The sequence below is a fragment of the Streptomyces sp. NPDC094147 genome (assembly GCF_044764265.1).
Taxonomy (GTDB): domain Bacteria; phylum Actinomycetota; class Actinomycetes; order Streptomycetales; family Streptomycetaceae; genus Streptomyces.
The window spans coordinates 1-56,372 of sequence record NZ_JBIWHT010000018.1 but is presented as its reverse complement, the minus strand read 5'-3'; the positions used below and the strand labels follow the sequence as shown (position 1 = coordinate 56,372).

Sequence of the window (56,372 nt, the reverse complement as noted above, 5' to 3'; positions counted from 1 at the left end):
AACGCCATGCCCTGGCCCCTCGGCATGACGCTCTGCGGGAAGGAATCGGCAGGGAACTGGAACAACTGGTCCACTGAAGCGCCAACTGGCTGGCTGCGGCAGCGACTTGCTTTGGCGTGGCGCCCTGGGCCCGTCGGCCCGGCCCACGCCTTTGTGGCTCAACTCTCCCGCCGGGTCCCGGTGGGAAATCAGCCTCCGACGATGCAGAAGGGATGCCCGGCCGGATCTCCGAACGCTCCGGAACTAGCGTTCTGACGAACAGAAGCGCCGCCTAGGGAATCCTGGTAAGCGAGCGCTCCCCACGCTTGCGTCCGTGACACCCCTACGCGCCGCTATGGAGCCACCGCCGGAGCATCTTGACTGTGACGGCCGCACACTGTGGGAAGACGTTTCTCGCGCCTCTCTGTGGCTCGCTCCCTCCGACCTCCCGGCGCTGACCCTCCTTTGCGAGATGGCCGACCGGCGGGCTGAATTCCTGTCCAATCTCGACGCCTCCGGGCCGGTGCTGGTCAACCCGTCCGGCCGTGTGGTCGCAAACCCGATTGTCGGCATGCTGTCGACGCTGGAAAAGCACATGGTGGATGTTTCCGCTGCTTTGGGTCTGACACCGACCGATCGGGCGCGAATGGGAATCGCTGAGGTACGGGCGACCAGCGCGTTCGAAGAGATGTTGGCCAAGCGCGCTCAGCGCGAGGTCGACTAAGACAGCGAATCGACTATCGAGCCGGACACGATTCGGAGTGTCCGGCTGCCAGCACCTAGCCATAGCCGCATGACATGAGCCCCGTAGAGGTCTGGGAATCCCTCCCGGACTGTCTACGGGGCTCTTTCACGTTCCTGACGTCCCGTCAGCACTGGTCTGTCGGCGGGTGAAGTCGCTTACACGCTGGGGGTCGACCGTCGTCACGTCCGTTGCCAAGGCGCTCAGGGTGTCCCGCGCGACGCTGTACCGGACGCTTGCCGACGACGCGTAACCAGCAAAGCGCCCCGCCGCTCAAGACGAGTGGCGGGGCCTTGTCGGCAGGGGAACTATGCCCGCTTCGTGAACTCCACCAGCCCGGCGAAGGCTGCCTCAGAGAGCATGAGAGCAGGACCGTTGGGGTTCTTGCTGTCGCGTACGGGGACGATGCCGGTTGCTGCCGCGTACGTGGGGGCCCACTCGACGCAAGATCCGCCGCTGCCACTGTATGAGGACTTGATCCAGTTGAGGGGTTCGGATGTCACAAGATGCCCTTTCGTACCTGGTTAATCATGGCAACAGTCTCTGCCTGCGACGGCGCCTCTGTCTGTAGTTGATGGTAGGCCCTGACCAGTGGGAGCACGGAAGCGCTCTCACGGTCTAGGTAACCCTGGGTCTGGGACTCGACGTACGCGACCACGGAGAGATCTGCCAGCGTCAGCAAGTGCACCAGCCGGTTGAACGGCCTTCGTTCCCCCATGTCGAACGGGGCGACTTGAAGGGACGTGCTCGGCTGGCTGGCGAACTCGATCAAGCGCCCCAACTGAGCGTCCATGACTTGAGGTCCGCCGATCTGTCGGCGGATGCAGCTTTCGTCCAGCACCGCAAGCACCAATGGTGACTGAGGTCGCACAAGCGCAGCTTGCCGCTCTATCACCAAGTCAACTCGCTCAGCAGCCTGTTCGGCTGTGATGGAGCCGCGCTTGACGTTGCTCGTCTCAATGGCTGCCGCGTACTCACGTGTCTGAAGCGGACCCGGGATCACTCCCACTTCGAACAGTCGGATCTCTACTGCCCGGCCCTCGTACTTGACGTACTCCGGGAACCCTTCCAACAAGCTGCCGTGCTTGATCTCACGGTACTCGCGCTCAAACGAGTCAGCGGTACCCGCAAGGCCGAACGCGTGGTCTGCACTGCGCGAAAATCGGAGAGTTGGAGGCTTCCGAGCAACTTCGACCGCCGAAATATGCACACTGGAATATTCCGTACGTTCAGCAAGATCATCTTGTGTCCAGCCGTGTGCCTCCCGCAAGCTGCGCAAACGTGCCCCATAGGCAGCTTGGGGTGAGGCCTCTGGGTTCAACTCCCTGCGGTTCAAGGGCCGTTCACCATCCTTTCGTTCTCTTCCAACGAGTTGAAGTCTTCCCTGGTGTGGCTCACGCTGAACCTCCTCAGTAGCGATAGCGCTACGGAGAGGAGCGATCATGTCCGATCAGGAGACGGCTCCAGCGGCCCCGGCTGACGACGTGGCGGAACTGTCCGCCCTCATAGCCGATGGAGGCTTTTGGCGATTGGCCCCGGACTGGGTTCCGTGCACCTTCGCCCCGCCGACCAGCGAGACGCTCCGCGCAGCCGAGGCCGGGCTCAGGGCGAAGCTGTGACGGCGGGGGAGCACCCGTATGAGCCGCAGTCCGGAACGGCCGTGGTGGATGAAGCCACGGGCCGACTGGGGCGCGTGCTGGGGCCCGTGGAAGGCGTGTACTGGCTCCGACCCATCGGAGGGGGCCAGAGGTGGGCAGCCAACCCCGGCGACCTGAGGCCCGTGAGGGCGGCAGAACTGAGCAAGTACTGGACGGCATACGGACGAACTTCGAAGGCGGCTGACAGGTGAATCCCACGGTGTACGTGCCACAGCTCGAACCCATCCCTCGGCCGGAGTGCAGCATCTGTCGTGCGGCGAGCATCAAGAGGGCTGAGGCGCACATGAAGGGGAGCGCTGTGAGCGTGCGGCAGGCCACCGAGATCATTCGGGGGCACCCGCACACCGGACGCCTTTAAGACCCCCGCGCCCCTTTGATCATCTGGGGCACGGTATGGGCTGCCCATGACCCGGCGCCTCTTTGCCGGTAGGTGGCACCAGCGACGGGCCCCGGCTGACTGTCGCGAATCAGCCGGGGACCCGTTGTAAGCCAGGCTCCGCCCCTGCCGAGGCGCCCCACTCAACGTGCACCTGCGATGGCTCGGGCTCGGCAGGGGCGGGCAAGACCCCGTCCGGTCGCACGCCCCGTTAAGCGGAGACGGCCGGACAGGCCGAGCACAACCCATGAGGAGCCATGGCAGGAATCAAGTATCTCGACCCCGCTTCAACTCCAGTGATCAAGGAGTTCTTGGAGCAGCAGGGCGTCATCCTCCCGGCAACTCGGCTGAGATACATCGAGGTTGACGAGTACTTCACTTCGTGTGGTCAGTGCTTCCAGAACACGAGGAGCATCAGGACCGCAGCCAACCTCATCAGATACGAGGACTGTCAGCACGTGTTCAGGATTCCATAGCTCGATCGAGCGGAAGGAGTACGACAATGGCGTGCCCAAACTGCGGCAGCACTAACGTCACCTCCACGGGTGGCGGAGCGTGGACGTGCATGGTGTGTAGCTACCGCTGGTACCCCGGATACACGGAGGAGCCTCAATGGATGACGACGCGAGTCTTGATCGGATTCTCCAGGCGGCAGTCAAGGACAGTGGTGATGAGGTCCAGCGTTGTCGGAACTGTAACGCCGAGCTGGTGATCACGGTCAAGGAAGCCGTACGGGAGCCCGGCAAGGGCCTTCCAGAGGTACAGGTGAAGGCCCACTGCCCGACAGGCTGCAAGGCGCCGCTGTACCGAAGCCACTAGCCGTCACTCTGGTGACATCATCAACAGCGGCCAGTTCGGGAACCTCACGATCACGTACGACGACCAGCCAGCGCAGCGCGAAGAGCCCGGCGGAGAGTAAGCCGCCCCCAAGTCGGCCCCGTCCGCCTGCCTCCCCCCCCCCCCGTGCAGATGGGCGGGGCTTCACGCTGCCGCCGACCCGTCGATAACAGAATGGTCAGTTGAGAGCGTTCGGGTCGGTGAGGACCCGCCACTTGTCCTTGTGCGGCCGGTGATCCGGCTTGCCCGCGCCCAGCTCCAGCAGCCGTGCCTCGGCCTCGTCCAGGTCCACGACCTTGAAGCAGAGGTGAAGTTGCTGGGGAACGGTCTGGTCGGGCCAGCTGGGAGCCCGGTATTCGTCGACCCGTTGAAAGCCGAGGAAGAGTCCGTCCTCGCGGTTGAGACCGGCGAAGTCGGCGTTCGATTCCGGGTGCGGTTCGAGGCCGGTGGCCTGCTGATAGAACGCCGCCAGAGCTGGCGGATCGGGGCAGTCGAGTGTGATCGCGCTCAACTTCATCTGCAGGGGCACGGCGCCGCACCTCCGGGCCGATCGGGGGACCATCGCGACACACACCCTAGAGGCGGCCGTTGTGCTCCCCGGAGGTGCCGCCCGCCCTAGGGGCCCGCGCGTCAGGTTCGGAAGTGGCTCCTGCGGAACGCAGTCAGCCCGACCGGCTGCTTCAGGCCGTCGGTCCCGTTCTCCTCGGGGGTGGCCGGCACACCGGCGCTCGGCAGGTAGAGGGCGGTCTCGTCGGTCCGTCGATGCCCAGGAGGTTCTCGACCTCGGTGTCGGCGAACGCCGCGGTCTGGGAGGGGCCGCGAAGGTCTGGCCGTAGTGGCCGGGTGGAGGGTCACACGCTGCCCCATCGTGTGTGGCCGGAGGCCATGAGCCCGTAGTAACGGCCCGTCAGTTCCACCCCGTACAGGTCGATGGCATCGTCGATGCCGTAGTCGTCGATGTGCTGGAGGACGAGTTGCGGGGCGTATCGCGCCCCGGTCCGGGCGGCCCGGCGCTCCGTGTTGTCCCGCGGTCTTGCCGACTTGATGAGGCTGTCCAGCGCGGCGACCGCCTGTCGGCTCTGACGCCAGGTCCGCCAGGCGGTGTTGGCGTGCGGGGCGATGGTGTGGGCCGGTAAGGGCCGGTCGGGGATGCGGCTTCGGAGCCTGCGGACGATATAGGCGGCGGGCCGGTCGGGACGCCGTACCGGACGCCACACGTGCAGCAGTGCGGCGATGTCGTGGACCGGCATCCCCTCGTCGATCAACGGGCGCAGCGAAAAGGCCAGGCGGCGCAGCCCCTCGGTCTGCGTCCACGGGACCAGCGGTCTGACGGTCCGGGCGACGGAAATGTCGCGAGCTGCCTGAGCCGGGGTGCGTCGGAGGGCTGGGCTGCTGCGGGGGGAGCGTCGCGGGCCGAGGGTGCCGGTCTGCTCGCACTCCGTGTCTTTCAACCCCCCACTCGCCTCAGCTTTCTGTCTCTTTGGGTGACCCACCAGAGAATGGGGCGCACGCCGGTGAGTACGGGACTGCCCGGCGGGCCGTGGGCGCTGGCACCAAGAGGTGGCCTTTGCGGACTCATTACCATGGTGCCGGACGGTTCCGGTCACCCGGGCCTCGTAGCCCGACCCTGTCAGACGGTATCCCTGGACCATGTCGTATTCGGGCGGGATGACGGCTCCGTACACCGTTGCGGTGGCGGTGTATTTTCGGCCAGGAAGCCGCAGATTTTGTTTGCTGCCGTGGATCAGCCATACGAGTGTGCCGAGTTCACGTAAATAGGCGGTGTGCCGTTTGACGGTGGCCACGCTCATATTCAGCCGACGGGCGGTGCCGCGCAGGTCGTAGAGGACGATGCCCCGCCGGTAGTCCATGCGCTGAGCGAGGTCCTCGGCAAGTCGGAGGGTCGTGGAGTTCCCCTTGGGGTGGCGGCGGGACCGCAGCAGCCACGCCACGGCCCGCAGCCACGGACTTGGTTGTGCTCGTCGTGATGCCGTCCTCAGTACGTCCTGGGCTGTTCTCGGGACGCGGCGGTAAGGGGATTCCCGGGCAATTGGAGGTGTCGCAGCCGTGTCGTCCCGGGATCGAGTGGATGCCGTCGTCGCTGATTTGGGCAGGGGCTGACAACGCGCGGCGGCATGAGGCATTATGAGCGGGCCACCTTTCCGAGAAAATGGCAAGCGGAGCCGTCAATGCGGCTTCATGCTGCTGGGAGGCAGTGCTTTGCGGGCTCTTGACCAGACAGTGTCGGCCGGAATGGTCATGCCCTTCGGTTCGGCTGCGGTACCGAGCCGTGACGAGACGGCGTGGAGTGGTACGGCAAGCGCCACTCCACGCCGGGCGGCAAATCCCTTGAGGGGGCCGCTGATTGAGAGCTAGGTCATGTGAACTCCCTTCTGCGTGGGGAATCCTGCGGCTGCCTTCGCATCCCGAGTCGGCGATGCCGCGGCGGGACACAAGCGGGGCGCCCGCTCTCGGTGGCGGGTGCTACGGCCGGTCCGGTCCGGCGAGGACTTCGGGCTGCCCTGGGAGCCGTCGGGCGTTCCATGGAGCCGTGCGGGCGACTGTGGGCCGTGGGGCCGTCACATGCCTTCGGCGGGCTCCGTCGTGACGAGGCAGGAGAAGACGGGCTGGTTGGCCTGATGGCCCTCGACATGGACGCGGCTGCGGCCCAGCGCATCGGGCTCGCCGGGGAGGGCGCTGATCCAGCAGGGCCGGTCCAGCTCGACGTACCGGAAGAACGTGGTGTCGAAGCCCGTGGCGACGACGCGCTGTGGCGACGCGCAGGCCTGAGCCGCCTGGCCGGCCGCCTCCAGCAGCACCATCCCCGGCAGATGGTCATGGGGGTGGTCGAACAGAACGGGGTGCGCGGTGTCGACCCGCAGCCGCCAGCGCCGTGGATCGCCGCTTGCCGCCAGGACGACATCGTCCGCCGCGGAGCGGCCGACCTCGCCGGGCGACATCGGGGGGACCGGCGGCAGAGCACGGGCGAACGCCCGCTGCGCGTCGGCGTAGTTGGCGCGCAGCCGGTTGTAGATGACGGGCGGATGCGTGGAGTAGCGCAACTCCGCGGTGCCCAGGTGCATCCCGTCGCGCGAGGCCTCCACCTGGACGGTCAGATAAACGGAGCCGAGCTTGCGCCGGTTGACGGCAGTGTGTACCAGACGCAGCTCGACCACGGCCGGGCTGCCGGTGTGCCGCAGTGCCGCGGGATTGACGGCGGAGCGGAGGTACTCCCAGCCCAGGCGGTGATCGAGCGGGATGTCGAACGCGGTGTGGGACACGAGGGCCAGCGCCTGGCGCATGCTCTCGCTGAACAGCAACGGGCTGTAGGAGTGCTCGTGCACGGTGTAGAACGGGTGCGTGCGCGGCCATCGCAGGGTGACGGCCTGCTCGCTGCTGGTGGGGTGGTGCCAGTCGGTGACGAGTATCTCGGCTAACTCGGACTTGCGGACGTACCCGCTGAGGGCACTGGCGTTGGCCTGCTCGGCGGCGCTGGACGCATCAACGGTGGTGATAGCCATACGAGTTCTCCCCTTGAACGTCGTGCTGGGCTGTCGCGTGCACTGCCTGTCGCGGGCAGTGCCGCGTGCCATAAGATAGAGAGATATCTTTTTTTTGTCGAGGTAGTTCAAGGGAGTCGGGCATGACGGATCGGCCTCTGAAACAGGAGCGGGCCCAGCGCACGCGGGCGGCCCTCGTCCAAGCGGCGGCAGAGGTGTTCGCGGAGTCGGGTTTCGCGGGAGCGAGCGTTACGAAGATCGCCAACCGCGCCGGGCTGACGCTGGGGGCGATGTACTTCCACTTCGAGAACAAGGAGGCGGTGGCGCGGGAGATCGTACGTGCGCAGCCGACCCTTGCCACCCCGCCGAACGACTCCGAAGGTCTGCAACGGGCCATCGACCTCACGCTGACCTGGGCATACGGCGTGATGGATGACCCTCTGCTGATGGCCGGCGCCCGGCTGGTCATGGAGCAGGACGCGTTCATCGACCCCCAGGAGAACACTCACCGGCAGTGGACCGCGCTCATTGCCGAGGCCCTGTCGAAGGCGGCCAAGAAGCGCGAAACCCGTGCGGGCGTCGATGCCGAGGTCGTGGCGCGCCTGCTGGTCAACGCCTGCACCGGTGCACAGATGCACGCCTACATGGAGTCGGGCCCCGACCGTGGGGACCTCCCGGAGCGAGTGGAGGAGATGTGGCGCTGCCTTCTGCCGGCCATCGCCGTGCCCTCCGCCGTCAAGCGCCTGGGGTTCGGTGAGGAGCGCGCCAGGGCCTGATCCCGGCGGGCACCGGCGGCCCGGCGGATCGCTGCCGCGGCGTCACGGGCGCGGGGGCCGGGCGCTGTTCGCGGCAGTGATTTTTTCAGCCACGCGCGTGCACGCTCAGTTGCCACCTGCGCCGGGCACGCACGTCAAAATCCGGGCGCTTCCGGCATCGTCGGGGGGCGCCAACTCCCCGAAACAGTAAGGGATTTATGTTTCTCGTTGGACGCTACGAGCTGTCTGACGGGGAGGAAGCATGTCGGTAACCACACGTGTTCAAGGAACGCTTCTCGGCAAGCGAATCATGATCACAGGAGCGTCGAGCGGTATTGGCGCGGCGGCAGCCCGCTTAATGGCCGCCGAGGGTGCGGCGGTGACGCTGATGGCGCGACGGGAGGACCGACTCCTGCAGATCGCGGCGGAGATCGCCTCGGACGGTGGACGCGCCGTAGTGGCCGTCGGTGACGTCACGCGGCTCGACGATGTGGAACGAGCCGTCTCACTCACCGTGGATGCCTTCGGCGGACTGGACGCGGCCTTCAACAACGCCGGATGGGGCTCGGCGGGGACCCGGCTGCACGAGATGGCGGACACCGACTACGACAAGATCATGGAAGTCAACGTGCGCGGAGTGTGGAACTGCCTGCGCTGCCAGATTCCGGTGATGCTCGGACAGGAGTCCGGCGGGGCGATCGTGAACACCTCCAGCACGGCCGGGCTGTTCGCGACCGGCGCCATGGCACCGTACGTCGCGGCCAAGCACGCGGTTCTCGGGCTGACGAAGGCCGCGGCGGCCGAATACGGAGACTGCGGGATCCGGGTCAACGCCCTGGTCGTCGGCAGCACCCGTACCGAACTGCTCGAACAGGCCGCCCTGGAGATCCCGGCACTGGAGAAGCTCGCGGTCGCTCGCGCCATCCAGCAGCGGTTGGCCGACCCGGTGGAGATCGCTGAGGTGGCCGCCTGGCTGTGCAGCGACCGGTCCTCTTTCGTCACCGGCGCCGGAGTGCCGGTGGACGGCGGCGCCCTGGCCGTCTGACGGGGTCGGCGGCCACCCTGTGGCCCGCGCGAGGGACACGCCGAAGCCGCACACGGATGACGGCTGGGCGCCCCTCGGGAGGGCCGACATGGCTGTACCCGCGGCCCGTCCGCCGGGCGGATTCCGGTCCGGACGTGGCGGGCTGGGGCGGCGTCCCGCCGGAGCATCGGGTCTGCTGGGTGATGGTCACTGATGCGGGATGTCGATGCCGGCTGCGCGCAGGTTTGCCTCGACCAGGGTGTTCAACCGGGCGATGGACGGCTCCTGGTCTTCGCGGTGGTGGTTGACCAGTGCGTACCGGGCGGAGGCGTCGGGCTGGTTCCGAGGTCCGGTCGGCATGGTCAGCAGCGTGCGGTTGGCCAGGAGTTTGTCGGCCAGCACGGACGCCAGTTCTCCGATCCGCGGGTCGTCGGGATCCCAGGACGTCGCATCCAGGCCGCGCTTGGTCAGCTCGACGAATTCGGGGTCGTCAAGTCCGTGTTCAAGCCTGGTCAGGAAGGTGTCGAAGACGTCCGGGACCAGGGCTCGGGCCAGTACCAGGGCCTCTCGTTGAGTGGCGACGTAGTCGGGGCTGAAGGCGAGGTCGGCGAGTCGGTCCAGGACCGCGCAGGCCCGGTCGGGCAGCAGGGCCCGGTCGCCGTGGGCGAGCCGGTGCAGGGTGTCGCGTCGCGCGATCAGGTCCTCGACCTGTTCGGTGAGCCGGCGGTGGACGTCGTCCAGGGCGGCGGCGAACCGCTCGGGACCGGCGTCGAGCAGCTCACCGATCTCGGCTAGCGGCACGCCGGCCCCGGCCAGGGTCCGGACCTGGACCAGCCGGAGCAGGTCGGCCGACCCGTAACGCCGGTAGCCGGAACCGTCGCGTGCCGGCTCGGCGACCAGGCCGAGCCGGTGATAGTGCCGCACGGTCTTGATCGTGACGCCGACGAACGCCGCCGCCTGACCGATCGTGAGCCCGGCTGCCATCGGCTCAACCCACCTCCAGATCGTGGGCAGTTGCGGTCTCGCGAACCGCGTCGGCGACGGCACGGAAGTCCTTGCGCAGGATCGAGCGGTGGCCGCCGGCGACCTTCGCGCTCACTTCGAGGTACGGCTTGCGGACGATCACAGGGGCGAGGGTAGCGCGCACCCTGTTCCCGCTCACCCCCCTTGTCGCCGAGGCCGGCACCCAAGCGGCCACATACCGCACCGGGACGGTCAACGTATCGACGACCGGGCCGAGGGCGTGTGGAGCGCGGGGGACTCGGTGGCGATCTCGGCGTACTGGTCCGCACGGACCGCGGCCAACGCCTGCTCCATGGTGGGGACTTGGATCGGTACCGGTCAGCCCATGGCCGCGATGGGGGTTGGCCTCCACCGAGGATCTCCACACGTTCTTCTCCGCGCTGCTGGGCGGCAAGCTTCTGCCGTCCCCGCTGCCGGCCGAGATGCACCGTCCTCCACCACAACGGCGGCCTTTGGGGCTGGGCCGCGCTGATTTCCGCGACTCCGGCCACTTCCCGTCCAGGGCCCGCCGCAGCGTCCGCCACGTCAGAAGCTACGAGCAGCGCCGCGTCGGATGGCAAAGCCGTACCCCGGCATGGGAGTCGGCGGGATCAGACCAACTGCGGCGCCACTCGTTGTGCGGCAGCGGTGTCCTGGGCGAGGTGCTCGAAGGCGTACGCGGCGGAGACCAGTGTCATGTGGTGGTGCCAGCCGGGGAACGAGCGCCCCTCGAAGTCGCGCAGGCCGAAATCCTCCGCCAGGGACGTCACCGCCGCTGCCGTACCGGCCCGCAGAGCCGCCAGCGACCGCAGTTCGTCGATCCGCCAGTGAACCAGGTTGGTGATCCACACCCGGCCGGGTCGCTGCTGGGCCGGGAACCACTCTGCGAACAGCCGGTAGACGGGCTCCGGGGAAATCGCCTCCCTGCGGGTCCCGGGGAGGCGGACCAGGCAGGACACGATCCGGACGTGCCGCTGCCGGCCGTCCGGTGCGCTGACGATGGCGGTGTGCGGATGGCGGGTGCTGCCCGAACGCAGCACCCGCTCGGCGCTGTCGGCCACGGCTGCGGCTTTGGCCGGGCGGAGGCCTTCGGCGGGAGTCGGCCCCGGGAGGACCCGTAACTGGCCGGGCACCGCGATGACGAAGTCCAGGCCGCGTCGGCTCAGCCCGCGGACCAGGAAGCCCGCGTCGAGGTAGTCACTCATGTCGGCCACCACCGGTGCCGGCGCGTGCGACGTGCGCTCCGCCAGCGTGTCCACCAGGGCGAGCGCGTGATCCCACAGCGGGCGGTGCCGCTCGGAGTCCGGAATCCGCGCGCGCCGGCGCAGCTGCTGGTCCTCCGCCCAGCGTTCGGGCAGCAGCAACTGCCAGTCCACCGGAACATCCGCGGTACCCGTGGAAAGGAACAAGCCAAGACCCAGCTGGCAGTTGAGCATCCGGCCGGAGGCCGACACGAAGCAGCGGTGCACGCCGACGGACCGCTCGCCCCGCTTGGGCAGCACGGCCTGCCCCAGCGACCAGGCCAGTGCGGGACCGTGCCGCTCCGCCCAGAAGGTCAGCTCGCGCCGAGCCGGATCCCAGTCCCAGGGGCTGGTGTTGATGAACTGCTGCAGGGACTGGCCGGCGGTGGCGGACCCGGAGATGGCCGCGGCCAGCCGTCGTACCGACTTCTTTCCCGGTGTGGTGAGCAGTCCTTCCAAGTAGGCGTGGGCCCACCGGCGCTGATCGGCGCGCGGAAGGTGGCCGAAGAGCGTCTCGGCGAACACCCCGACAGGCGTCTCCTCGGGAGCCGGAGTACGGGATGCGAAGTGCACAACCATGTTGCGGTCCTTCCCAGGCGATGACGGGCAGCGGATCCCGAGAAGAAAGAATAACCATTTATTTTTTTATCTGGAGGAGGAACGGGCGTCATCCGCGCGCGACTTGGCCAAGTCGGAGCCGGTCTTCGGTCATTCCGGCAGGTGGTGTTGCATCCGCGGGGCCGCCTGCCAGAAGGTGGACAGCAGACCAGCCGCGCCCGGCCCCCGGCGGAGACCGGCGCAGCACACGCACGCAGGACCGCTGTGCCACGGGCCGTCACATGGCACCCGGCCATGGTCCACCGCGCCGACCGCCTCCCGGCATCTGCGCGGACCGCTCGTGCTTCACGCGACGATTGGTATGAACCCGGCTTTATGGCAGACGAGTCAGCAGCACCCTCCAGTCACGGACAGCGGTCCCTCTCGCGCCCTCGCAACCGCCCCCAGCCGCTCGGACGGCGGCCGTGCACAGCTCCCCACCACCTCGCCCGGCCCACCCGGCCCCGCCCGGCGCTCCGTCACCACGCGAACGTCCTCCGTCCGCGGCAGACCAACCCGCACCCGCTCCGGCAGCCGAAGGCCGGCTGAGAGCAAGAGTCGGAGACCCGCCATGCTGAAACAGGAACGAGCCGTGCGGACACGGAACGCTCTGATGCGCGCGGCCGCAGAAGAACTGGACGAGAACGGCTACGACGGCGCTTCGATCACCCGGATCTGCCGGAGGGCGGACATCTCCATGGGCGCCCTGACCTACCACTTCCCCACCAAGGACGCGCTCGTCGAAGCCGTCCAGGACCGGGGCCGGTCCGCCACGCAGTCCATGGTCGACCGGATCGAATCCGAACCGTCCCAGCCCCTGCGCGCGGCGATCGACCTGACCATCGCCATCACAGACCTCCTGAGCAAGGACGCCGCTGTCCGCGCCACCGCCCGGCTGTCCCAGGAACGCCCCCACACCGCACCCACCTGGACATCCCTGTGGGCGGGGGCCCTGCGACGCCTGCTGGACAAAACGAGCCACGACGAACTCCGCCCCGGCACCGACCCCGAGGCCGTGGCCGTGCTGGCCACCCACCTGGTCGTCGGGGCCGAGTCGCACATCCGCCATGCCAGAGCGACTCCCGACGCGGCTCAGGCCGGCGCCGCACAACAACTCGCGGAGATCTGGCAACTGGTCCTCAGCGGCTTCGCCGCGGAACGCGGCTAGGGGGTGTCCGGTGGGTCATGGCCGGGGTCGGGCGCCCGCACCAGCCCGCCCCCCCATCTCGTGCCTGCACCTGACAGGGACAGGCACCAGGGCCCAGCCATTGGCATGCTGAAGAGCATGGACCAGCGACAGGACAGCATGGACCAGCGATCCGAACTCGGCACCTTCCTCCGCTCGCGCAGGGCCCGGCTCCGTCCCGAGGACGTGGGCCTGGTCGACTACGGCGGCCGCCGCCGCGTGCCGGGGCTGCGTCGTGAGGAACTCGCGCAGCTCGCCGGAGTCAGCGTCGGCTACTACACGCGCCTGGAACAAGGGCAGAGCCCCAACGCCTCCGATGCCGTACTCGACGCCATCGCACGAGTGCTGCAGCTCAACGACGCCGAGCGGACCCACCTGCACAGCCTGGCGCGCAACAAACCGCGCACACGTCGCCGTCCGCGGCCCGAACAGGTCCGCCGCGGCGTCCAACTGATGGTCGAATCCCTCGGAGACGCGCCTGCCCTGGTCCTGGGGCGCACCGGCGACGTGCTCTGCTGGAACCGCATGGCCCACGCGCTGCTCGCCGCGCACATGGATTACGACGCCCCCGTCCAGAGCGCCGACCAGCGCCGACCCAACGTGGCGCGCCTGACCTTCCTGGACCCGCACACCCGCGAGCTCTACGCGGACTGGCGCGAGAAGGCCCGCGACACCGTGGCGGACCTGCGCCTCACGGCCGCCCGCTACCCCGACGACCCGCGGTTCGCCGAGCTCATCGGAGAACTCACCCTGCACAGCCCCGACTTCGCTTCGATGTGGGCGGCACACGCCGTTCGGCCGTGCGCGCAGTTCACCCGGCAATTCCGCCATCCCCTGGTAGGAACGCTGACGTTGACCAATGAGCTGCTCGAACTGCCGCATGACGAGGGACAGCGCGTCGCGGTGTTCAACGCCGAACCCGGCTCTCCCTCGGACGCCGCACTGCGGTTGCTGGCCGAGGTCTGTGCACCGGCCCCGGCAGCGGCACCGCTGCCCATCACAGCCGAGTAACCGGCTGCCCCCGAACGTCCGTAGCACCTCGTGCACGGACCGCGTCGCGGTCCGGCAGTGTCACCCCCGTCGCTGCCGGACCGACGGCTGCGCGCTTCCCGCCGCTGCCGCGGGACATGAGCCCCAGGCCGACAGCCCGGCGGGGCCTCCGTCGCCGACCGCCGCCGCTACGCCGAATCCGCCGCGCACCGAGCGGAACGGTGGGGCGAGCCGCGTCAAATCCGCGCGTCTACTAAGGCAACTCCTCATTGTGCGCCCGCCTTTGCCACCTGGCGTTGTTGCGGGAACCTCCTGGGACGTTCACTGAGGATCGATGGTCCGACGCACGGCATGGATCCTGCACCTGCCAGGGGTAGACATGGCGGGCCTATCCACGGCAGAGGGCTGGGTAGCGCGCCCCGCGGACCACAGGCTTGATCTCACTCACCCACTGTTCGCTTGTGAGAGGCATCCACCATGGTGGTAACTGACACCCCCCATCTCGACACCGGATCGCCGGAGAAACTCGGCGTGCGGGGCTGGCTCACCCTGATCACGTTGTGCGGAGCAACCTTCCTGATCGCCCTGGACTTCTCGATCGTCACGGTGGCGCTGCCGGAGATCGGGCGCGACCTGAACTTCGCCACCACCGGCGATCTGCAGTGGGTGGCCACCGCCTGCCTGTTGCCCACGGCGAGCCTGCTCCTGCTCTTCGGACGGGTCTCCGACATCGTCGGTCGGCGCCGCCTGTTCATCCTCGGCATCGTCTTGTTCACCGGCCTGTCGCTGGTGGCCGGCCTGTCTCCCAACCCCGGCGTCCTCATCGCAGCCCGTGCCGGCCAGGGCATCGCCGCCGCGATGGTCGGCCCGACCGCCATCGCCCTGATGACCGCCTCCTTCCGCGAGGGCCCCCAGCGCACCAAGGCCCTCGCCGTCAACGGCGCCCTGCTCTCCCTCGGCTTCGTCATCGGCACCATCGGCGGCGGCCTGATCACCAGCGGACTCAGCTGGCGCTGGACCATGCTCATCATGGTGTTCCTCGGCGCCGTCGTGCTGTTCGGCGCGGTGTCGCTGCTCCCCAAGGACGGCGCCCGCATGGCCGCCCGCCTCGACGTACCTGGGGCGGTTCTGGCAAGCGCGGGCCTGTTCGCCCTGGTCTACGGCATCTCGACAGGTGCGGATGCCGGCTGGACCAGCACGTCCACCCTCGGCTCCCTCGCCGCCGCCGTGGTCCTCATCGGTGCCTTCCTGCTCGTGGAGGCCCGACACCCGGCACCGCTGCTCTCACTGGAGCTCCTCAACCGGCCCACCGTGAAGTGGAGTTTCGTGGTCGGCTTCTTCACCTTCGGAATGTGCGGCGGCACCACCGTCCTGCTCAGCCTGTACATGCAGGACGTGCTCGGCTACTCGGCGCTCTCGACCGGGGTCGGCTTCCTCGCCGAGGGCGTCGCCGCCCTCGTGGCCGGCACCATCGCGTCGAAGGTGATCGGTTCCTGGGGCACCCGCCAGACCATGGTCCTCGGTCTGCTCGTGCAGGCCGTCGGCACCGCGGCCATGGTGTTCCTTCCCGCCGACGGGAACATCCCGATGCTGCTGGTGACTTCGGGCGCCATGGGCTTCGGGCACGTACTGGCCGTCGTCGCGTTCATCACCACGCTGACCTCCGGGCTGCGCAGCGACGAGCAGGGAGTCGCCGGGGCACTGTCGCAGATGCCGCAGTTCGTGGGCGCCATCGGGGTGGCCGGCCTGGCCGCCATCGTCACCGCTCGCTCCGCCTCGCTGGCCTCCACCACCACGGCGAAGCTGGCGACCCTGGGCGGGCTGCACGCAGCCATGCTCACCGCCGGATTCGTATGCCTCGCGGGTCTGCTCGTCGCGGTCACCCTCCTGCGCCGGCCGGCCCCGGCACCGGAGCCCGCCCCCGCGGCCTGAGCCTCCAGCCGACCACCCCCGTACGGGCAGACCGGCGCGCTTTCCCCCGCCCGGTGTGCCACGGCCTCAAGGCCGTGGCACACCGGGCGTTCTGCTGTCCAATACGTTGCCCGACACCCGCGCCTTTGCGTGAACTTCCCACAATGCTGGCGCAGTTCGGGACGGGCATTGTCACCGGGAATGCGGGACCGGTTCACTGAACATCGGCAACCCGGAATTCGACAGGAGATGTCCGATGTCCTCCACCACCCTCCCGCAGAGCGGAACGGGCTCAGTATTGAGCAAGCTGCCGTCTCTGACGGGTATGCGCGTCATCGCCGCGCTCATGGTGTTCTTCTTTCACATCGGACAGCTCTCCCCCTTCCGTTCGACGGACACGGCGGACACCTACTCCAGCGTGTTCGGACAGGGCGGCTGGGTGGGGGTGGGATTCTTCTTCATTCTGAGCGGATTCGTTCTGACCTGGTCGTCCCGGCCGAGTGACACCGCGCCCCGGTTCTGGCGTCGGCGCATCGCCAAGGTGTTCCCCAATCATCTCGTCACCTCCGCCGCAGCGCTGATCATTCTGGTACTCGCCGGCCAGTCCGTCGGGGGCTGGAAGGTATTTCCCGCACTGTTTCTGCTGCAGTCCTGGTTCCCCCGGATCGAGATATCCAGCGCCGCCAACTCGGTGTCCTGGTCGCTCTCGTGCGAGTTGCTCTTCTATCTGTCGTTCCCGCTGCTGATCCGCGTCGTCGACCGAATCCGCCCGAACCGGCTGTGGTACTGGACCGGCGCCGTCGTCGCCGCGATTCTCGCGGTGCCGCTGCTGGCCCGGCTCATGCCGGCGCAGCCCGGCCTGACCTTCGCCCCGGTGTCCGAGTCCGAGTTCTGGTTCGTGTACGTCCTGCCGCCCGTGCGAACACTCGACTTCCTTCTCGGCATTCTTCTGGCCCGGATCGTCCGGCACGGCAAGTGGATCCGGCTCGATCTGGGGCTCTCCATGGTCCTGGTGGCTGCGGCCTACGTCTGTTCCGCTCATGTCTCCTGGACGTTCGGCCTGGTCGCCGTCACCGCCCTGCCGCTCGGCCTGATGATCGCCGCCGCGGCCCAGGCCGACCTGGCGGGAAGCTGGTCACCGCTGCGTGGCAGGACCATGGTGTGGCTGGGCAACGTCTCCTTCGCCTTCTACCTGTGGCACAAGATGGTGCTCACCGAGGTGCGGCGCTGGTTCGGCGGCCCGGCGACGGCCTGGGGCACCCCCGGGGCGCTCGGTTACATCGCGCTCGTCTCCGCCATCACCCTGCTGCTCTCCTGGGCGCTGTACAGCCTGGTGGAAGAGCCGGCGATGCACCGGTGGGGCAAGTCCGGACGGGCCCGCCACGCTGTGCACCACCACGAAGCACGGGACCGGGACGGCCGGCCCGTCACGGCCCCGGCTCGCGAGACCACGCCGATGCCGTAGCCCCGGCCTTCGGCCGAGTTCCACCCCTGCCCTCCGCACCCGCCACGACCGAGGTGATCGACATGACTACCAGCCCACCCCTGTCCGCCGACCAGCAGCGGACTCGCAATACCGAGACGCTGCGGAGCTACTTCGAGCTGCTGTCCGCGCGTGACATCGACGCCTGGATCGCTCTGTGGGCCGACGACTGCACCGTGTCGATGCCGTTCTCCACCGGCGGGCTTCCCTCGACTCTCAACGGGCGCGCGGAGCTGCATTCCTTCTACGCCGAGCAGGCGGCCAACTATGTGCGGCTGGACTACCCGGGCACCGAACTGCATCCGCTCCACGACCCGTCGGGCGTGCTGGCCCGCTGGTATCCCCAGGCGGAGCTGGCCGACGGCCGCCGCTACAGCAATCACAACATCGGCCTGTTCACGTTCGACGCCGAGGGCCGCATCCAGACCTTCACCGAGTACTTCAACCCGGTCTTCTTCACTGCCGACGGCTCGTGAGCCAGGCCCGGACCCGAGGAGCGACCCCATGCCCCCCGCGACAGCCGACCAGCGCCGTGCCCGCAACATCGAGGCTCTGCGCAGCTACTTCTCCCTCCTGGAGAAGTCCGACATCGACACCTGGATCGGCCTGTGGGCCAAAGACTGCACCCAGTACGTTCCGTACGCAGCCGGCGACCTGCCCTCGTTGCTGACCGGCAAGGACGCCATCCACACCCTCTACACCAGCATTGCCTCCGGCTTTGCCCGACTCGCCTTCACCCTCACCGAGTTCCATCCGCTCGACGACCCGGACAAGGTCTTCGCCCGCTGGCGGCCGCGCTGCGAAATGGTCGGGGGCGGCGTCTACACCAATGAAAGCGTCGGGCTGTTCGAGTTCGATACCGAGGGCCGCATCAAGACGTTCACCGAGTACTTCAATCCGGCCGGTTTCGTAGAGAACTACGAGTCCTTCTCCTAGGGGAATCATGCTTGCTGTCGTAGCCCATCGTTACGGGGATCCCGAGGTCCTGGAACTGGCCGAGGTACCCACGCCCGAGCCCGGTGCGGGCGAGGTGCTGGTGCAGGTGCGGGCCAGTGGCACCAACCCCGTCGACGCGGAGTGCCGCCAGGGGCAGGCCGCTCCCTGGTTCGATGAAGGCCCCTACATCTGGGGGTGGGACATATCCGGCATCGTGGTCGCCGTCGGCCCCGGCGCCACCGGCTTCGCCCCCGGCGACGCCGTGTACGGCATGCCGCGCTTCCCGGTCCAGGCCCGCGGCTACGCCGAGTACGTCACCGCCCCGGCCGAGGACCTGGCCGCCAAGCCGGCCCACGTCAGCCACACGGCCGCCGCCGCGCTCCCGCTGTGCGGCCTGACCGCGCTGCAGGTCCTGGACCTGGCCGGGGCGAGCGCGGGGCAGCGCGTTCTGGTCAACGGGGCGTCCGGCGGCGTCGGCCACCTCGCGGTTCAGCTGGCGAGGGCCCGCGGCTGCCACGTCATCGGCGTCGCCCGGGAGGTCAACCACGACTTCGTGCGCGGCCTGGGCGCCGACGAGGTCATCGACTACACCGTCACCGGCGTCGCCGACGCGGTCCGTGACGTCGATGTCGTCGTCGACCTGGCCGGAGTCGACTCCTTGCTGGAGACGGTCCGGTTCGGCGGAGTGATCGCGCCCGTGCCCGGTGCCGCCCGCGGCGCCGGTCCCCTCGAAGAAGCGGCGGCCCGGCGCGGCGTCCGGGTGCTGCGCCACGTGGTGCATCCCGACCGTCCGGCCCTCGGCCGCCTCGCCGAACTGGTCGAGCGCGGGGCGCTCGCTGCCGAAATCACCCGCGAACTGCCCCTGGAAGAAGCCGTTCTGGCACACAAGCTGCTCGAAGCCGGTCACGCCCGAGGAAAGGTCGTCCTGACACCGCCCACCCGCTGAGCGGTGTGCGCCCGACGCCTTCCCCCTTACCCGTGTACCGATTCGGCGACCCTCCCGAGGTTTTCGCATGCCCAGGCTCATGACCCGTACCACCGGAAGCCCAGATCCCGCCCGCCCCACGGAGTCCGGGAACCAGCGCCGCGCCCGCTTCGAGCGCGACGTCCTGCCCTACAGCGGGGAACTGCACCGCGCCGCCCGGAAGCTCACCCGCAATCCCGCGGATGCCGAAGACCTCGTCCAGGAGACCTTCGCCAAGGCCTTCCGCGCCTTCGCGCAGTTCCAGCCCGACACCAACCTGCGGGCCTGGCTCCACCGCATTCTCACCAACACCTATCTCACCCAGTACCGCAAGACCCGTCGAGAACCCGTCCGGCAGGCGGCCGCCGACCTCCAGGACTGGCAGCTGGCCCGCGTCGCCTCCCACACCTCCCAAGGCCTCCTCTCCGCCGAGTCCCAGGCGCTGCGGCACATCCCGGATCCGGCCCTCGCCCAGGCCTTCCGTGCCATCCCGCACGCCTTCCGCACCGTGGTCTACCTGGCTGACGTGGAGGGGCTGGCCTACAAGGAGATCGCCGACGCCACCGGCATCCCGCAGGGGACGGTGACCTCCCGGCTGCACCGCGGCCGGCGCAGACTGCGGGAGCTGCTCGACGAACACGGCCGCCGCCACGGACTGATCGCCGACCAGCAGCCCGCCCCGGTGCCCGCAGCCGCCGCATGCTCGTGACGTGTCCTCGTCCCCGCAGTCGGCCTCGCCGCCATCACCACGCGCGTCCGCCTGTGGCGGCGCCCGGTCCGCGACACCACAGGTGGACGTACGGCGGCCGCCGGCCTCACGCGGCGGCCGACCGCAGCCCCCGCCCGAGCGCCTGCAGGGGGATCCACGCCCACGACGGGCGGTGCTGCGTGTCGTACAGCACCTCGTAGACCGCCTTGTCCAGCTCGTACGCCCGGAGCAACCGCAACTCCCCGTCCGTGTAAGGCCCGGCCGACGTCGCATAGCCGGACAGGAAGGCATCCTGAGCCTCCCGCACCCATCGCTCGGCGCGTGACTGTACGGCAGGGGCCACAGCCCGGTCGGTGAGTTCGTGATGGGCCGCGTAGTCGAAGGAACGGAGCATGCCCGCCACGTCCCGCATGGGTGAATGAAGGCGGGCCCGTTCCTCCCGCCCGGCCAGTGGCTCTCCTTCGAAGTCGAGCAGCAGCCACCCCTGTGCGGTCTGCAGCGTCTGCCCCAAGTGCAGGTCTCCGTGGGTGAGTTGGGCCGGGCGCTGCGCCCCGGCCAGGGAGGTGACACCGGCGAAGGCGGAGTGCAGCCGGCCCGCGTACGGGGCCAGTTGCGGCGCCGCGTCCAGCGCCTGGACCAGACGGCGGGTGAACAGCTCGGACAGGCGCCGGCAGTCCCGCCCCCGCAGGGGGGCCGGCTCGTGGCCGGTGGCCAGGGTGGTGTGCATGTCGGCCAGCGCGCGGCCCAGAGCGCGCGCCGAGGCAGTGAAGTCCCCGGCCGCCACCGGCCCACGAGCCCCGGCATCCAGGGCGGTGCGCACACTGCGGAGCGCCGCGGCCCAGCCGTCCTCGGCCGCAGGCAGGAAGCGTTGCAGGGTGGCCAGGGTGGCCCCGGTCTCCTCCTCCTCTATGGCGCCGAGCAGCTCGGGCACGTGCGAGGACCCCGCATCGCGCAGCAGGCGGTGCAGCACCAGATCGGGACTGGCACCCGGCGTGAGCCTGCGGAACACCTTCAGGATGTACTCCTCGTCGAGGACGACGGAGCTGTTGCTCTGTTCAGCGCCAAGGGGCCGGACCGTCAACGGCCTTGCGGGCAAGGTCAGTCCGGGGGTCTCCGCCACGAAGTGCGCGCCGTCCACCGCCCGGTGCCGGGCGATCTGCCGCACGAGGAGATCGACAAGGACCGGGTCCTCCAGCGCGTCGTGGACTGCGGCATCGTCCACGGCAGCGATCGGCGTCCCGGGCGGACCCGTGTCGCGGTCGTGAACCCCCAGCGCCAGCACATAGCGGCCGGCGTCGGCGCCGAGGACATCGCGGGCCTGCACCACGGCCAGCGCACCCAGCCGCCCGGCGGCCTCCGCGAACACATGGGTGCGCAGCACGGACACCGATGACAGGGCACGGCCTGTTCCGTCGAACCAGCGCTGCGCGGGCAGCCAGCGGGCGAGGCCGCCCTCCAGCGCCGCCGCGCGCAGTGAGTCGATCCGGGCGCTCACGGTGCGGGCTCCTCATCTGCCAGGGAGAACCAGTAGGTTCCGTAGCCCGCCAGGGTCAGACCGTAGGGCTGCTTGGTAACGGAGGGGAAGGCGACCTGACCGGTGAGCTCGACGGGCTGCCGGCCGACCGGTCCCGGCATGGTGAAGGAGACGGCCTGGGGGGAGTGCGAGAGATTGTTGACGCACACGATCCGGTCGAGACCGCCGTCCGGCCGGACGTAGGAGCGGACGAAGGCGAACACCCGCTCGTTGGACGTCGTGAGCTCCTCGAAGGTGCCCAGACCGAACGCCGGGTGACGGCGGCGCACTTCCAGCATGCGCCGCGTCCAGTGCAGCAACGAGGAGGGGCTCTTGGACTGCGCCTCGATGTTGACCGCCTGGTAGCCGTACAGCGCGTCCATGTTGACCGGCAGGCGCAGCCGCCCGGGGTCGGCGGCGGAGAACCCGGCGTTGCGGTCCGGCGTCCACTGCATCGGAGTGCGCACCGCGTCCCGGTCGCCGAGCCAGATGTTGTCGCCCATGCCGATCTCGTCCCCGTAGTACAGGACGGGCGAGCCGGGCAGCGACAGCAGCAGCGAGTTGAACAGTTCGAGCTGGTCACGGTCGTTGTCGAGGAGCGGGGCGAGCCTGCGGCGGATGCCGACGTTCGCACGCATCCGGGGGACCTTGGCGTACTCCGCGTACATGCAGGCACGTTCCTCCTCGGTGACCATCTCAAGCGTCAGCTCGTCGTGGTTGCGCAGGAAGATGCCCCACTGGCTGGAGGAGGGAATGGGCGGCGTCGCGGCGAGGACCTCGGAGATGGGGCGGCTGCTGCCGCACCGCACGGCCATGAACAGCCGCGGCATCAGCGGGAAGTGGAACGCCATGTGGCATTCGTCGCCGCCCTGGTCCGGGTCGCCGAAGTAGGCGACGGCGTCGTCCGGGCGCTGATTGGCTTCGGCCAGCAGGACCCGGCCGGGATACTCGTCGTCGACGACCTTGCGGACGAGCCGCAGGAAGTCGTGGGTCTGCGGGAGGTTCTCGCAGTTGGTGCCTTCGCGGGCGAACAGGTAGGGCACGGCGTCCAGCCGGAACCCGTCGACGCCCAGGTCCAGCCAGAACCGCAGCGAGTCGAGCATGGCGTCCTGCACCAGCGGATTGTCGTAGTTGAGATCCGGCTGGTGGGAGAAGAAGCGGTGCCAGAAGTACTGCCCGCGCACCGGGTCGAAAGTCCAGTTGGACGTCTCGGTGTCCACGAAGATGATCCGCGCGTCGGGGTAGCCCGTGTCGTCGTCGGCCCACATGTAGAAGTCGCCGTAGGGGCCGTCGGGGTCGCTGCGGGAGGCCTGGAACCACGGATGGGCGTCGGAGGTGTGGTTCATGACCAGATCGATGATGACGCGGAGGCCGCGGGCGTGTGCGGCATCCAGCAGAGCCACGAAGTCGTCGATGCTGCCGAACTCGGGCAGCACGGAACGGTAGTCGCTGATGTCGTAGCCGCCGTCACGCAGCGGTGAGGCGTAGAACGGCGGAAGCCACAGACAGTCGACACCCAGCCATTGCAGATAGTCGAGCTTGGCGGTCAGCCCGCGCAGATCGCCGGTGCCGTCGCCGTTGCTGTCGAAGAACGAGCGCACCAGTACTTCGTAGAAGACGGCGCGCTTGAACCAGTCCGCCTCCACCGGAAGGGGCCGCGCCGTCTCGAAGTCGGCGGCGTCCGGGAGCAGGATGCCGTCACGGCCGGGTGCTTCAGTCATGGCTCACCACGGACAGGATCTGGGCGACCGCGGCACGCGGATCGATCGTGACGTGCTTGGCATCACTCCATTCGGCCAGGTCTCCGCTGATCTCGTCGCGCAGGATCAGCCGGGTGTCCGGGGCCAGGCCGAATGCCGCGGGGGCATCGTGCACGGTTCCCTCCTCCAGGGCGTGGGGGCTCAGGCTGACGATGCACAGCACCGTCTCGCCGGATGCCGGATCGGTCTTCGTGTAGGCGAGCAGCGCATCGTTGTCGACCTCCAGGAAGCGCACCTGGCGCAGCTGCTGCAGGGCGGGGTGGGCTCTCCTGATGCGGTTCAGACGGGTGATCCAGGGCGCGAGACTGCGTCCCTGGGCCTCGGCGGCGGCGAAGTCCCGCGGGCGCAGCTGGTACTTCTCCGAGTCCAGGTACTCCTCGGTGCCATGACGTACCGGCCGGTGCTCGTACAGCTCGTAGCCCGAGTACATCCCCCAGGTGGGGGAGAGGGTCGCGGCCAGGGCGGCGCGCAGCGCGAACATCGCCGGTCCGCCGTGCTGCAGGGTGGCGTGCAGGATGTCGGGGGTGTTCACGAAGAGGTTGGGCCGCAGGAAATGCGCACCGTCGGCCAGCTCGGTGGCGTACGCCGTCAGGTCCTCCTTGGACGTCCGCCAGGTGAAGTAGGTGTAGGACTGCGTGAAGCCCGCCTTGGCGAGCCCTTGCAGCACCGCCGGCCGGGTGAAGGCCTCGGCGAGGAAGAGGACGTCGGGGTGGCTCTCCTTCACCCGCCAGATCAGGAAGTCCCAGAACGCCAGGGGCTTGGTGTGCGGGTTGTCCACCCGGAAGATCCGCACGCCGTGGTCCGCCCAGAACAGCACGATGCGCAGCAACTCCGCGTACAGGCCCTCGGGGTCGTTGTCGAAGTTCAGCGGATAGATGTCCTGATATGCCTTGGGCGGATTCTCCGCGTACGCGATGCTGCCGTCCGGCCGGGTGGTGAACCACTCCGGGTGCTCGCGCACCCAGGGGTGGTCCGGCGAGCACTGGAAAGCCAGGTCGAGGGCGACTTCCAGGTCCAGCCGCCGGGCCGCGGCGACGAACGCGTCGAAGTCCTCCACCGTGCCCAGCCGAGGGTGCACCGCGTCGTGCCCGCCCTCCTCCGCTCCCACGGCCCACGGCGACCCGACGTCGTGGGGACCGGCCGTCAGTACGTTGTTGGGCCCCTTGCGGTGGGTGCGCCCGATGGGGTGGACGGGCGGCAGGTACACCACGTCGAAGCCCATCGCGGCGACCCGCGGCAACTCGGCGGCCGCGGATCCCAACGTGCCGTGCAGCGCGGACCCGTCGGGGGCGGCCCCGCCGGTGGAGCGGGGGAACATCTCGTACCAGGCGCCGTACAGCGCCCGGCGCCGGTCCACCCAGATGCGGTGCTCCGGGCCGGGTGTCAGCAGTTCCCGCAGCGGAAAGCGGCACACCAGGTCCTGGACCGGCTCACCGAGCGCCGGTTCGAGGCGCTGGCCGAGCGGCAGGTCACGGCGGCGCAGCCGGGCCGCGGCCCGCAGGGGCAGCCGCGGTTCGCCGCTCTCGGCAGCCAGCCGCTCCAGCAGCCGGGCCCCGGCCTCCAGGTCAGCGGCCAGCGACGCGCCGGAGTGACCGGCGCCCGCTTTGGCCCGGACGGCGTGCAGCCACGTCGCCCACGGGTCGCCCCACGCCTCGATCCGGTACGTCCACAGGCCGTCCCGATCCGGCACGACCAGGGCCTCCCACCGGTCAAGACCCGGATCCCGCAGCACCATCGGTACGACGACAGGGGGCGTCGTACCGTCCGAATGCGCCAGAACGACTGCGGCGGCGACGGCCTCGTGCCCCTCGCGCCACACCGTTGCGTGAATGGGGACGTGTTCCCCGACCACTGCCTTCGCCGGATATGAACCGTCGCCGACCACCGGCGCGACTTCTGATATGGCCAATCTGCCGCTCATTGCTTCCACTCCCTCTGTGAAGGGTTCTGGGCAATAGTGCGGAAGAGGTGCTCACTTTCCGAAGTCCTCCCGAGTGGAATGTCCTCACTGCGTCAACTCCGGCAAGTGGCGCCGCGGACCGGCCTGTTGCGCGGTGGGCGGCAGCGAGTGCGGGGCCGCGGATTGGGTTAACTTCCGCAAGTTGTTCTGCTCCACGGCCCACTCCTTGCCGCGCGCCGAGCCACCGGGCTCTACTCGGAGCGTCCGTCTGGAGAAAGGCTTTCCAGATCTTCGGCGCACCCTGGGTGAAACCTCGGCGTGCGCAAAATCGTGGAGGAATTCGTGTCCAAGCGGATACTCGTCGTCCTGTCGGAGTACGGATACTGGGGGGAGGAACTCGTAGGCCCCGTCGAGGCATTCGACAGCCGCGGCTACCAGGTCACGTTCATCACCCCGACCGGCAAGCGCGCCCAGGCGCTGCCGCCGAGCCTGGACGCGGAATACATCGACCCGCCCCTCGGACGGTCGGTCACCACCCGGGACATGGCCCGCAAGGCCGCCGAACTCGACGCATCGGACCGGCTCGACAACCCCCTCAGCCTCCAGGAGCTGGTCCCCGAGCGCCCCTACTACAGCGCCCTGAACCACCTGAGGGAGCTCGAGGACTACCACCGTCGGCTCGACTCCGCGCTGACCGATCTCGTCTCCGGATTCGACGCCCTGGTCATCGTCGGCGGCAGCGGCCCCATCGTCGACCTGGCCAACAACGAGCGCCTTCATGAGGTCGCCATGGCTTTCGTCGCGGCGGACAAGCCCATCCTCGCCGAGTGCTACGGCGTCGCCGTGCTGGCGTTCGCCCGAGACCTCGAAAGCCGGGCCAGCCTGCTGTGGGGCAAGCACGTCACCGGTCACCCCAAGGAGTACGACTACAAGGACGGCACCGGCTTCATCGGCGTCGACTTCAACATGGGTCCGCCGCCGTACCCGCTGGAGTACATCCTGCGCGACGCCACCGGCCCCGAAGGGGCCTTCCACGGAAACGTCGGCAAGGAGACCTCCGTCATCGTCGACTTCCCCTTCATCACGGCCCGCTCCACGCCCGACTCCGTGCTCGGCGGGCAGAAGCTGGTCGAGGCCCTTGAGGACGGCCTGCGCCGGTTCGGCTGGTAGTCCCCCCTCCCCTCCGCAGCCAGGAAAGGACCCCGCATGCCCGCCAGGCCCGGGAAGGCAGCAATCTTCGAGCAGTTCGCTGCCGACGGCATCTCCCACATGTTCGGCAACCCAGGAACAGTGGAGCAGGGCTTCCTCGACGAGGTGGACCGCCACGACCTCTCGTACGTCCTCGCACTGCACGAAGGCGCGGCGGTCGCCATCGCCGACGGCTACGCGCGCGCCGGCCGGCGCCCTGGTCTGGTTCAGCTCCACAGCGGCGTGGGACTGGGCAACGGCATCGGGATGCTCTACCAGGCCAAGCGCGGCGGTTCGCCGCTGGTCGTGCTCGTCGGCGAGGCCGGTGTGCGATACGACGCCATGGACGGCCAGATGGCGGCGGACTTGGTGGCCATGGCCGAACCGGTCACCAAGTTCGCCACCCGCGTGATCGACCCCGCGTCGACCCTGCGCGTCCTGCGCCGAGCGATCAAGATCGCCATGACCCCGCCGCGCGGCCCCGTCGTCGTCGTCCTGCCGGCCGACGTCATGGACGAACTCACCTCCGAGCCCGCGGTGGCGACATCCATACCCGACACCCGCTCCGTCCCGTCCCCGGAAGCACTGCGCCAGGCCGCCGAGCTCCTGAGGACCGCCCGCAACCCGTTGATCCTGATGGGCGACGGCATTGCCGCCAGCGACGCGCAGCGGGAACTCACCGCGGTCGCCGAGCGGCTGGGAGCGCGGGTGTGGGGGGTGAACTGCTCGGAGGTCAACTTCGACACCACGCACCCCCTTTACGGCGGGCAGACCGGCCACATGTTCGGGAAGGACAGCGCGCGCGTCGTCGCCGGCGCCGACGCCGTCCTGATCGTGGGCACGTACGTGTTCCCCGAGGTCTTCCCGGACCTGGCGAGCCCCTTCGACAAGGACGCCCGCCTCGTCCACATCGATCTCGACGCATACGAGATAGCGAAGAACCACCCCGTCGACATCGGTCTCGTCGCCGATCCCGCGCGGGCGCTCGCGGGACTCGCGGACGCTCTCGGCCCCGGGCCCGGCATCCGTTGGCCCGAACCGGTCCCGCGCCCCGGTCCGGCGGTGGCCGACGAGCCGCTGATGGACACCTTCGCCCGTACGCTGGCCGACCGTGCCCCGCGGAACCTGACGGTCTTCGACGAGGCCCTCACCGCCTCGGCGCCACTCGCCCGGTACCTGCCGCCCCGTGAGCCCGGCCGCTTCTTCCAGACCCGCGGCGGATCGCTCGGCGTCGGCATCCCCGGAGCGCTCGGCATCAAGCTGGCCCGCCCGGACCTCCCGGTGATCGCCTTCACGGGGGACGGCGGCAGCATGTACACCTTCCAAGCGCTCTGGACAGCCGCCCGCGAAGGCATCGACGCCAAGTTCGTGATCTGCAACAACGGCCGCTACCGGCTCCTGGACCTCAACATCGCGCAGTACTGGAGCGAGCAGGGCATCGAACCCCACGCCGCTCCGCAGTCCTTCGACCTCACCAAGCCCGACATCGGTTTCAGCGAACTCAGCCGCGCGCTCGGGGTGCCCGCGCAGCGGGTCGACAAGGCCGACCAGGTCGAGTCCGCGATCGAGGCCATGTGGGCCCACCCCGGGCCCTACCTGATCGATCTCGCCGTCGACTGAGGCGGCCCGGCCCGGTCGCCCAGAAGGGAAGAACACGCATGACCTCAAACCCCGGTACCCGCACGCTCACCGCCGCATCGGCCGAAGCATTCGTCCGCGACTGGCACGGCAGCCTGCTGCAGGGCGTGCCCGTCGAGGACCTGCTGCCGCAGCTGGCCAACGGACTGCGCCTGGAGCTTCCGGCCCAAGTGGTGCGCGGCGCGGGCGAATTCCGGACCTGGCACGCGGCGGGCCCGCACGTTCCGGTGGCCGACCGGCGGCTGGCGGCGGCGCGCCTGGACGTACGTCTCTCCTCACCGGTCCACGCCGAGGTCAGCTGTGTGCTGCCCGCCGACGCGGACCGTCCCGAGACCCGCCAGCAGTGGTCACTGGTGCTGCGGGACGGCCGGCTGCGCATCCGTACCCTCGCTGTCCGGCTCCGGCCCGAGTCCGCTCCCGCCCTCGTCCCGGCGGCCGCCGAGCCCGCGCTGGCCGGCGCCTGACGAAGACCGGGCAGGTCCGGTGCCCCCTCCCCCCGGGTACCGGACCTGCCCCATTTTCCTGTCCGCCTCCACGCAAGGAATGAACCGATGAGCACGAACCATCCGCTGTCGCGCAGGCGCCTGATCGGCCGCCGCATAGGGATCCTCACCGAGAGCGACTACGTCGAGGAGGAAATCGCCTACTACCAGCGGCGGTTCGCCGAGGAAGGCGCGGAGGTCGTCCTGCTGACCCGGCTGTGGGGTCAGGACTCCCTGACGTTCACGGGGCACGAACTGCGTGCCCCGCTGACGGTCAGCGACGACATCGACCAGCTCGACTACTCCGGCCTCGCGGGCTATTCCGCGCTCATCGTGCCGTCCGGCCAGGTCGCCGACCGGCTGCGCTACAGCGAGGACGTGGACAAGCCGGCCCCGGCCCTCGACCTGATGCGCCGCGCGTTCCGGCTGCCCAACCTGATCAAGGCGTTCTCCTGCCATGCGCTGTGGCTGGTCTCGGCGGCCCCCGAGCTGGTCCGCGGCCGCGACGTCACCTGCCACAACAACCTGGTCGGCGACGTCCGCAACATGGGCGCCGTCTACACCAACCAGGACGTGGTGGTCGACCACGACCTCGTGACGAGCCGCACGGTCGCCGAGTGCCACCTGCTGGCCCGCACGGTCATCGATCTGCTCGACCCGCCCGTCGCGGCCGCCGCATGACACCACACGGACCCCACCCCGGAATCCAGGAGACCCACGGTGGCCACTGAGCTCCCCTTCACCCTGTCCGACAGCGTTGCCGGCTACGTCACCGAGAGACGAGGAGGCAGCTTCGTCCTGCGGACCCTGGACGAGCGGCATGTCACGATCCATCTCACCGAGACCACCAATGGCCAGCAGGTACGCAACCTCGGCGAGCCATACCACGACGTCACGGGGCAGATCCGGGAGCTGCTGGCACCCGGCCGGTTCGTGTTCTGCTACGGCCCGGTCTACTCCGAACCCGACGGACTGCACCACCAGGCGGCACAGCTGGTGTTCATCAACGACGAACACGACGCCTGGCCGTTCGAGCGACCCGGCTGGTGGACGGAACAGCTCCGTGAACTGGCCACGTTCTACCGCCGTTCACAGTTCGGGCAGGGCCCCATCGACTTCGGCGACTACCGGACCGTGATCAGCGGCAGCGGAGGCAAGACCGCACAGCACGTCCAGGAGACCGACACCATCTCCCGCATGGTGTACGGCATGGCCAGCGCCTACATGCTCACCGGTGACGAGGACGCCCTGGCCGTCGCCGACGCGGGTTCCCAATACCTCCACGACCACATGCGTTTCGTCGACACGGACGACGACGTCGTCTACTGGTACCACGGCGTGGAGATCGCCAACGGCCGCGAACACCAGCTGTTCGCCTCGGAGTTCGGCGACGACTACCGCGCCATCCCCGCCTACGAGCAGATCTACGCGCTGGTCGGACTCACCCAGACGTACCGGGTCACCGGCAACCCCGACCTCCTCGCCGACATCGAGGGGACGGTGCGGCTGTTCGAGAAGTACTTCCACGACCCGAGGCTCGGCGGCTACTACTCGCACATCGACCCCGTGACCCTCAGCCCCTACCACGAGAGCCTCGGCCCCAACCGGGCCCGCAAGAACTGGAACTCGGTGGGTGACCACGCCCCCGCCTACCTCCTCAACCTGTTTCTGGCGACTGGCGAAGACCGCTACCGCCGGATGCTCGAGCACACCTTCGACATGATCGTCACGCACATGCCGGACCGGTCGACCCCCTTCGTCCAGGAGCGTTTCCACGCGGACTGGACACCCGACCGGGAATGGGGATGGCAGCAGGACCGGGCGGTCGTCGGCCACAACCTCAAGATCGCCTGGAATTTGATGCGGATGCAGGGCATCGTGCCCAAGCGCGAATACCGCGCCCTGGCCGAGAGCCTGGGCACCACCATGCCCGACGTCGGCCGCGACGCCCAGCGCGGCGGCTGGTACGACGTCCTGCAGCGGGTGGCCGAGAACGGCCGGCACCGCTTCGTCTGGCACGACCGCAAGACCTGGTGGCAGCAGGAACAGGCGATCCTCGCCTACCTCATTCTGGCCGGGAACACTCACCGGGACGACTTCCTCAAGAACGCCCGGGAGTCCTCCGCCTTCTACAACGCCTTCTTCCTCGACCACGACGAGGGCGGCGTCTTCTTCACCGTCCTGGCCCAGGGGCTGCCCTACCTCGTGGGCAACGAACGCCTCAAGGGCAGCCACGCGATGGCGATGTACCACAAGGCCGAACTGTGCTACCTCGCCGAGGTCTACACCCAGCTGCTCATCAACAAGGAACCGCTCGACCTCTACTTCCGCCCCCAGTCCGGGGCCGCCTATCCCGGCGGCCTGCTGCGAGTGGCCCCCGACGTCTTCCCCCACGGGCACATCGTTCTCGACCGGGTACTGATCGACGGCGCGCCCTACAGCGACTTCGACCCGGAGACCATGAGCATCCGGCTCCCCGACTCCGCCGAGCAACTGCGCGTGCGGGCACGCGTACGGCCGGCCGGCCGGTAACCGCCATGGCCCCCTCCACCCTGCAACTCGCCGCCCCCGCACCGGAGACAGCCCCGGGCCTGCCCCACCCGCTGGGCGCCACCGCCGTGCCCGACGGCATCAACTTCGCCGTCGCCTCGTCGACCGCGGCCGGTCTGCGCCTGGTGCTGCTGGATCCGGACGACGGCACCGTCCTGACCGAGATCGCGTTTCCCGCCGAGCACCGCATCGGTGCTGTGTTCACCATGACCGTGCGCGGCCTCGATCCGCGGCGCTGCCACTACGGCTACCGCGTACAGGACGCGCAGGGCCGCCTCTCACCGGTGATCCTCGACCCCTACGCCCGAAGTCTGGCCGGCGCCGGTTCCTGGGGCGAACGCCCCCAGTACCGCTCCGCGGTCCTTGAGGACACCTTCGACTGGACGGGCGACCGGCACCCCCGCATCCCGCACAGTGAACTCGTCATCTACGAAACGCATGTGCGGGGCTACACACACCACCCGTCGTCCGGGGTCACCCACCCGGGCACCTACGCCGGACTGATCGAGAAGATCCCCCACCTGCAACGGCTCGGCGTCAACTGCGTCGAGCTGCTGCCCGTGTTCGCGTTCGACGAGACCGACAACACCTACACCTCGCCGGACACCGGCCTGCCGCTGCGCAACTTCTGGGGATACAACAGCGTCGGCTTCTTCGCCCCCACCCCCGGCTACGCCACGGACAGCTCCCCCGCCCGCGCTCCCCGCGAACTGAAGCAGCTCATCAAGTCCCTGCACCGGGCGGGCATCGAGGTCGTTCTGGACGTCGTCTTCAACCACACGGCCGAGGGCGACCGGCGGGGCCCGACCCTGTCGTTCCGCGCCCTGGACGAAGCGGCGTACTACCGGATCGGCCCGGACGGCCAGTACGTCAACCTCACGGCCACCGGCAACACCGTCAACTGCAACCACCCGCTGACCCGCGCGTTCATCCTCGACTGCCTGCGCTACTGGGCCACCGAGTACCGCGTCGACGGCTTCCGGTTCGACATGGCGTCCATCCTGGCCCGCGGCACCGACGGCGCGCTGCTGCCCAACCCGCCCCTGCTCGAGGCCATTGCCCACGACCCCGTACTCGCCCACTGCAAGCTCATCGCCGAGGCCACCGACGCGGCCGGCAGCTACCAGGTCGGCTCCTTCCCCGGCTACCACCGCTGGGCGGAGTGGAACATGCGCTACCGGGACGCGATCCGGCGGCTCCTGCTCGCCCGACCGGGCTCGGCCGCCGCGTTCGCTCCCCGCCTGATCGGATCCCCCGACCTCTACCCCGGCCGCGGCGCCGCCCCGTCCGTCAACTACATCACCTGCCACGACGGCCTCACCCTCGCGGACTGGACCGCGTACGACCGTCGCCACAACGAAGCCAACGGAGAAGGCGGACACGACGGCATCCCGGACGAGGACAGCTGGAACTGCGGGCACGAGGGACCCACCGACGACCCCGCCGTGCTGCGCCTGCGGCATCGCATGGCCACCACCGCCCTGCTGCTCCTCTTCGCCAGCCAGGGAGTTCCGATGCTGCTCGCCGGTGACGAGTTCGGCCGCACCCAGGGCGGCAACAACAACACCTACTGCCAGGACAGCGCGCTGAGCTGGGTCGACTGGAACCATCGGCAGAGCCATGCGGGCCTGCTGGAGTTCACCCGCCGCTGCCTGGCCTTCCGCCGGGCCCATCCGGCGCTGCACCGCCTCACCCACGCCGACAGCGCCCCCCGCCCCGGACACTGCTACCCGCCGGTGAGCTGGCACGGCACCGCGCCGTGGCAGCCCGACTGGTCCGAGTCCTCCACCCTGGTGGCCGCGGTGCTCTACGAACACGCCGCCGTACCGGACTGCGTCTACCTGGCCGTCAACACCGGCGACGCGGACCGCGAAGTACAGCTTCCGCCCCCACCACCCGGCACCGGCTGGCACCTGTTCGCCGACACGGCCCGGACGCCGGACTCAGCGGCCCACGAGCCGGGTGACGAACCCCGCCTCAGCAGCGACCACCACACCCTCGGCGCCCACTGCGCCCTCCTCGTCACCGCCAAACCGCTCGCCCAGCCGCACCGGGACCGCCGCCGGTCTGCCTCAGGCAGCCGCAGCGCGCGTCCCCTGCGTGACGATGGTCATCGAACGGTCCAGGCCGGCCAGCCGGAGCCGCGCCTGCAGGGCCGGTGACGCACCCTCGACGACGATCTCGGAACTGGCCGGCAGGTGCTGCTGGGCGAACGCCAGGCACCGCAGCGCCGCCGGCACCAGGGACGCAAGGGCATGGACATCGACGACCAGGCGCCGCGGCGACCACCCGGCCGCCTCGTCCACCACGCGGCGCAGAGCCGCCACATCACGGTCGGCGAGGTCTCCCGACAGCCGGACGACGGTGGTGGAACCGGTGTTGCCGAGGGAGATGTCGAAAGACATGAGAACCAGTCCTTTTCCGGGCTTCCGATGAATTCGGCCGACGTGCTGCCGTGCTTTCTGCTCAGTGACAACACTCTCTCCACTGCCCATGGACCGTCCAATACCTGCTTCCATAGCCTGCCGTCATGGATATCGACACAAGACTCCTGCGCTACTTCACCGTCGTCGCCGAAGAAGGAAACCTCACCAGGGCCGCGCAGCGCCTGTTCGTCGCCCAGCCCTCGCTCACCAAGCAGATCAAGCAGCTGGAGGCCCAGTTGGGTCTCGAACTCTTCACCCGCAGCCGCGCCGGAATGGAACTGACCGCAGCCGGAAAAGCACTCGCCGCCGACGCGGCCGGGCTGCTGGAACAGTGGGAGGAACTGCTGCGCTCCGTACGCAGCGCGGGCACCTCCGCGTCGCGCGTACTGCGGATCGGCTTCGTGGCCAGCGCGGCGAACGAGAACACCCAGCGGATCATCGCGGAGTTCGCGCGCCGCCGTCCCGGTTGGCGGGTGGAGCTGCGGCAGACGGAGTGGTCGGATCCCACCGCCGGTCTGGCGGCCGGCGACTCGGACGCCGCGCTGCTGCGCCTGCCTTTCCCCGGCCAGGACGGCCTCCACATCAAAATACTGATCACCGAGCCCCGGTGGATCGCCCTGCCCGCCCACCACCGCCTGGCCCACCAGGAAGTCGTCGAATTCCAGGACCTGTTCGACGAGCCGTTCGTCGCCACCCCGGAGGCCTCCGGATGGTGGCGGGACTACTGGCTGGCCACGGACGAACGCGACGGAACCCCCGTACGGATCGGTGCGGTCGCCCACAACCCCGACGAGTGGCTCAACGCCGTGGCGAACGGCTACGGCATCAGCCTCACCCCCGAGGCCACCGCGCGCTTCTACCAGCGCCCCGACGTCGTCTACCGGCCGGTGCAAGGGGTCAGCCCCAGCCAAGTGGGCGTGGCCTGGCCCCGCGAGGGGGCACCGGGTTCCGCGCTGGAGGACTTCGTCCAAAGCTGTCTTGCCGTCTGCACGGACGATTAGCCAGACAGCACAACCGTGCAACAAGGCAACTCGGCGAAGTCGCACAGCATTTGTTTGAACGGACGCCCCGGCGCGAACGGAGCATGGTATTCCGCGCGTATGTCACAGGTCACTCCCCGCCCGCAACGACTTAGTGCAGTCTGCGTTGCAGACGCTCGACAAGGCCTCTGATACTTACGGGCGTCCGCCGAATTCGGCTGGCACAGAACACGCATTGCATCAGTTGCCTCCGTATGCGGACACGGGTTCTCGGGAAGTGCGGGACCCCCACAGGTGCGGGGGCTCGCCGCTGCCCGATCCTGGAGTACAGCATGCCGAATTCCCGGGGTAGTTCGCCCCTGCCGAGCACCACGGACGTCCTGATCGTGGGGGCGGGTCCGACCGGCCTCGCACTGGCCGGCGCCCTGCGCGCCCAAGGCGTGGATCACGTCATCATCGACCGGGCGGCCGGCACCGCGGTGCACTCGCGGGCCGCGGCGGTCCACGCCCGCACCCTGGAGTCCCTCGCCACCATCGGGGCGGCCCAACCACTGGTCGAACGCGGCCGTCCGGGCAACTCCTTCACGGTGCGCGACGGCGAACGCCAGGTGCTGACCACGCCGTTCGACGAGCTGGACACCCCCTACCCCTTCGTCCTCGCGATACCGCAGCAGACCACGGAGGAAGTCCTCGAAGCACGCCTGGAAGCCCTCGGCGGCCATGTGCACCGCCGGCACACCCTGCTCGACCTCGGCGAACTGTTCCCGGGGATGAACGCCCTGGTGAGCAACGACGAGACCGGCGAGGTCCGCGCCGTCCAGGCCCGCTACGTGGTCGGCTGCGACGGCCTGCACAGTACGGTGCGCCAGCAGATGGGCATCCCCTTCGTCGGCCACGACCGCCCGCAGAACTTCGCGCTCATCGAGTTCTCCATGGAGTGGTCGGGCCCCGAGGGGGAGATCTCCTTCTTCTTCTCCCCGGCCGGCCTGCTGGCGGTCTCCCACCTCCAGGGCGACACCTACCGCATCGTGGCCCTGGTCGACGACGACACACCTACGCCCGACCTCGCGGCAGTGCAGCGCCTGCTGGACACCCGCGGCCCCTCAGCGGCCGGAGCCAAGGTCAAGCAGCTCGAAATGGCCTCCACCTGGCGCGTCCTGCACCGCCTCGCCGACACCTTCGGAGAGGGTCCCGTCTTCCTGGTCGGCGACGCTGCCCACGTCCACAGCCCGGTCGGCGCCCAGGGCATGAACACCGGACTCCAGGACGCCTTCAACCTGGCATGGAAGCTGGGCGCCGTCATCAACGGCACGGCCGCGCCCGCCCTCCTGAACACCTACAACGCCGAGCGGCGCCCGATGGCCCAGGGCCTGCTGGCCTTCGCCGCCCAGCTCCACGACATCTCCACCATGAGCGACCCCGACAGCATGCGGCTGCGCAACGAAGTCCTGTCCGCGGTCGGCAAGATCCCCGAAGCCCGCACCTGGCTGGCTCGGCGGCTCGCCCAGCTCGCCGTCGCCTACGGCAACCCGCAGGGCCTCAAGCCGGCCGTCGGCGAGCGCATGCCCCCGCGCCCCGGCATGGCCCAGGGGATCGGCTGGTCGCTGCTCCTGCCGTCCGACGCGGACGCCGTCGCCGTCAAGGAGGCGGCCGAGGCGAGCCCCACCCCGCTGGCCGTTGCCACGGTCGACGACCTTCCCCATGCCGTCCTCGTCCGCCCCGACGGACACATCGCCCTCACCGCCTCAGCGGCCGAGGCCCCCGGCCTCCCCGCGCGCCTGACGGACTGGCTCCACCAGGCCTGGCCCTCGGCCGTCTGACCCCGCATTCCACAGGAGACCCACCATGGCACCGCACTACACCCGCCCCCCGGGCGCCGCCACGCTCATGCACGTCGCCATCACCTGCCCGGATGTCGACGCAGCCCTGCGCTTCTACAGCGAGGGCCTCGGCTTCGACCGCACGTACGAGTGGACCAAGTCCTCGAAGGCGAGCTGCCCCTGCCAGGCCGTGTACTCCGGCCGGGGCGTCTACATCGAGCTCAACGGCGACACGTACATCGAACTGTTCCCCGGCGGCACCGCCGGCGCGGACTCCTCGTCCGGACCGCTGCAGCACATCGCCCTCACCGTGCCCGACGTCGACGCGGCCTACGCATCCTGCCTCGCTGCCGGAGGCCAGGCATTCCCCCTGGACGACTGGGCGGGCGACCCCACCACCGTCGTACTCAACGGCGAGCCCGAAGTGCAGGTCCGGGTGGCCTTCGTCAAGGGCACCGGCGGCGAACTCATCGAACTCTACGAACAGCACAGCCCCGTCATCGCCCGCTAGTGCCGTCTGCAGCCAGCTCACCGCCCGTCCACGGAGGACCCATGCGTTACACAGTGCTCGGCAAGACAGGTCTGCGCGTGTCCGAACTCGCCCTGGGAACCGTCACGTTCGGCGAGGACTGGGGCTGGGGCGCGCCCAAGGAGACCAGCGCCCAGATCCTCGACCTGTACGCCGAGGCCGGCGGCAACCTCATCGACACCGCCGACCACTACACCGGCGGCACCTCCGAGGAGTTCCTCGGCGAGCTCCTCAAGGGCCGCCGCGACAGGTTCGTCCTGACCACGAAGTACACCCTGCAGACGGACACCGCCGACATCAACTCCGCGGGCAACCACCGAAAGAACCTCGTCTCGTCCATCGAGGCAAGCCTGCGCCGGCTGCAGACCGACTACATCGACCTGCTGTGGGTGCACGCCCACGACACCCTCACCCCCGTCCCCGAGATCATGCGTACCCTCGACGACCAGGTCCGCGCCGGAAAGATCCACTACGTGGGCATCGCCAACTGGCCGGCCTGGGAGGTCGCTCAGGCCAACACGCTCGCCGAACTGCGCGGCTGGTCCCCCTTCGCCGCCCTGCAGATCCGCTACAACCTGCTGGAGCGCGGCCCCGAGCGGGACCTGCTGCCCATGGCCCGCCAATTCGACCTCCCGGTGCTGGCCTGGGGAGCGCTGTCCGAGGGACTGCTCACCGGCAAGTACCTCACCGGCGGCACCGGCCGCCTCACCGTCGCCCCGCGCGACCACAACAGCGCACCCGGTACCGACACCCTGGTGCGCGAGGTCGTCGCCATCGCGGAACAGGGTGGCTGGACGCCGGCCCAAGTCGCCCTGGCGTGGCTCCGCAGCCGGCCCGGCGTCGTCATCCCGATCCTCGGCGCCACCAAGGAGCACCAGATCAAGGACACCCTCGGCAGCGTCGACGTGTCCCTCACCGACGAGCACCTCGACCGTCTCGACACCCTCAGCCGGATCGACCTCGGCTACCCGCACGACCTCCTGAGGGATCCGGTGACCGTCACCGACATGTACGGCAAGAACTGGGCGGACATCGAGGACCGGCGCACCACCACGCGCCGGGGCGTCAGCGACGACGCATTCGTGCCGATGCCCCGAACCAGCATCTAGGGGGTGTCCGGTGGGTCATGGCCGGGGTCGCGGCGGCTGGCACGGCACCTCGCCGCGTTGCCGAACCGTCCCCATAGCTCCTCCCTCAAGGCCTCAAGGGCCAGGGGGGACCCCATTGAAGACGCTCCGGCGCCTTGCGATGCACCGCACCAGCCGCCGCGCCCTGTCCGACCCTGACCCACCGGACACCCCCTAGCAACCGGCCCGGCGGTCCGGCCCGCCGGCCCGGTTCTCCCCGGGCCTCCACAGCCCTGCCACGACTCCGCCGCCACGCGGCACGTACCAGATCCGTCAGGTCAAGTTCTTCTTCACGAGCAAGGAAGACGCGCTCCTCTCCATCGGTTCGAACAGTCTCAACGGGGGTCCGGATGTCTGTGTCGTCAACTGCTGCCCTTTTTACCCGGGACGCCATCGCCCAGTTCGCCGGCGACGTGTTCGCCTCCATGCCACGGGTGGACCAACGCCGCTGGGCCGAGGTCTACGTCAGAGGCCTCCTGCTGGTGGAGGGCAAGAAGTCGGTGCGCCGGATCTCCGAGGACATACTCGTCCAGCCGGCCCACCAGTCGCTGCAGCAGTTCATCAACCAGAGCCCCTGGGAATGGGAACCCGTCCGGGCCCGGCTGGTCCAGTACATCGAGTCCCTCAGCAGCCCGCAGGCCTGGGTGCTCGGCCGCACCGTCATCCCCAAGCGCGGACAGCGGTCGGTGGGTGTGGAGCGCCGCTTCCTGCCCGAAGCGGGCCGCGTGGTCAACTGCCAGATCGGATCCTCGGTCTCGCTGGCCACCCAGGGGGGCAACATCCCCGTCAACTGGCGTCTGCTGCTGCCCGAACGGTGGCTCGCCGACCCGGCACTCACCCAGTCCGCCTACATCCCCGACGGCATCGTCGCCCACCCCGAGTGGCGCGAACTGCTGGCGATGCTCATCGAGATGCAGTTCCGGTGGGGAGCGGCTCCGGTCCCCGTCATCGGCGACCTGAGGTACCTGGAAGACGCAGGACGGTTGATCCGGGCACTGGCCGACCGGGGGATGGACTTCGCACTGGAAGTCAACGGATCACTGGAGATACTGGACGGAATGCCGGTGCGGGACGCCTCCGCAGGCCGCTCCGGCCGGTGCGCCTTCGACCGGGCCGCCACAGCACTGGAGCACTTCCGTGTGTTGTGCGCACGCCGTCTGAGGTCCCCCGCCGCCCCCGACCGCCATCACCCCAAAGTCGTCTCCTCCACCGTGCGCCTGCCCGCCGGGAACCCGGCCTCGGACAGGGTCAGACTGCTGAGCGAGCTGTCGTCGCGCGGCGTGCCCACCCGCTTCTGGGTCACCAGTCTCACCGAGCAGAGCATCGCCGACGTCATGAACCGCATCCGTCTGCAGCACGGCAGCCAGGCCGATCTGCGGGTCCTGGAAGAGGACTTCGGGCTGCGGGACTTCGAGGGACGCTCCTTCCGCGGCTGGCACCACCACATGACGATGGTCTCCGCCGCCTACACCTTCAACCGAATCGGTGTCGAGCCTGCCATCCGTTCGGCCTGAAGCGGCCCCCGCCCCTGCGGCCGACGTCGCAAACAGGCAGGCAAGACCCACCGGGGCAGTCGCGGACACTCCGTCGAGTTGCACAGAACTCCCCGGGCCCGGCCGATTTTCTGGGCCCGCCCCGCAGAACTGGGTTAACTCGGATACGAGCCACCCGGTCGGCGGTGGCGGCGGACGCAGCGCCGCCGGAGTGCCCGACACATCCCGACGCCCGTCCAATCCGACAACTCCCGGAAGGCTTCCCGTGGTCAGCTCTGATCGCACACGTGCAATCGTCACGAAACTGTTCGCCGACGTCGCCGGTGGAAACGTGCAAGGCGTACTCGACGCCATCGCACCGGACATCGTCTTCGACCTGCCGTCGAACGAATTCACCTCGGCGATCCCCAACCTCGGCGTCTGGCGCGGAAAGGAAGGAGTGACCGAGGCGTTCCGACTGCGTGGCGCCTTCGCCGATGTGACCGAGTTCGAACAGCGCGAGATGATAGTCGAGGAAGACCGGGCGTTCGTCGTCAACTTCCAGCGAATCCGCCACAAGGCAACGGGATTCGAGGTCTCCTTCGAATTCTCCATGCTGCTCACTGTTGGCGACGACGACCTCATCCACCACTGGAAAGCCTTCTTCGACGCCTCGGCCGAGGTGGCGATGTTCCGGTCGGACATCAACGAGCGCCTGCTGGCCGCTGTGCAGCGCAAGGTGACCGATGAGGTGCGCACACTCCTGCTGGACGGAGCCAACCCCAACCACCGGGACACGGCCACCGGCCTGACCGTCCTGCAGACGGCCGCCGGACTGGGCGACGCCGAGACGGTACGGGCCCTGATCGCCGCCGGTGGCGACCTGTACTCCACCGACAGCCGCGCCGGCGGTACGGCCCTGCACAAGGCGGTGCAGAACGGGGACCTCGCCACGGTCCGGGCCCTCGTCGAGGCCGGCGCCTTCGTGGACGCCGTCGCGCCCACCACCGGCCACACTCCGCTGATGGACGCGCTCTGGTACAAGTGGCCCGACATCGTCGGCTACTTGCTCGACCACCACGCCGGCCTCAATCTGACCACCCACTACGGCTTCTCCCTGCGCGAGCACTTCGAGTACGAGCTCAACGTCAACACGCTCGGCAAGGACAAGATGCTCGCCGCCGAACAGCTGCTCAAGCAGCGCACCCAGGACGACGACGAGCGCAGGACCCGGCACCGGCTGATCGCCGCCACGGCCGAGGGTGACACGTCCGAGGTCCGCGGCCTCATCGCTTCCGGCGCCGACATCGAGGAGCGCTTCCCCGTCGTCAACGGCTTCAACGACGCCCACACCGCACTGCTGGTGGCCGCCCGTGACGGCCACACCGAGATCGTGCGCGCACTGCTCGCGGCCGGCGCCGACGTCAACGCGACCGAGCCGACCTTCGGGGCTGTCCCGCTGCACAAGGCGGTCTACAACGGGCACGCCGACATCACCCGGATCCTGGTGGAGGCCCCGGGCGTCGACCTCGACTACCAGGGGGCGACCAACGGCTACACGGCCCTCCACGACGCCCTGTGGCACGGCTACGAGGAATGCGCCCGCGTCCTGATCGCCGCCGGTGCCCGGACCGACCTGGCGGGCCACGACGGCAAGACCGCCCACGACATCGCCTCCGACGTCTTCGGCGCGGACCACGCCCTGCCCCGGGAACTGGCCCGTGACAACTGACGGCCCCGGCCACTGAACTGGAGACGACGATGCTCTTCTACGTCCAGATGAAATGGAAGCACGAGGGCCGGATCACGCTCGACGAATTGTGGGAGATCGAGCAGGAAGAGGCCGAGCACGCCCAGGAAACGGTCGACTCCGGTTTCTGCGTGGGGATCTGGAAGGTGGCGGCACAGAAGCGGGTGATCGCCATCATCGAATCGCCGGATGCGGAGGAACTCGACCGGACCGCGCTGGGACGCCTGCCGATGCGTGAGTACCTCGAGTTCGAGACGGTGTGGCCACTGCGGGACTACCTCGGATTCGCCGAAGACGTCAAGGCTCGCTACCGCGTGTGAACCATCCAGACGCTTCTATGAAAGGACACCGATCGCTGTGATACACCAGCTGATTTTCGCGGCCCCCAAGCCCGGGATGACCCGGGAGGAGTTCCACCGCTACTGGGTGGAGGAGCACGCAGTCCGGTACGCCAGCAAGATTCCCCAGATCAAGAAGTACGCGGTCGACACCACGGTGGCGCTCAGCAGCGGCGAGCCGCCGCTGTGGGACGGGATCGCCGAGATCTGGCTGGAGAACGAGGACGAGCAGCTCGCTTCGCTGCAGACGCCCGAGTTCCTTGAGGGTGCCCGCCTGGACGAGCCCCGCTGGGCCGCCTTCTGGCGCTCCGTCGTGCTGGACACCGACACCGAGATCGTCGTGCCCGGCAGCGGGCAGGACACCGTCCAGCCCGGCGTGAAGCTGGTCGTCCTGGCCAAGCGCAAGGAAGGCGTCACCCGCGACGAGTTCCGCCGCCACAACCGTGAGGTCCACGCCGCTCTCGTCACCCAGGTGCCCGGTGTGACGCGCTACTACCAGTCCTTCACCCGCGATTCCTGGTACGGGATCAGCGAGCCCCCCTTCGACGCCGCGTACCACATCTGGTTCGACAGCTCCCAAGCGTTGGAAGCCGCCCTGCGCTCCCCGCAACAGGCAGCCGTCGAGGCCGACTACAAGAACTTCGTCAACGAGTCGTACCTGCACACCGTCCCGGTCCGGGAGAACTGGATCATCGGTCCGCAGCCCCGCTGACGACCACAGCCACGGCCCCCGCGCCCCGCCTCGGGGCGCCGGGGCCCCGGCCTGCGCCACCCACACCCTTGCCTTCAGAGCCTGACAGGTCGCGCCCCACCCCCACACCGGGCGACCTCGCTGAATAAGGAGCCCGCGCCGTGAAAGCCGTCGTGATGGCCGGCGGCGAAGGCACACGCCTTCGCCCCATGACCTCCAGCATGCCCAAGCCCCTCGTGCCCGTGGCGGACCGCCCCGTCATGGAGCACGTCCTGAACCTGCTCAAGCGCCACGGCATCGACGACGTCGTCGTGACCGTCCAGTTCCTCGCGTCCCTGATCAAGAACCATTTCGCCGATGGCAGCGAACTCGGCATGCGCCTCGCCTACGCCCACGAGGACCAGCCGCTGGGCACGGCGGGCAGCGTCAAGAACGCCGTCGACGAGCTGGGGCGGGAGCCGTTCCTGGTCATCTCCGGCGACGCGCTGACCGACTTCGACCTCGGCGAGGCCATCCGGTTCCACCAGGACAAGGATGCCCTGGTCACCGTCTGCCTCACCCGGGTTCCCGACCCGCTGGAGTTCGGCATCACCGTCCTCGACGAGGACGGCAGGGTCGAGCGTTTCCTGGAGAAGCCCACCTGGGGGCAAGTGTTCACCGACACCGTCAACACCGGCATCTACATCATGGAGCCCGAAGTCCTCGACTACGTCGCCGAAGGCGTCCCGGTCGACTGGTCCGGTGACGTGTTCCCGAAACTGCTCGCCGAAGGCCTGCCGGTGTACGGATTCGTCGCCGACGGCTACTGGGAAGACATCGGCAGCCACGACAGCTACATCAAGGCGCAGGCCGATGTCCTCAACGGCACCGTCCGCACCGAACCGTCGGGCTTCGAGATCGCCCCGGGCATCCGGGTGGGAGAAGGCGCGGAGATCCACCCCGACGCCGTCCTCACCCCGCCGCTGCAGATCGGCCCGTACGCACGCATCGAAGCCAAAGCCGAGATTCGCAGCCACTCCGTCATCGGCCGGGGCGCGGTCGTCGGCGCCCGTGCGGTCATCGACCAGGCAGTCCTCCACGAGAACGTGTACGTCGGACCGGACGCCGCGCTGCACGCCTGCGTCGTGGGGCGCGGCAGCGACATCATGCGGGCGGCCCGTCTCGAACCCGGTGTCGTGATCGGCGAGAGCTGCACCATCGGGGCGCAAGCCATCATCACCGCAGGGGTGCGCGTCTATCCCAGCAAGACCGTGGAGGACGCTGCCTGTGTCAACACCTCGGTCGTGTGGGAAACCCGAGGCCAGGCCCAGCTGTTCGGGCGCCGCGGCGTGGAAGGCATCCTCAACGTCGACATCACGCCCGAACTCGCCGTACGTCTCACCGCCGCCTACGCCACCACCCTCAAGAAGGGCGACGTCGTCGCGCTGGGCAGCGACCACTCACGCGGAGCGCGGGCGCTGGCACACGGCATCGCCTCCGCCCTCCAGGCAGCAGCCATCAACGTCCGCGACCTGGACAACGTCGCGATGCCGGCCCTGCGCCAGCAGACCCGGCTCGCCGCGGTCGGCGGCATCTACGTGCGCACGACCCTCGGCGAACCCGACTCGGTCGAGATCCTCTTCCTGGACCAGCACGGAGCCGATCTCACCGAGGCCGCCAAACGCAAACTGGACCGCGTCTACGCCCGCCAGGAGTACCGCCGGGCCTTCCCCGGTGAGATCGGGACGTCCACCCACCCCGCCGGAGTCCTCGACACCTACGCCGACTCGCTCACCGCGCACATCGACCGCCGGCGGGTGGCCCGATCCGGGCTCAAAGTCGTCATCGACGCCGCCCACGGCACGGCCGGCCACGTGCTGCCCGAGCTGATCGGGCGACTGTCCCTGGACGCCCTCATCGTGAACGCGGGCATCGACGAGGCACACCCCACCGAAACGGCGGAAGACCGCAGCGGAGCACTGGTCCGCCTGGGCGCGATGGTCCGCGCGGCCGACGCCGACCTGGGCGTCCGCTTCGACCCGGTCGGCGAACGCCTCTCCCTCGTCAACGACAAGGGCGAGATCGTCGACGACAGCCGAGCCGTCCTCATCCACCTCTGCCTGGCAGCGCGCCACCACGCAGGCGGGCGCATCGCGCTGCCCGTCACCATCTCCCGCACGGCGGAGGACCTTGCTTCCCACTACGGCGCCCGCGTGCACTGGGTGGGTACATCGCCCGCGGCGCTCGCCGACGCGGCGACGGCCCCCGACACGATCCTCGCCGGCGACGGACTCGGCGGCTACATCATCCCTGGCGTCGGCGCCCCGTTCGACGCGGCGGCCGCCTTCGCGAGCCTGGTCGGACACCTCGCCGACTCCTCGTACCGGCTCAGCCAGCTCGAGGCACGGATCCCCGAGGACCGAGTGCTGCAACGGGAGATACCCACACCCTGGTCGGTCAAGGGCACCGTCATGCGCAGCGTGGCTGAAGCCGGCGGCGAGCACGCCCTGGACACCACGTCCGACGGCGTACGCATCGTCGAACCCGACGGCAGCTGGGCACTGGTCCTGCCCGACTCCGTACAAGCAGTCACCCGCATCTGGGCCGAGGGGGGCACACGCGCCAACTCCCAGGCCATTTTGGACAAGTGGTCCGCCCGGGTGGCGGAGGCCGTTGCCTGACCTCCCTTCACCTGCGGCCGCGTGCGTCGGCCCGCCGGTTGCACCGCCCAGCGCCGGTCCGGGCACTGGGCGGTAACTGGGGGCCGACGCGGAGTCGTCACGCGGACGGCGCCCCGGCCGGCTCGACGACCTGGCCCTGCGCCTTGCCTTCGACGAGGTCCACGTAGGCACGCGCCACATCGCAGACGGGGACACCTCCGGAGCCCGGCAGGCCCATCCTCACCAGCGTCTCCGAAACCCAGCCCGGACTCACGGAGTTCACCCGGATCTGCCGGGGCATCTCCGGTGCCGCCGCGGCGACGAAGCCCGCGAGTCCGGCGTTGACCAACGCCCCGAATGCCATGCCGGGGGCGGAAACCCGGGAGGTCCCGTTCGTGAGCGTGATCGACCCGCCGTCGCGCAGATGCCCGATCGCCCGGCGGACCAGGTGTACCTGACCCAGCAGTTTGCCTTGCAGGCCACAGAGGAACCGCTCGTCCGACGGATCATCGAGCCGGGTGAGCCGGCCGCTCGCGGCGCAGCAGACAACGGCGTCCACGTCGGGGGTGGCCGCGAAGAGTGAATCGATCGACGCGGGGTCGTCCATGTCGACCTGCACCGGTCCGCGCCGTGAGGCACGCACGACGTCATGGCCGACTGCCAGCGCGTCGGCAACGGCCCCGCCGATGGTGCCCGTTGCCCCGATCACGATGATCCTCATCCCCGGATCCTAGGCACGCCGCGCGACGTCGGGCCCGTACGTCACCCCACTCCCGTAGCCGTTGTCCGGGCGTTCGAATAGGCGAAGCGGCTGCGGGTGCGCGAGGCGGCGGGCATGTGGCGCCCGTCGCGGTCAGGCTGCGGCGGCGAAGGGACCAGGGACAGCGGGAATCAGCCGCACAGACCGCTCCAGCCCGGCCATCCGCAGCCTCTCCGTCACCTTCTGGGATGCGCCGTCGACCGTCATCTGCGCTCCCGACGGCAGCAGTTGCTGGGCGAAGGCCAGGCAGCGCAGAGCGGCCGGCACCAGACTCGTCAGTTCGACGACGTCCACGACGAGGTGACGAGGTGCGACGCGTACGGCTTCGTCGATCAGCGAACGGACCTCCGCGACCTCCGCGTCGGTCAGATCACCGGCCAGGCGGACGATCGCGGACGTGCCGGAGAAACCCAGAGAGGCATGGAACGACATGACTATTGCGTCCTTTCGGAAAGGGATCGAAATCCAGAAGTGAGCGAGGGGGTGAAGCGTTCTCAATCGGTCATCGCGGGCGCAGCCGCATAGATGTCGCAGAAGAACTCATCGGCGTGGCCGTGGTCGGACACGAAATGCTGTGCCTGCACTATCCGCCCGTCGTCGATGCGGTACACGGTGACCCAGGTGGTGTCGAGTCCGCCGGACCGGTCCGACCAGCTGCGGCAGACCTCCACGACGCGCTGGTCGTCGGCGGTCAGATACAGCGGCTCGTTTCGGAGGTCGGCCAGGGCGAGCCGGCGGTAGAAGGAGACGATGTCGTCGACTCCGCGATGGCAGCCGGCAAGAGGATGCCGGCCCGGTACGCACCAGGCGGCGTCCGGGGCGAGAACCTCGGTGCGGAGCAGGGTGAGGTTGTCGGTGGCGTAGGACTCGAAGAACCGGCGCACCAATGAAAGGTTCGCCTCCGCCGCATTCCCCACCGTAACCACCGGCATCCCCTTCGCCTCAGTCGGCCTTTCCTCTGATGCCTCCAAGAGTCGCCCCCACCGGGACGGGCGTCCAATACCTGCACCCATAGGCAGGCGGCATGACGGCCCCGTGCCGGTGGGCGATCAGCGGACTGCCGTGGTCGACGCACGCGGCCGTACGGGGCGCGGCAGGGAGCCCCATCTCTGTTGGTCGGCGTCGACTCAGGGACGGGTGATGGCTTGCTCGAGCAGGTTGTGAAGGTCGCGCTGTTGCTGAGTGGTGAGGCCGGCCAGTGGTGAGTCCCGGGCGAGGAGTTCGAGGAGCTGTTCGCGGAGGGCATTGCCCTCAGAGGTCAGGACAAGGTGCTTGGCGCGGCGGTCGGTGGGGTGCGCGCGGCGCTGGACCAGGCCCTGCTTCTCGAGCTTGTCGACGACGAAGGTGGTGTTGGAGGGCTCGCAGCTCATGCGTTCGGCGAGTTCCCGCATGGTCATCGGCCCGGTCAACTCCCGCAGCGCGGTCGCCTGGGCCGCGGTCAGATCCAGGGTGACAGCGCGCTCGCGTACGTGATCGGCGATCTGCTGGGCCAGTCCGTTCACGCTCCGGCGAGGCGCGGCAACGACCTGGCACCAGGGGTGAAGTGGGAGGGACCATGGCGAACTTCGCGATTGGCCGGAACGAGCGGCTGCGGCGGCCGGCGGGAATCCGCTCGTTGCGGCTGAGCGACACGAGGGTCTCGTTCGTGCCGGACGGCGATGTGCGGCTCAGGCCGCGCGATCTGCTCCAGGACACGACCGATGAGGTGTGGGCCGCCCACCCGGAGTATCTGGACGCTTCCGGCAACCTGGTGGCGAGCATCGGCAGTCTGCTGGTGGAGCACGGCGACCGCGCGCTGCTGATCGACGCGGGCTTCGGACCGCAGACAATCCCGGCGGCACCGGACGGCCCGCGCGGCGTGATCCACGGGGGCTCGCTCCTGGACAGTCTGGCCGAGCTCGGCCGCAGTCCGGAAGAGATCGAGGCGGTGGCCTTCACCCACCTGCACCCCGATCACCTCGGCTGGGCTTGGCACCCTGCCCCGGGCCGCGACGGGGCCGTGTTCGCCCACGCCGACTACCTGGTGTCCGAGCAGGAATGGGCCCAGCGCGACCAGTTGGCGGCGCAGGGCATGACCGAGGAGGTCACAGCCATGGCGCCGCACGTGCGTACGGTGACGGACGGGCAGGAGATCTTCCCGGGCGTGCGCATGCGGATCACAGCCGGTCACACCCCAGGGCACGCCGAGTACGTCATTTCCTCGGGCGGACAGCGACTGATCGCCTTCGGCGACGCCCTGCACTCGCCGATCCAGGTCGACCACCCCGAATGGTCCTCCGCCTTCGACCACGATCCTGTGCGGTCCGCCGGCCACCGCCGCCGCCTCGTCGCCGAGTTGGCGGAGCCCGGCACGATCGGCTTCGGCAACCACTTCGCCGACGTGGTGTTCGGGCAGGTCCGCCGAGACGCCGGCGGCCCCGCCCGGCGCCCCTTGTAGGAAGCCCCTCTCAGGAGCGTTGCCCCGGCGCCGAGGAAACCGATCGTGCCGAACGCCGCGCAGAACGTGTGGGCGCTGACCGCCGCGAGCCGCGGGTCGCTCAACATCCTTACGCCCACCAGCGGATGCGCCGCGCGCCGCACCACCGCGACCCATGCGGCGAGTACGGCCACCGCGAGCGCCGCGATCCCCAAGGAGCGCACCGACGCCCAGCCCCACTCCAGACCGCCCGTCAACAGGGCAGCCGCGCCGGAGTGGAAGCGGCCGCCACGCGGCCCGTCACGTCCGGCAGGACCGCCACCGGCACCGCCGTCAACACCCGCGACGGCGTGCCGCTCGCTGAGCACACCCGCCACCATCGCGAGCGCCACGCGCAGCGGCCGCCGTGTCCGTACAGGTCGCCGAGCCGGGACAGCAGCGGTGTCAGCACGGTGAGCGCGCACTACGTGGAGGGCAGCCGCTGGCGGCCCGTGGCGCTGGACAGCCGCGCACATCGACGAGTGGATGACCGATCTCGTCGTCAGCCACAACCGTGCTCCGTCGACGCTCCGGGCCTACCAGGGCGCCGTGGGGTTGTTCATGGACTACCTGTTCAACCCGGTTTACGGCTGGGTGGACGTCTGCTGGACCGGTTCGGTACGCACCCGACGCCGATCCTGCACGACGGCAACCGGCGGTAACACCTGGCGGACTACGAGGGTGACCCGGGCCGCAGGCCGAAACTGGTTCCGGTCCGTGCTGGTTGCGGCGGGCATCCTGCCCGTCCGCGACGAGTACCTCGCCACATCGCACACAGCCACGAGCACGCGATCAACAGCAACGAGACGAACGCACCCTGGCTGCTCCCGACCCGACGTCCCGGACGAGCACTGACCAGCAGCCGGCTCGCGACCCGTCTGCGGAACATCGGCCTCCCGTCCGAAGCCGGACGATGCGCTGCCCTGCTCGACCTCTGCACACAGATGCCACCGGCCGTGCTGCAAACGGCTGCTCGGCATCAGCCCTATGGCGGCCGAACGATGGTCTGCCGGCGCGGTCAGAATGGCCTACGCAGCCGAGGTGGCCCGTCGATCATGAGCTGCACGCCTTCGGCTGCTATCAGTCTTCGATTCTCAGCCCAGCCAGTTGGCCGCAGCTGGGTCGATTTCACCATCTTCACCGGACGTGGGCCACCAAGGTGCGCAGGACGGCCTCGGCGTGTGTCCAGAGCAAGGATCCCGCGACGGCGGGAAGCAGGTGGCGTGTCGCCGTCGGGATCATCTGGGCGAGCGATTCACCCAGATCCGGAGAGTGGACCGGGCTGGTGTCCTGCTGTCCGTACCAAAGGTCGGCCGGGACGGCGATGTCGGCGGGGTCAAATGGCCAGCGGTCCATCGCCAGGACGGTGTCGCGGGCATAGCCTGCTGGGCTCTGGCTGAATGCCTCGTCCATCGCGCGCCGGAAGGCGTGCTGGAAGACCGGTTCGGTGTACACCGCGCGATCGGCCTCGGGGCTCGTCGTGGTGATCAGATCCCACAGTGTGTCGGCGCGGCCGAAGCTGGCGAAGGAGGCCTCAGCAGCGTCGGGGTCGGCCGCGACGGCGTCCACCATGTCCCTCACCTGCGGGGTCAGGGTGTAAGTGAAGCGAGGATGGGCGAGTTCGTCGCTGCCGGACACCACGGCCACTGCGTTCACCAGGCCGTTGGCTGCCAGGGCTAGGGCGAACGGTGCCCCCTGCGAGAACCCCACCGCCGACGGCGCTCGCAGGGCCCGGTCTTGGATGAGGTGCCGGATGTCGGCGGCCCAACTGGTCAGGGTCCGGCCGGGGGCTGGGTCAGAGGCGCCGAGACCGGGCCGGTCCACGCTGATGAGCCGGATCCCGGTCGAGTCGACGACACCACCGCCGAAACCGAGCCACCTGCTGGTGGCCGCCCCCGGGCAGAGCAGCACCGGGGTGCCGTCGGCCGGCCCCCACTCCGCCCAGCCCAGGCGCCTGCCGTCCAACAACTGGGTCCGTCCGAGCCGAGCTGGTTCCCTCACGCCGTAGTCCATGATCCGTATTGTCCCCCGCCCGCGTCCCGGCTGCCGTACCCCACCTGCCGCGGCAGCAGGGGAGAGAGCAGCGCTCGGCGCTGCGAAGTGGTGAACACCTGCTGTCCCTTCCGGTGGACAAGGCCAGAGTTGATGCCAGAACCAGGCACCACGCCTGCGAAGCCAGACTGCCCAGCGGCGAGCTCACGAGCGCTATTCCGCACAGTCGAATATCCGAACCTGCCGATACTCGCCCCCACCCAGCTCACCGCCATCGGCCCCCCGGGCGCGGGCGCGCCCGACTCGACACCCACCGTCGAACTCGAAACCGTGGACCGGGCGTTGCTCGACGCACTCGTACGCGCCGGCCGCCGAGGCCCGGCCGCGCTCGCCGACCACACGGGCAGCAGCCCCGCCACCGTCCGCCGCGGACTGCGCCGCCTCACCGACTCCGGCGACGCCGACCATGACCCACCGCATCGTCGGCCTGCACACTGTCAAGCGCATCGGCCACCTCCTCGACAAGGACGGCCGGCGCACCGGGGTGCGGCCGATCCGGCCCTGGTAGAGGCGGGGCCCTGCGGCCTCTCCCTGAAGAACAGAATCACGGTGAACTTTTCTCGGATGTGGTCGCAACCTCACGGGGTGCCGCACGTCTGGTGGGTTGAAGGCGCCCTTCACCAGTTGTTCCAGACCGTTTTCGCCACCTCCTCGGGAGAGTCCCATGTCTGTGCACGCCAAGCGGAACTACCGCCCCCGCCCCCGGGTCCTGGGTGCCGTCACCGGTATCACGCTGCTGCTGGGCGGTGCCTTCGCCGCCCAGGCCGTCGCCGACTCCGGCCCCGCCGCGCCGAAGGTCGCCACGGCCGGGGACACGGCCCCGCAGGCCCCGGCCAAGCCCGGCGTCTCGACGCCCGCCGGCACCCCGAAGGTCGAGGCGGGCAAGTCGGCCGGCGCGGCCAAGCCCGCCGCCGGCTCCGCCGCGTCCGCAGACGCGCCCAAGGTGATCCACCCGGGCAGCGGAGTCAAGAAGTAGCAGCAGCACCACGGGGCGGGCGGGCCTGTGCGCAGGCCCGCCCGCCCTCCCGCAACGGATCGAGGCCCATGCAGTACGCCATCCCCGCAGCGCAGCCCTGGTGGTCCAGGCTGCTCGCCCGCATGCCCCGGACCGAGGACAGGCCGGTACGGGGCCGGCATCTGCGGGCCCTCGACACGCCGTACGACGACGAACCGCCCACGCTGACCGAGCTGTACCGGGCACGGCGGCTCGACATGGTGCGGCTCGCGCTCTTCCTGGTGGACGACCTGCCCACCGCCGAGGACGTCGTCCAGGACGCCTTCGCCGCCGTCTGCCGCATGTACGGAACCTCGCTCGACGGACTCCAGGACCCCGGCGCGTACCTGCGCACCGCCGTGGTCAACGCGGCCCGCTCCGTGCTGCGCAGACGCCGCACCTCGCGCGCCTACATCCCGCCCCACCAGGGCTACGGACCGCCCGTGGACGAGGGACTGCTGCTCGCCGAGGAGCACCGCCAAGTCCTGGACGCCCTGGCACAATTGACGCAGCGTCAGCGCGAGGTACTGGTGCTGCGCTACTGGTCGGAGCTGTCCGAGGCGCAGATCGCGCAGACACTCGGTCTCTCGCGCGGCACGGTGAAGTCCACCGCGAGCCGCGCGCTGGACGTGCTGGAGAAGAAGCTGGGGGCGGGCCGATGAACCCGAACGCCGAGGACCGCCGGTTCGCGACCGACGACCGGGTGCGCGCCGCCCTGGCCGCCCGCGGCGCACTCGTCACACACAGCGATCTGCGCCGCGACGACCCCCCGCAGGGCCGCAGTTGGGGAGTGCGCCGGGTGCGCAGGGTCGCCTTCGCCGCGCTCGGTGTGGCTGCGACCGCGGTGGCCGTGTGCCTGCTGCTGCCCGGCAGCCCGCTGGACCCGACTCCGGCACCGCCCGCCCACGCCCCGGGCATCAACGAACCAACCCCGTCCTCACCGAGCCCGGCCGACCCGTCCCCCCGGGTGATCAACCACCGATAGACCGACGGGGGCAGTCGAGGCCAGAGCTGAAGGACCCGCCATACTCGCCAGAGCGCGGACCCAAACGCCTTGCCGAATACGCCTGTTGCCGTCCGTCAACCAAATGAGTGGCGCACGCCGTGATCCCGGCGGTCCGCATCCCCGCCTCCAGCACACTGACCTGTCACCGGCCCATGGAGGGCGGTGTTCGGTCGGCCCCTGGAGTATTCGTGTCACTTGTGCCTGAGCTGCCGTGCGACGCCCGAGCGGGCAGGGATGTGCAGGTGCTGGTGGTCGGTGCGGGGTTCTCCGGCATCGGTGCGGCCATCCGGCTGCGCCAGGAAGGCGTCCGTGACGTTCTGGTGCTGGAGAAGGCTCCCCAAGTCGGGGGCACCTGGCGGGAGAACACCTATCCCGGGTGTGCGTGTGATGTGCCGTCCTCGCTGTATTCGTACTCGTTCGCCCCGAACCCGGACTGGAGCAGAACCTTCGCCGGGCAGCGGGAGATCCACGACTACCTCCGGGCAACCGCGGTCCGGTACGGAATCGGCGAAGTGCTGCGCTGCGGTGTCCACGTCCTGCGGGCCCGGTGGGACCAGAGCGGGGGACGCTGGCAGCTGGAGACCAGCGACGGCGCCTACAGCGCCAAGGCGTTGGTCCTGGCCACCGGGCCGTGGCACGAGCCGCGGCGGCTCGACGTGCCGGGGCTCGACGAGTTCCCCGGACCCGTGTTCCACACCGCCGAGTGGGACCATTCCGTGGACCTCACCGGCCGGCGCGTGGCCGTGGTCGGCAGCGGCGCCTCCGCCGTTCAGGTCATCCCGGCGATCCAGGCCCAGGCGGCAGCCGTGCACCTCTTCCAGCGCACCGCCCAGTGGCTGCTGCCCCGACCCGACCTTCCGGTTCCCCCCGCCCTGCACTGGTGCCTGTCCCATCTTCCCGGCGTACAACGCACCATCCGGGCCTGCCAGTACGGGCTGCAGGAGGGCTTCGGCTACGCCTTCCGCCACCCACGGCTCGTCGGCCCGGTCCAGGCCGCGGCCCGCGCTCATCTGCGCCTGACGGTCCGTGACCCGGCGCTGCGCCGGGCGCTGACGCCCGATTACCGTCTGGGCTGCAAGCGCCTGCTGACTTCCAGCACGTTCTACCCGGCGCTGGCCCGGCCCCACGTCCATCTCCACCCCACCGCCGTCTGCGCGGTCCGCGGCAGGCATGTCATCGGCGCCGACGGCACCGCGACCGAGGCCGACGTGGTGATCACTGCCACGGGCTTCCGCATCGGCGAGCTGCCGCTCGCCCGCGACGTGCACGGCGCGAACGGCCGCACGCTGCACGAGACGTGGGACGAGGAGGGACCCCAGGCCTACCTCGGCACCAGCATCAGCGGATTTCCCAACCTCTTCCTCCTCCTGGGCCCCAACCTCCTGGCCGGCTCAACCTCCGCCATCAGCGTCCTCGAAGCCCAACTCACCTACATGTGCGCCGCGTTGAAGCACCTGAGGCTCGGCGGCTACACCTCCATGGACGTGAGACCGGCCGCCCAGGACGCGTACAACGCCGCGGTGCAGGAGGCGCTCAGGACCACCGTGTACAACGCGGGCGGCTGCTCCAGCTACTACTTCACCCCCAGCGGGCGGAACACCTTCTGCTGGCCCTGGTCCACCGGCCGGCTCGTCCGCAGGCTCAGCCGCTTCGACGCCACGGCCTACACCTGCCACGCCCCGCCCGCCCCGGTGCCGGCGCCCCGGGCCGCCGCGGACGAAAGCTGTCCGACGGGTGAGGAAGGAATCACCGCATGACGCGGGGGCGGCGCCCACGGCCGCAGCGATACGACCGGGAGCTCGACAGCCCGTACACGACCGGTGCGGGCGGACAGCAGGAGCCCTGCCCCACCGGCTGGTACTTCGCCCGCTTCAGCAAACACCTCCGCCGCGGCCAGGTGGTCCCGGTCACCTGCATGGACCGGCGGTACGCGCTGTTCCGCACGCGCGGCGGACGCCTGGGGATGGTCGACAGCCAGTGCTGCCACATGGGCGCCGACCTCAGCCGGTGCGGTCACGTCCGCGAGGAGAGTCTGGTCTGCGGCTTCCACGCCTGGGAGTTCGACACAGAAGGGACGTGCCGGAAGATCCCCGGCGCGAACAGGATCCCCTCCCGGGCCGTGCAGCGCACCGTCGCCGTGACCGAACGGGCGGGCATCATCTGGTTCTGGCACGGATCTCCGACACCGGAGCCCATGGACCAGCTGGACTTCGCCGAGGACCGCCGCCGCTACCTCCGTCTGGCGGGCAAGGTCCTCGTGTGCCACACGGACCTCCTCCCCATCAGTGAACACGTCACCGACGCCTCGCACTGGCCGTACGCGCACAGCAGGGGGCACCCGATGGTCTCCGTCCCGGTACGCGACGAGGGGCGCCACTTCTCGTTCCGGATTCAGCCCGCCGACTCGGACGGCATCCGCATCCACCACTTCCGCCCGCACGTCCTGGTCTCGATGGCGAATCCGACCACCGCGCTGGTCACGCCGCTGCCGGTCTCACCGCCGGACGGCAAACCACCCCGGATGGCCTTCGTCGCCGCCGTGAGCCCGGTGCGGCCCGGTGTCACGATCGCGACGTGGTGCCTGATCGTCCGCAAGCTCGGCCCCGACTGGCTGCTGTGGCCGGCCAGCCGTCTCTGGGCGGCCTTCCTGTGGCGCCTGGTCAGGCGCAATCACGATGCCGACCGCGACATCCTGCGCTGGATGCGCCCGGTGGCCAAGGACCTCTGGTCGGCGGCGGACGGCCCCACCGTCCGCGCCTACCGCCGCTTCTACCGCCGCAACCTCCCCCCGGCCACGGAGGAACCCGCATCAGCGGGCACCTGACACACCGCGGAACCCACTGCGCCTCCCGCTGAGTTGCCAGCGGGAGGCGCGCGGAATCCGTCGGGGCCGCCGCACGTGGCGGCCCCTTGGATCAGCCGGTGAAGGCTGCCGTGCCGTTGGGGGTGCCGAGGCCGGTCGGGCCGTCGTAACCGGTGCCCGCGGTGCACAGGTAGCTCGGGCTGCAGCTGCCGTTGGCTCCGCTGGTGACGTCGTTCAGAGCCGAGGTGTTGGCGTAGGGGAAGGACGCGGGGGTCGAGTTCGCGGAGGGGGTGCCGGCCAGCGCGTACACGCCCGCGATGATCGGCGAGGAGGCGCTGGTTCCGCCGTACACGTTCCACCCGCTGGCCTGGTAGGTGTCGTAGACCGCGAGGCCGGTGGCGGGGTCGGCGACGGCGGAGACGTCGGCGACGGTGCGGTTGGTGCAGCCGGTGTCGGTCTGCCAGGACGGCTTCGGGTCGTACGCGGAGCAGCCCGAGCCCGCGCCGTTGCCACCAGCGCTGGAGCCCCAGACCGACTCGGACCAGCCGCGCGAGCTGCTGTCCCGGCTGAGCGAGGTGCCGCCGACGGCGGTGACGTACTGGGAGGCGGCCGGGTACTCGACGCCGTAGCCGCTGTCACCGGAGGAGACGGTGATGGCGACGCCCGGGTGGTTGAAGTAGGCGGAGTCCGACTGCAGGTCGGTGGAGTCCTCGCTGCCGCCGTAGCTGTTGGACACGTACTTGGCGCCCATGCTGACGGCCTGGTTCACGGCGGCGCCGAGGTCGGACATGTTCGCGGAGTTGGCCTCGACGAGCAGGATGTGGCACTGCGGGCAGACGGCGCTGACCATGTCGACGTCGAGCGAGATCTCGCCGGCCCAGCCCGAGTCTGCGGTCGGGTAGTTGCTGCCGCCGTTCTGGTCGACCTTGCTGAAGCAGCCGTTGGCCGTCGAGCACTCCGGCAGGCCGTACGTCTGCCGGTAAGTGGCCAGGTCCGACTCGGCGTTGGGGTCGTCCTGAGCGTCGATGATCGCGACCGTGGCGCCGGATCCGGCGTTGGCCGGAAGGTTGTACGCGCTCTGCAGATCGGCGGGGCCGTAGCCGGAGGGGGCGGCGGCGTCGGCGGATATGCCGCGGTGCTGCTTGACGTCCGTACGGGCCAGCGCGAGGCAGTGCATCATGCCGGGCTTGGCCGGCTTCGCGCACAACTGCTTGACGTGGGAGGCCGAGGGCGACTGCTGGGCGGCGACGGACGGGGTCGCGGCGAGCAGGCCGCCTGTGACGAGCGCGAGAAGGGACACCAGCGCAGATGCGGTGCCGGCGGAACGATGTCCGAACCTGAAGGTTCGTTTTTGTCGCACGGTTCTTCCTCCATGGGGGGTGCGCCCTGCCCTGGGGATGGACAGAACGCGAAGAAACATCAGGTGCATGACAACTTGACGTCGGGGAACTGCCACCCCAACAAGTGGTGGCAGCCACGAAAGTACCGACACACATGCCTAGTTGACAGGGGCACTAACTGATCGTTTCAGAATGAGGTTCTGAGTCGTCTCAAGCAGATGATGCTGCAGGCGAGTTGGAGGAGTGCAAGGTGGAGGTCGCCGTGTATC

The 56,372-nt window shown here is 69.4% G+C and carries 54 protein-coding genes and 1 pseudogene (1 of these 55 running past the window's edge); 36 read left to right on the top strand and 19 right to left on the bottom strand.

Going from position 1 to position 56,372, the window contains the following annotated elements:
• Positions 1-77: the 3' end of an HIT family protein gene (locus ACIQ8J_RS24270; protein ID WP_403274332.1), read on the top strand. The gene continues 397 nt to the left of window position 1, outside the view; 77 of the gene's 474 nt are visible here — the last part of the coding sequence; its start codon lies beyond the left edge, outside the window; the stop codon is at positions 75-77.
• A gap of 257 nt (positions 78-334) precedes the next feature.
• Positions 335-703, top strand: a complete 369-nt coding sequence (locus tag ACIQ8J_RS24265; protein ID WP_403274400.1) for a phage terminase small subunit P27 family — start codon at positions 335-337, stop codon at positions 701-703.
• 326 nt (positions 704-1,029) lie between these two features.
• On the opposite strand, the gene ACIQ8J_RS24260 is transcribed toward ACIQ8J_RS24265, so the two are convergent.
• Entirely contained in the window at positions 1,030-1,224 is a 195-nt protein-coding gene (locus ACIQ8J_RS24260) for a DUF397 domain-containing protein (RefSeq protein WP_403274333.1), read from the bottom strand.
• Positions 1,221-2,057 (bottom strand): helix-turn-helix domain-containing protein, encoded by an 837-nt coding sequence (locus tag ACIQ8J_RS24255; RefSeq protein WP_403274334.1) that lies wholly within the window; start codon positions 2,055-2,057, stop codon positions 1,221-1,223. The genes ACIQ8J_RS24260 and ACIQ8J_RS24255 overlap by 4 nt, the downstream gene beginning before the upstream one ends.
• 955 nt (positions 2,058-3,012) lie before the next feature.
• On the opposite strand from ACIQ8J_RS24255, the gene ACIQ8J_RS24250 reads away from it, so the two are divergent.
• Together ACIQ8J_RS24250 and ACIQ8J_RS24245 are read left to right on the top strand one after the other, a co-directional pair.
• Positions 3,013-3,231 carry a hypothetical protein gene (locus ACIQ8J_RS24250; RefSeq protein ID WP_403274336.1) on the top strand — a complete coding sequence of 73 codons (219 nt, stop codon included), beginning with the start codon at positions 3,013-3,015 and terminating at the stop codon, positions 3,229-3,231.
• Between the two features lie 136 nt (positions 3,232-3,367).
• Positions 3,368-3,574 (top strand): hypothetical protein, encoded by a 207-nt coding sequence (locus tag ACIQ8J_RS24245; RefSeq protein ID WP_403274337.1) that lies wholly within the window; start codon positions 3,368-3,370, stop codon positions 3,572-3,574.
• A gap of 196 nt (positions 3,575-3,770) precedes the next feature.
• Here ACIQ8J_RS24245 and ACIQ8J_RS24240 read toward each other — a convergent pair whose 3' ends face one another.
• The 3 genes from ACIQ8J_RS24240 to ACIQ8J_RS24230 all read right to left on the bottom strand — a co-directional run bounded on the left by ACIQ8J_RS24240 (position 3,771) and on the right by ACIQ8J_RS24230 (position 7,113).
• Positions 3,771-4,121: a VOC family protein gene (locus ACIQ8J_RS24240; RefSeq protein ID WP_403274338.1), complete on the bottom strand. Its 351-nt coding sequence runs from the start codon at positions 4,119-4,121 to the stop codon at positions 3,771-3,773.
• 322 nt (positions 4,122-4,443) lie between these two features.
• Positions 4,444-5,043, bottom strand: coding sequence for a hypothetical protein (locus tag ACIQ8J_RS24235; RefSeq protein WP_403274340.1), 600 nt, complete (start codon positions 5,041-5,043; stop codon positions 4,444-4,446).
• 1,128 nt (positions 5,044-6,171) lie between these two features.
• A complete protein-coding gene (locus ACIQ8J_RS24230; protein ID WP_403274342.1) occupies positions 6,172-7,113 on the bottom strand; it encodes a ScbA/BarX family gamma-butyrolactone biosynthesis protein in 942 nt (313 codons plus the stop codon).
• A gap of 122 nt (positions 7,114-7,235) precedes the next feature.
• Here ACIQ8J_RS24230 and ACIQ8J_RS24225 point away from each other — a divergent pair, with 122 nt between their 5' ends.
• Positions 7,236-7,868, top strand: coding sequence for a ScbR family autoregulator-binding transcription factor (locus ACIQ8J_RS24225; RefSeq protein ID WP_403274343.1), 633 nt, complete (start codon positions 7,236-7,238; stop codon positions 7,866-7,868).
• 289 nt (positions 7,869-8,157) lie between these two features.
• On the top strand, positions 8,158-8,892 hold the full coding sequence (locus ACIQ8J_RS24220) for an SDR family oxidoreductase (RefSeq protein WP_403274345.1): 735 nt from the start codon (positions 8,158-8,160) through the stop codon (positions 8,890-8,892).
• A gap of 186 nt (positions 8,893-9,078) precedes the next feature.
• On the opposite strand, the gene ACIQ8J_RS24215 is transcribed toward ACIQ8J_RS24220, so the two are convergent.
• The 3 genes from ACIQ8J_RS24215 to ACIQ8J_RS24205 form a co-directional block, all read right to left on the bottom strand.
• Positions 9,079-9,855: a MerR family transcriptional regulator gene (locus ACIQ8J_RS24215; protein ID WP_403274346.1), complete on the bottom strand. Its 777-nt coding sequence runs from the start codon at positions 9,853-9,855 to the stop codon at positions 9,079-9,081.
• A gap of 4 nt (positions 9,856-9,859) precedes the next feature.
• Positions 9,860-9,997: a hypothetical protein gene (locus ACIQ8J_RS24210; protein WP_403274347.1), complete on the bottom strand. Its 138-nt coding sequence runs from the start codon at positions 9,995-9,997 to the stop codon at positions 9,860-9,862.
• A gap of 487 nt (positions 9,998-10,484) precedes the next feature.
• On the bottom strand, positions 10,485-11,693 hold the full coding sequence (locus ACIQ8J_RS24205) for an IS701 family transposase (RefSeq protein WP_403274348.1): 1,209 nt from the start codon (positions 11,691-11,693) through the stop codon (positions 10,485-10,487).
• 631 nt (positions 11,694-12,324) lie between these two features.
• Between ACIQ8J_RS24205 and ACIQ8J_RS24200 the strand changes: the two genes are divergently transcribed.
• The 8 genes from ACIQ8J_RS24200 (at position 12,325) to ACIQ8J_RS24165 (ending at position 19,890) form a co-directional block, all read left to right on the top strand.
• Positions 12,325-12,879 carry a TetR family transcriptional regulator gene (locus tag ACIQ8J_RS24200; protein WP_403274349.1) on the top strand — a complete coding sequence of 185 codons (555 nt, stop codon included), beginning with the start codon at positions 12,325-12,327 and terminating at the stop codon, positions 12,877-12,879.
• A gap of 138 nt (positions 12,880-13,017) precedes the next feature.
• Positions 13,018-13,908, top strand: a complete 891-nt coding sequence (locus ACIQ8J_RS24195; protein ID WP_403274401.1) for a helix-turn-helix transcriptional regulator — start codon at positions 13,018-13,020, stop codon at positions 13,906-13,908.
• A gap of 456 nt (positions 13,909-14,364) precedes the next feature.
• On the top strand, positions 14,365-15,819 hold the full coding sequence (locus ACIQ8J_RS24190; RefSeq protein ID WP_403274351.1) for an MFS transporter: 1,455 nt from the start codon (positions 14,365-14,367) through the stop codon (positions 15,817-15,819).
• A 235-nt stretch (positions 15,820-16,054) separates the two neighbouring features.
• Positions 16,055-17,263, top strand: a complete 1,209-nt coding sequence (locus ACIQ8J_RS24185) for an acyltransferase family protein (RefSeq protein ID WP_403274352.1) — start codon at positions 16,055-16,057, stop codon at positions 17,261-17,263.
• A gap of 62 nt (positions 17,264-17,325) precedes the next feature.
• A complete protein-coding gene (locus tag ACIQ8J_RS24180; RefSeq protein WP_403274353.1) occupies positions 17,326-17,757 on the top strand; it encodes a nuclear transport factor 2 family protein in 432 nt (143 codons plus the stop codon).
• A gap of 28 nt (positions 17,758-17,785) precedes the next feature.
• A complete protein-coding gene (locus tag ACIQ8J_RS24175) occupies positions 17,786-18,217 on the top strand; it encodes a nuclear transport factor 2 family protein (protein WP_403274355.1) in 432 nt (143 codons plus the stop codon).
• A 7-nt stretch (positions 18,218-18,224) separates the two neighbouring features.
• Positions 18,225-19,163: an NADP-dependent oxidoreductase gene (locus tag ACIQ8J_RS24170; protein ID WP_403274356.1), complete on the top strand. Its 939-nt coding sequence runs from the start codon at positions 18,225-18,227 to the stop codon at positions 19,161-19,163.
• A 79-nt stretch (positions 19,164-19,242) separates the two neighbouring features.
• Positions 19,243-19,890 (top strand): sigma-70 family RNA polymerase sigma factor, encoded by a 648-nt coding sequence (locus ACIQ8J_RS24165; RefSeq protein WP_403274357.1) that lies wholly within the window; start codon positions 19,243-19,245, stop codon positions 19,888-19,890.
• Positions 19,891-19,996: 106 nt separating this feature from the next.
• Here ACIQ8J_RS24165 and ACIQ8J_RS24160 read toward each other — a convergent pair whose 3' ends face one another.
• The 3 genes from ACIQ8J_RS24160 to ACIQ8J_RS24150 are packed head-to-tail and all read right to left on the bottom strand — an operon-like array spanning position 19,997 to position 25,084.
• Positions 19,997-21,385, bottom strand: coding sequence for an aminoglycoside phosphotransferase (locus ACIQ8J_RS24160; RefSeq protein ID WP_403274358.1), 1,389 nt, complete (start codon positions 21,383-21,385; stop codon positions 19,997-19,999).
• Positions 21,382-23,124, bottom strand: a complete 1,743-nt coding sequence (treS, locus tag ACIQ8J_RS24155; protein ID WP_403274359.1) for a maltose alpha-D-glucosyltransferase — start codon at positions 23,122-23,124, stop codon at positions 21,382-21,384. The genes ACIQ8J_RS24160 and treS overlap by 4 nt, the downstream gene beginning before the upstream one ends.
• Positions 23,117-25,084 carry an alpha-1,4-glucan--maltose-1-phosphate maltosyltransferase gene (locus tag ACIQ8J_RS24150; RefSeq protein ID WP_403274360.1) on the bottom strand — a complete coding sequence of 656 codons (1,968 nt, stop codon included), beginning with the start codon at positions 25,082-25,084 and terminating at the stop codon, positions 23,117-23,119. Before ACIQ8J_RS24150 ends, treS begins: the two co-directional genes overlap by 8 nt.
• Positions 25,085-25,405: 321 nt before the next feature.
• Here ACIQ8J_RS24150 and ACIQ8J_RS24145 point away from each other — a divergent pair, with 321 nt between their 5' ends.
• The 6 genes from ACIQ8J_RS24145 (at position 25,406) to ACIQ8J_RS24120 (ending at position 33,083) form a co-directional block, all read left to right on the top strand.
• Positions 25,406-26,233, top strand: a complete 828-nt coding sequence (locus tag ACIQ8J_RS24145; RefSeq protein WP_403274362.1) for a type 1 glutamine amidotransferase domain-containing protein — start codon at positions 25,406-25,408, stop codon at positions 26,231-26,233.
• Positions 26,234-26,269: 36 nt separating this feature from the next.
• Entirely contained in the window at positions 26,270-27,871 is a 1,602-nt protein-coding gene (locus tag ACIQ8J_RS24140) for a thiamine pyrophosphate-binding protein (RefSeq protein WP_403274364.1), read from the top strand.
• A 38-nt stretch (positions 27,872-27,909) separates the two neighbouring features.
• Positions 27,910-28,353: a hypothetical protein gene (locus ACIQ8J_RS24135; RefSeq protein ID WP_403274366.1), complete on the top strand. Its 444-nt coding sequence runs from the start codon at positions 27,910-27,912 to the stop codon at positions 28,351-28,353.
• A gap of 87 nt (positions 28,354-28,440) precedes the next feature.
• Complete coding sequence (locus ACIQ8J_RS24130; RefSeq protein ID WP_403274367.1) at positions 28,441-29,052, top strand: DJ-1/PfpI family protein; 612 nt, start codon at positions 28,441-28,443, stop codon at positions 29,050-29,052.
• 39 nt (positions 29,053-29,091) lie between these two features.
• A complete protein-coding gene (locus ACIQ8J_RS24125; RefSeq protein WP_403274369.1) occupies positions 29,092-30,903 on the top strand; it encodes an AGE family epimerase/isomerase in 1,812 nt (603 codons plus the stop codon).
• A 5-nt stretch (positions 30,904-30,908) separates the two neighbouring features.
• A complete protein-coding gene (locus ACIQ8J_RS24120; protein ID WP_403274370.1) occupies positions 30,909-33,083 on the top strand; it encodes a glycogen debranching protein in 2,175 nt (724 codons plus the stop codon).
• Here ACIQ8J_RS24120 and ACIQ8J_RS24115 read toward each other — a convergent pair.
• Entirely contained in the window at positions 32,994-33,326 is a 333-nt protein-coding gene (locus tag ACIQ8J_RS24115) for an STAS domain-containing protein (RefSeq protein ID WP_403274371.1), read from the bottom strand. The two genes, ACIQ8J_RS24120 and ACIQ8J_RS24115, sit on opposite strands and share 90 nt — an antisense overlap.
• Before the next feature lie 125 nt (positions 33,327-33,451).
• Between ACIQ8J_RS24115 and ACIQ8J_RS24110 the strand changes: the two genes are divergently transcribed.
• The 9 genes from ACIQ8J_RS24110 (at position 33,452) to ACIQ8J_RS24070 (ending at position 44,714) form a co-directional block, all read left to right on the top strand.
• A complete protein-coding gene (locus ACIQ8J_RS24110; RefSeq protein WP_403274372.1) occupies positions 33,452-34,348 on the top strand; it encodes a LysR family transcriptional regulator in 897 nt (298 codons plus the stop codon).
• Between the two features lie 311 nt (positions 34,349-34,659).
• A complete protein-coding gene (locus ACIQ8J_RS24105; RefSeq protein ID WP_403274374.1) occupies positions 34,660-36,147 on the top strand; it encodes an FAD-dependent monooxygenase in 1,488 nt (495 codons plus the stop codon).
• A gap of 25 nt (positions 36,148-36,172) precedes the next feature.
• Positions 36,173-36,658, top strand: a complete 486-nt coding sequence (locus ACIQ8J_RS24100; RefSeq protein ID WP_403274376.1) for a VOC family protein — start codon at positions 36,173-36,175, stop codon at positions 36,656-36,658.
• 41 nt (positions 36,659-36,699) lie between these two features.
• Positions 36,700-37,785, top strand: coding sequence for an aldo/keto reductase (locus tag ACIQ8J_RS24095; RefSeq protein WP_403274377.1), 1,086 nt, complete (start codon positions 36,700-36,702; stop codon positions 37,783-37,785).
• A gap of 368 nt (positions 37,786-38,153) precedes the next feature.
• Positions 38,154-39,317, top strand: a complete 1,164-nt coding sequence (locus ACIQ8J_RS24090) for an IS701 family transposase (RefSeq protein ID WP_403274378.1) — start codon at positions 38,154-38,156, stop codon at positions 39,315-39,317.
• A gap of 190 nt (positions 39,318-39,507) precedes the next feature.
• Entirely contained in the window at positions 39,508-41,007 is a 1,500-nt protein-coding gene (locus ACIQ8J_RS24085) for an ankyrin repeat domain-containing protein (protein ID WP_403607942.1), read from the top strand.
• Positions 41,008-41,036: 29 nt separating this feature from the next.
• Positions 41,037-41,345 (top strand): muconolactone Delta-isomerase family protein, encoded by a 309-nt coding sequence (locus ACIQ8J_RS24080; protein WP_403274380.1) that lies wholly within the window; start codon positions 41,037-41,039, stop codon positions 41,343-41,345.
• Positions 41,346-41,382: 37 nt separating this feature from the next.
• Positions 41,383-42,075, top strand: coding sequence for an EthD family reductase (locus tag ACIQ8J_RS24075; RefSeq protein ID WP_403274382.1), 693 nt, complete (start codon positions 41,383-41,385; stop codon positions 42,073-42,075).
• A 140-nt stretch (positions 42,076-42,215) separates the two neighbouring features.
• Entirely contained in the window at positions 42,216-44,714 is a 2,499-nt protein-coding gene (locus tag ACIQ8J_RS24070) for a sugar phosphate nucleotidyltransferase (RefSeq protein ID WP_403274384.1), read from the top strand.
• Between the two features lie 97 nt (positions 44,715-44,811).
• On the opposite strand, the gene ACIQ8J_RS24065 is transcribed toward ACIQ8J_RS24070, so the two are convergent.
• The 4 genes from ACIQ8J_RS24065 to ACIQ8J_RS24050 all read right to left on the bottom strand — a co-directional run bounded on the left by ACIQ8J_RS24065 (position 44,812) and on the right by ACIQ8J_RS24050 (position 46,955).
• Positions 44,812-45,414 carry a short chain dehydrogenase gene (locus tag ACIQ8J_RS24065; protein WP_403274386.1) on the bottom strand — a complete coding sequence of 201 codons (603 nt, stop codon included), beginning with the start codon at positions 45,412-45,414 and terminating at the stop codon, positions 44,812-44,814.
• 132 nt (positions 45,415-45,546) lie between these two features.
• A complete protein-coding gene (locus ACIQ8J_RS24060; RefSeq protein WP_403274387.1) occupies positions 45,547-45,885 on the bottom strand; it encodes an STAS domain-containing protein in 339 nt (112 codons plus the stop codon).
• Between the two features lie 62 nt (positions 45,886-45,947).
• Complete coding sequence (locus ACIQ8J_RS24055) at positions 45,948-46,337, bottom strand: nuclear transport factor 2 family protein (protein ID WP_403274388.1); 390 nt, start codon at positions 46,335-46,337, stop codon at positions 45,948-45,950.
• Positions 46,338-46,580: 243 nt separating this feature from the next.
• Positions 46,581-46,955, bottom strand: coding sequence for a MarR family winged helix-turn-helix transcriptional regulator (locus ACIQ8J_RS24050; protein ID WP_403274389.1), 375 nt, complete (start codon positions 46,953-46,955; stop codon positions 46,581-46,583).
• Between the two features lie 53 nt (positions 46,956-47,008).
• On the opposite strand from ACIQ8J_RS24050, the gene ACIQ8J_RS24045 reads away from it, so the two are divergent.
• Positions 47,009-47,890 carry an MBL fold metallo-hydrolase gene (locus ACIQ8J_RS24045; RefSeq protein ID WP_403274390.1) on the top strand — a complete coding sequence of 294 codons (882 nt, stop codon included), beginning with the start codon at positions 47,009-47,011 and terminating at the stop codon, positions 47,888-47,890.
• A 232-nt stretch (positions 47,891-48,122) separates the two neighbouring features.
• On the opposite strand, the gene ACIQ8J_RS24040 is transcribed toward ACIQ8J_RS24045, so the two are convergent.
• Entirely contained in the window at positions 48,123-48,320 is a 198-nt protein-coding gene (locus tag ACIQ8J_RS24040; RefSeq protein WP_403274392.1) for a hypothetical protein, read from the bottom strand.
• A gap of 725 nt (positions 48,321-49,045) precedes the next feature.
• The gene (locus ACIQ8J_RS24035) at positions 49,046-49,909 is read right to left on the bottom strand and encodes an alpha/beta fold hydrolase (RefSeq protein ID WP_403607941.1); all 864 of its coding nucleotides are present in this window, start codon (positions 49,907-49,909) and stop codon (positions 49,046-49,048) included.
• 144 nt (positions 49,910-50,053) lie between these two features.
• Here ACIQ8J_RS24035 and ACIQ8J_RS24030 point away from each other — a divergent pair.
• From ACIQ8J_RS24030 to ACIQ8J_RS24005, 6 genes and pseudogenes are all read left to right on the top strand, one after another.
• Positions 50,054-50,332: pseudogene (locus tag ACIQ8J_RS24030) on the top strand (AsnC family transcriptional regulator); the annotation flags it as partial.
• 292 nt (positions 50,333-50,624) lie between these two features.
• Entirely contained in the window at positions 50,625-50,936 is a 312-nt protein-coding gene (locus tag ACIQ8J_RS24025) for a hypothetical protein (protein ID WP_403274403.1), read from the top strand.
• Between the two features lie 68 nt (positions 50,937-51,004).
• Complete coding sequence (locus ACIQ8J_RS24020; RefSeq protein ID WP_403274402.1) at positions 51,005-51,616, top strand: RNA polymerase sigma factor; 612 nt, start codon at positions 51,005-51,007, stop codon at positions 51,614-51,616.
• Positions 51,613-51,939 carry a hypothetical protein gene (locus tag ACIQ8J_RS24015; protein ID WP_403274394.1) on the top strand — a complete coding sequence of 109 codons (327 nt, stop codon included), beginning with the start codon at positions 51,613-51,615 and terminating at the stop codon, positions 51,937-51,939. The genes ACIQ8J_RS24020 and ACIQ8J_RS24015 overlap by 4 nt, the downstream gene beginning before the upstream one ends.
• A gap of 209 nt (positions 51,940-52,148) precedes the next feature.
• The gene (locus ACIQ8J_RS24010; RefSeq protein WP_403274396.1) at positions 52,149-53,717 is read left to right on the top strand and encodes a flavin-containing monooxygenase; all 1,569 of its coding nucleotides are present in this window, start codon (positions 52,149-52,151) and stop codon (positions 53,715-53,717) included.
• Positions 53,714-54,784 (top strand): Rieske 2Fe-2S domain-containing protein, encoded by a 1,071-nt coding sequence (locus ACIQ8J_RS24005; protein WP_403274397.1) that lies wholly within the window; start codon positions 53,714-53,716, stop codon positions 54,782-54,784. Before ACIQ8J_RS24010 ends, ACIQ8J_RS24005 begins: the two co-directional genes overlap by 4 nt.
• Before the next feature lie 91 nt (positions 54,785-54,875).
• On the opposite strand, the gene ACIQ8J_RS24000 is transcribed toward ACIQ8J_RS24005, so the two are convergent.
• Positions 54,876-56,063, bottom strand: coding sequence for a peptidase S8 (locus ACIQ8J_RS24000; RefSeq protein WP_403274398.1), 1,188 nt, complete (start codon positions 56,061-56,063; stop codon positions 54,876-54,878).
• Positions 56,064-56,372: the final 309 nt, after the last annotated feature.

What these genes read in the sequence shown, in the direction of transcription:
- ACIQ8J_RS24120 (WP_403274370.1), top strand. Translation starts at nt 30,909, where the DNA reads ATGGCCCCCTCCACCCTGCAACTCGCCGCCCCCGCACCGGAGACAGCC.
- ACIQ8J_RS24005 (WP_403274397.1), top strand. Translation starts at nt 53,714, where the DNA reads ATGACGCGGGGGCGGCGCCCACGGCCGCAGCGATACGACCGGGAGCTC.
- ACIQ8J_RS24225 (WP_403274343.1), top strand. Translation starts at nt 7,236, where the DNA reads ATGACGGATCGGCCTCTGAAACAGGAGCGGGCCCAGCGCACGCGGGCG.
- ACIQ8J_RS24135 (WP_403274366.1), top strand. Translation starts at nt 27,910, where the DNA reads ATGACCTCAAACCCCGGTACCCGCACGCTCACCGCCGCATCGGCCGAA.
- ACIQ8J_RS24265 (WP_403274400.1), top strand. Translation starts at nt 335, where the DNA reads ATGGAGCCACCGCCGGAGCATCTTGACTGTGACGGCCGCACACTGTGG.
- ACIQ8J_RS24165 (WP_403274357.1), top strand. Translation starts at nt 19,243, where the DNA reads ATGACCCGTACCACCGGAAGCCCAGATCCCGCCCGCCCCACGGAGTCC.
- ACIQ8J_RS24130 (WP_403274367.1), top strand. Translation starts at nt 28,441, where the DNA reads ATGAGCACGAACCATCCGCTGTCGCGCAGGCGCCTGATCGGCCGCCGC.
- ACIQ8J_RS24180 (WP_403274353.1), top strand. Translation starts at nt 17,326, where the DNA reads ATGACTACCAGCCCACCCCTGTCCGCCGACCAGCAGCGGACTCGCAAT.
- ACIQ8J_RS24045 (WP_403274390.1), top strand. Translation starts at nt 47,009, where the DNA reads ATGGCGAACTTCGCGATTGGCCGGAACGAGCGGCTGCGGCGGCCGGCG.
- ACIQ8J_RS24195 (WP_403274401.1), top strand. Translation starts at nt 13,018, where the DNA reads ATGGACCAGCGATCCGAACTCGGCACCTTCCTCCGCTCGCGCAGGGCC.
- ACIQ8J_RS24140 (WP_403274364.1), top strand. Translation starts at nt 26,270, where the DNA reads ATGCCCGCCAGGCCCGGGAAGGCAGCAATCTTCGAGCAGTTCGCTGCC.
- ACIQ8J_RS24200 (WP_403274349.1), top strand. Translation starts at nt 12,325, where the DNA reads ATGCGCGCGGCCGCAGAAGAACTGGACGAGAACGGCTACGACGGCGCT.
- ACIQ8J_RS24110 (WP_403274372.1), top strand. Translation starts at nt 33,452, where the DNA reads ATGGATATCGACACAAGACTCCTGCGCTACTTCACCGTCGTCGCCGAA.
- ACIQ8J_RS24015 (WP_403274394.1), top strand. Translation starts at nt 51,613, where the DNA reads ATGAACCCGAACGCCGAGGACCGCCGGTTCGCGACCGACGACCGGGTG.
- ACIQ8J_RS24230 (WP_403274342.1), bottom strand. Translation starts at nt 7,113, where the DNA reads ATGGCTATCACCACCGTTGATGCGTCCAGCGCCGCCGAGCAGGCCAAC.
- ACIQ8J_RS24095 (WP_403274377.1), top strand. Translation starts at nt 36,700, where the DNA reads ATGCGTTACACAGTGCTCGGCAAGACAGGTCTGCGCGTGTCCGAACTC.
- ACIQ8J_RS24100 (WP_403274376.1), top strand. Translation starts at nt 36,173, where the DNA reads ATGGCACCGCACTACACCCGCCCCCCGGGCGCCGCCACGCTCATGCAC.
- ACIQ8J_RS24220 (WP_403274345.1), top strand. Translation starts at nt 8,158, where the DNA reads ATGATCACAGGAGCGTCGAGCGGTATTGGCGCGGCGGCAGCCCGCTTA.
- ACIQ8J_RS24025 (WP_403274403.1), top strand. Translation starts at nt 50,625, where the DNA reads ATGTCTGTGCACGCCAAGCGGAACTACCGCCCCCGCCCCCGGGTCCTG.
- treS (WP_403274359.1), bottom strand. Translation starts at nt 23,124, where the DNA reads ATGACTGAAGCACCCGGCCGTGACGGCATCCTGCTCCCGGACGCCGCC.
- ACIQ8J_RS24190 (WP_403274351.1), top strand. Translation starts at nt 14,365, where the DNA reads ATGGTGGTAACTGACACCCCCCATCTCGACACCGGATCGCCGGAGAAA.
- ACIQ8J_RS24020 (WP_403274402.1), top strand. Translation starts at nt 51,005, where the DNA reads ATGCAGTACGCCATCCCCGCAGCGCAGCCCTGGTGGTCCAGGCTGCTC.
- ACIQ8J_RS24170 (WP_403274356.1), top strand. Translation starts at nt 18,225, where the DNA reads ATGCTTGCTGTCGTAGCCCATCGTTACGGGGATCCCGAGGTCCTGGAA.
- ACIQ8J_RS24245 (WP_403274337.1), top strand. Translation starts at nt 3,368, where the DNA reads ATGGATGACGACGCGAGTCTTGATCGGATTCTCCAGGCGGCAGTCAAG.
- ACIQ8J_RS24150 (WP_403274360.1), bottom strand. Translation starts at nt 25,084, where the DNA reads ATGAGCGGCAGATTGGCCATATCAGAAGTCGCGCCGGTGGTCGGCGAC.
- ACIQ8J_RS24185 (WP_403274352.1), top strand. Translation starts at nt 16,055, where the DNA reads ATGTCCTCCACCACCCTCCCGCAGAGCGGAACGGGCTCAGTATTGAGC.
- ACIQ8J_RS24250 (WP_403274336.1), top strand. Translation starts at nt 3,013, where the DNA reads ATGGCAGGAATCAAGTATCTCGACCCCGCTTCAACTCCAGTGATCAAG.
- ACIQ8J_RS24205 (WP_403274348.1), bottom strand. Translation starts at nt 11,693, where the DNA reads ATGGTTGTGCACTTCGCATCCCGTACTCCGGCTCCCGAGGAGACGCCT.
- ACIQ8J_RS24215 (WP_403274346.1), bottom strand. Translation starts at nt 9,855, where the DNA reads ATGGCAGCCGGGCTCACGATCGGTCAGGCGGCGGCGTTCGTCGGCGTC.
- ACIQ8J_RS24115 (WP_403274371.1), bottom strand. Translation starts at nt 33,326, where the DNA reads ATGTCTTTCGACATCTCCCTCGGCAACACCGGTTCCACCACCGTCGTC.
- ACIQ8J_RS24175 (WP_403274355.1), top strand. Translation starts at nt 17,786, where the DNA reads ATGCCCCCCGCGACAGCCGACCAGCGCCGTGCCCGCAACATCGAGGCT.
- ACIQ8J_RS24080 (WP_403274380.1), top strand. Translation starts at nt 41,037, where the DNA reads ATGCTCTTCTACGTCCAGATGAAATGGAAGCACGAGGGCCGGATCACG.
- ACIQ8J_RS24065 (WP_403274386.1), bottom strand. Translation starts at nt 45,414, where the DNA reads ATGAGGATCATCGTGATCGGGGCAACGGGCACCATCGGCGGGGCCGTT.
- ACIQ8J_RS24090 (WP_403274378.1), top strand. Translation starts at nt 38,154, where the DNA reads ATGTCTGTGTCGTCAACTGCTGCCCTTTTTACCCGGGACGCCATCGCC.
- ACIQ8J_RS24105 (WP_403274374.1), top strand. Translation starts at nt 34,660, where the DNA reads ATGCCGAATTCCCGGGGTAGTTCGCCCCTGCCGAGCACCACGGACGTC.
- ACIQ8J_RS24060 (WP_403274387.1), bottom strand. Translation starts at nt 45,885, where the DNA reads ATGTCGTTCCATGCCTCTCTGGGTTTCTCCGGCACGTCCGCGATCGTC.